This window comes from Flavobacterium sp. IMCC34852, from assembly GCF_030643905.1.
GTDB lineage: Bacteria > Bacteroidota > Bacteroidia > Flavobacteriales > Flavobacteriaceae > Flavobacterium > Flavobacterium rivulicola.
Genome location: NZ_CP121446.1, coordinates 1614798 through 1672468, shown reverse-complemented (window position 1 = coordinate 1672468; position 57671 = coordinate 1614798). Strand labels below are relative to the sequence as shown.

At 37.8% G+C, this 57671-nt stretch carries 61 protein-coding genes and 1 tRNA gene (2 of these 62 cut by a window edge); 40 read left to right on the top strand and 22 right to left on the bottom strand.

All coding sequences use genetic code 11. From position 1 onward, the window contains the following. The 9 genes from P7V56_RS07260 to P7V56_RS07220 form a co-directional block, all read left to right on the top strand. Nucleotides 1-154, top strand: the 3' end of a protein-coding gene (locus P7V56_RS07260; protein WP_171222480.1) for a YceI family protein. 413 nt of this gene lie to the left of the window's left edge; the window shows 154 of its 567 coding nt (coding positions 414-567); its start codon lies off the left edge, out of view; its stop codon occupies nt 152-154. A gap of 261 nt (nt 155-415) precedes the next feature. Next, nucleotides 416-1810: an anthranilate synthase component I family protein gene (locus P7V56_RS07255; RefSeq protein ID WP_171222479.1), complete on the top strand. Its 1395-nt coding sequence runs from the start codon at nt 416-418 to the stop codon at nt 1808-1810. Between the two features lie 9 nt (nt 1811-1819). Then, nucleotides 1820-2389, top strand: a complete 570-nt coding sequence (locus P7V56_RS07250; protein ID WP_370529620.1) for an anthranilate synthase component II — start codon at nt 1820-1822, stop codon at nt 2387-2389. A 73-nt stretch (nt 2390-2462) separates the two neighbouring features. Beyond that, on the top strand, nt 2463-3461 hold the full coding sequence (gene trpD, locus P7V56_RS07245) for an anthranilate phosphoribosyltransferase (protein WP_171222477.1): 999 nt from the start codon (nt 2463-2465) through the stop codon (nt 3459-3461). Continuing rightward, nucleotides 3458-4243 carry an indole-3-glycerol phosphate synthase TrpC gene (gene trpC / locus P7V56_RS07240; protein WP_171222476.1) on the top strand — a complete coding sequence of 262 codons (786 nt, stop codon included), beginning with the start codon at nt 3458-3460 and terminating at the stop codon, nt 4241-4243. Before trpD ends, trpC begins: the two co-directional genes overlap by 4 nt. After that, on the top strand, nt 4243-4869 hold the full coding sequence (locus P7V56_RS07235; RefSeq protein ID WP_240976636.1) for a phosphoribosylanthranilate isomerase: 627 nt from the start codon (nt 4243-4245) through the stop codon (nt 4867-4869). Before trpC ends, P7V56_RS07235 begins: the two co-directional genes overlap by 1 nt. A gap of 2 nt (nt 4870-4871) precedes the next feature. Then, on the top strand, nt 4872-6059 hold the full coding sequence (trpB, locus tag P7V56_RS07230; RefSeq protein WP_171222475.1) for a tryptophan synthase subunit beta: 1188 nt from the start codon (nt 4872-4874) through the stop codon (nt 6057-6059). 2 nt (nt 6060-6061) lie between these two features. Further along, nucleotides 6062-6823, top strand: a complete 762-nt coding sequence (trpA, locus tag P7V56_RS07225; protein ID WP_171222474.1) for a tryptophan synthase subunit alpha — start codon at nt 6062-6064, stop codon at nt 6821-6823. 199 nt (nt 6824-7022) lie between these two features. Further along, nucleotides 7023-7370 carry a hypothetical protein gene (locus P7V56_RS07220; RefSeq protein WP_171222473.1) on the top strand — a complete coding sequence of 116 codons (348 nt, stop codon included), beginning with the start codon at nt 7023-7025 and terminating at the stop codon, nt 7368-7370. A 1-nt stretch (nt 7371) separates the two neighbouring features. Here P7V56_RS07220 and yaaA read toward each other — a convergent pair whose 3' ends face one another. Next, nucleotides 7372-8130, bottom strand: a complete 759-nt coding sequence (gene yaaA / locus P7V56_RS07215) for a peroxide stress protein YaaA (RefSeq protein ID WP_171222472.1) — start codon at nt 8128-8130, stop codon at nt 7372-7374. A gap of 224 nt (nt 8131-8354) precedes the next feature. Here yaaA and P7V56_RS07210 point away from each other — a divergent pair, with 224 nt between their 5' ends. From P7V56_RS07210 to P7V56_RS07190, 5 genes are all read left to right on the top strand, one after another. Further along, nucleotides 8355-8810, top strand: coding sequence for a hypothetical protein (locus P7V56_RS07210; protein WP_171222471.1), 456 nt, complete (start codon nt 8355-8357; stop codon nt 8808-8810). A 90-nt stretch (nt 8811-8900) separates the two neighbouring features. Then, on the top strand, nt 8901-9878 hold the full coding sequence (locus tag P7V56_RS07205) for a YitT family protein (protein WP_171222470.1): 978 nt from the start codon (nt 8901-8903) through the stop codon (nt 9876-9878). A gap of 40 nt (nt 9879-9918) precedes the next feature. Next, a complete protein-coding gene (locus tag P7V56_RS07200; protein WP_171222469.1) occupies nt 9919-10371 on the top strand; it encodes an META domain-containing protein in 453 nt (150 codons plus the stop codon). A 9-nt stretch (nt 10372-10380) separates the two neighbouring features. Next, entirely contained in the window at nt 10381-11013 is a 633-nt protein-coding gene (locus tag P7V56_RS07195; RefSeq protein WP_171222468.1) for a Pr6Pr family membrane protein, read from the top strand. A 4-nt stretch (nt 11014-11017) separates the two neighbouring features. Further along, nucleotides 11018-12046 carry an alpha/beta hydrolase gene (locus P7V56_RS07190; protein WP_171222467.1) on the top strand — a complete coding sequence of 343 codons (1029 nt, stop codon included), beginning with the start codon at nt 11018-11020 and terminating at the stop codon, nt 12044-12046. On the opposite strand, the gene P7V56_RS07185 is transcribed toward P7V56_RS07190, so the two are convergent. Then, nucleotides 12012-13259 carry a TPR end-of-group domain-containing protein gene (locus P7V56_RS07185; RefSeq protein ID WP_171222466.1) on the bottom strand — a complete coding sequence of 416 codons (1248 nt, stop codon included), beginning with the start codon at nt 13257-13259 and terminating at the stop codon, nt 12012-12014. The genes P7V56_RS07190 and P7V56_RS07185 overlap by 35 nt on opposite strands. A 109-nt stretch (nt 13260-13368) precedes the next feature. Between P7V56_RS07185 and trhA the strand changes: the two genes are divergently transcribed. Further along, a complete protein-coding gene (gene trhA, locus P7V56_RS07180; RefSeq protein ID WP_171222465.1) occupies nt 13369-14001 on the top strand; it encodes a PAQR family membrane homeostasis protein TrhA in 633 nt (210 codons plus the stop codon). A 267-nt stretch (nt 14002-14268) separates the two neighbouring features. On the opposite strand, the gene P7V56_RS07175 is transcribed toward trhA, so the two are convergent. From P7V56_RS07175 to P7V56_RS07165, 3 genes are all read right to left on the bottom strand, one after another. Then, a complete protein-coding gene (locus P7V56_RS07175) occupies nt 14269-15726 on the bottom strand; it encodes an SLC13 family permease (RefSeq protein ID WP_171222464.1) in 1458 nt (485 codons plus the stop codon). A gap of 107 nt (nt 15727-15833) precedes the next feature. Further along, the gene (locus P7V56_RS07170; protein WP_171222463.1) at nt 15834-16892 is read right to left on the bottom strand and encodes an NAD(P)-dependent alcohol dehydrogenase; all 1059 of its coding nucleotides are present in this window, start codon (nt 16890-16892) and stop codon (nt 15834-15836) included. A 270-nt stretch (nt 16893-17162) separates the two neighbouring features. Then, entirely contained in the window at nt 17163-17933 is a 771-nt protein-coding gene (locus P7V56_RS07165; protein ID WP_171222462.1) for an oxygenase MpaB family protein, read from the bottom strand. 185 nt (nt 17934-18118) lie between these two features. On the opposite strand from P7V56_RS07165, the gene P7V56_RS07160 reads away from it, so the two are divergent. After that, nucleotides 18119-19546 carry an L-serine ammonia-lyase gene (locus P7V56_RS07160; RefSeq protein WP_171222461.1) on the top strand — a complete coding sequence of 476 codons (1428 nt, stop codon included), beginning with the start codon at nt 18119-18121 and terminating at the stop codon, nt 19544-19546. Here P7V56_RS07160 and P7V56_RS07155 read toward each other — a convergent pair. The 8 genes from P7V56_RS07155 to P7V56_RS07120 all read right to left on the bottom strand — a co-directional run bounded on the left by P7V56_RS07155 (nt 19543) and on the right by P7V56_RS07120 (nt 26924). Then, nucleotides 19543-20595 (bottom strand): outer membrane beta-barrel protein, encoded by a 1053-nt coding sequence (locus P7V56_RS07155; RefSeq protein WP_171222460.1) that lies wholly within the window; start codon nt 20593-20595, stop codon nt 19543-19545. The two genes, P7V56_RS07160 and P7V56_RS07155, sit on opposite strands and share 4 nt — an antisense overlap. After that, nucleotides 20595-21026, bottom strand: a complete 432-nt coding sequence (locus tag P7V56_RS07150) for a nuclear transport factor 2 family protein (RefSeq protein WP_171222459.1) — start codon at nt 21024-21026, stop codon at nt 20595-20597. Before P7V56_RS07150 ends, P7V56_RS07155 begins: the two co-directional genes overlap by 1 nt. 2 nt (nt 21027-21028) lie before the next feature. After that, nucleotides 21029-22333, bottom strand: a complete 1305-nt coding sequence (locus P7V56_RS07145; RefSeq protein ID WP_171222458.1) for an ABC transporter permease — start codon at nt 22331-22333, stop codon at nt 21029-21031. Beyond that, nucleotides 22333-23256, bottom strand: coding sequence for an ABC transporter ATP-binding protein (locus P7V56_RS07140; protein ID WP_171222457.1), 924 nt, complete (start codon nt 23254-23256; stop codon nt 22333-22335). The genes P7V56_RS07145 and P7V56_RS07140 overlap by 1 nt, the downstream gene beginning before the upstream one ends. 255 nt (nt 23257-23511) lie before the next feature. Next, nucleotides 23512-24636 carry a molecular chaperone DnaJ gene (gene dnaJ, locus P7V56_RS07135; protein ID WP_171222456.1) on the bottom strand — a complete coding sequence of 375 codons (1125 nt, stop codon included), beginning with the start codon at nt 24634-24636 and terminating at the stop codon, nt 23512-23514. A 9-nt stretch (nt 24637-24645) separates the two neighbouring features. Continuing rightward, complete coding sequence (locus tag P7V56_RS07130; protein WP_171222455.1) at nt 24646-25215, bottom strand: nucleotide exchange factor GrpE; 570 nt, start codon at nt 25213-25215, stop codon at nt 24646-24648. Between the two features lie 274 nt (nt 25216-25489). Further along, on the bottom strand, nt 25490-26395 hold the full coding sequence (locus tag P7V56_RS07125; RefSeq protein ID WP_171222454.1) for a TIGR01777 family oxidoreductase: 906 nt from the start codon (nt 26393-26395) through the stop codon (nt 25490-25492). A gap of 76 nt (nt 26396-26471) precedes the next feature. Beyond that, nucleotides 26472-26924 carry a DUF4442 domain-containing protein gene (locus tag P7V56_RS07120; RefSeq protein WP_171222453.1) on the bottom strand — a complete coding sequence of 151 codons (453 nt, stop codon included), beginning with the start codon at nt 26922-26924 and terminating at the stop codon, nt 26472-26474. A 198-nt stretch (nt 26925-27122) separates the two neighbouring features. On the opposite strand from P7V56_RS07120, the gene P7V56_RS07115 reads away from it, so the two are divergent. The 5 genes from P7V56_RS07115 to P7V56_RS07095 all read left to right on the top strand — a co-directional run bounded on the left by P7V56_RS07115 (nt 27123) and on the right by P7V56_RS07095 (nt 31550). Further along, nucleotides 27123-27578, top strand: a complete 456-nt coding sequence (locus P7V56_RS07115) for a DUF4870 domain-containing protein (RefSeq protein WP_171222452.1) — start codon at nt 27123-27125, stop codon at nt 27576-27578. Between the two features lie 197 nt (nt 27579-27775). Continuing rightward, complete coding sequence (locus P7V56_RS07110) at nt 27776-28105, top strand: PadR family transcriptional regulator (protein ID WP_121314380.1); 330 nt, start codon at nt 27776-27778, stop codon at nt 28103-28105. Between the two features lie 5 nt (nt 28106-28110). Next, the gene (locus P7V56_RS07105; protein ID WP_171222451.1) at nt 28111-29862 is read left to right on the top strand and encodes a PspC domain-containing protein; all 1752 of its coding nucleotides are present in this window, start codon (nt 28111-28113) and stop codon (nt 29860-29862) included. A gap of 2 nt (nt 29863-29864) precedes the next feature. Continuing rightward, on the top strand, nt 29865-30605 hold the full coding sequence (locus P7V56_RS07100) for a head GIN domain-containing protein (protein ID WP_171222450.1): 741 nt from the start codon (nt 29865-29867) through the stop codon (nt 30603-30605). Between the two features lie 105 nt (nt 30606-30710). Further along, nucleotides 30711-31550, top strand: coding sequence for a GIN domain-containing protein (locus tag P7V56_RS07095; RefSeq protein WP_171222449.1), 840 nt, complete (start codon nt 30711-30713; stop codon nt 31548-31550). A gap of 51 nt (nt 31551-31601) precedes the next feature. Here P7V56_RS07095 and trxB read toward each other — a convergent pair whose 3' ends face one another. Continuing rightward, nucleotides 31602-32549, bottom strand: a complete 948-nt coding sequence (trxB, locus tag P7V56_RS07090) for a thioredoxin-disulfide reductase (protein WP_171222448.1) — start codon at nt 32547-32549, stop codon at nt 31602-31604. 678 nt (nt 32550-33227) lie between these two features. After that, nucleotides 33228-33302: transfer RNA gene (locus P7V56_RS07085), tRNA-Pro, on the bottom strand. A gap of 141 nt (nt 33303-33443) precedes the next feature. Here P7V56_RS07085 and udk point away from each other — a divergent pair. Genes udk through scpA form a run of 4 tightly spaced genes read left to right on the top strand, consistent with a single transcriptional unit; the run spans nt 33444 to nt 37899 of the window. Further along, nucleotides 33444-34052: a uridine kinase gene (gene udk / locus P7V56_RS07080; RefSeq protein ID WP_171222447.1), complete on the top strand. Its 609-nt coding sequence runs from the start codon at nt 33444-33446 to the stop codon at nt 34050-34052. 11 nt (nt 34053-34063) lie between these two features. Then, on the top strand, nt 34064-34417 hold the full coding sequence (locus P7V56_RS07075) for an FtsB family cell division protein (protein ID WP_171222446.1): 354 nt from the start codon (nt 34064-34066) through the stop codon (nt 34415-34417). A 9-nt stretch (nt 34418-34426) separates the two neighbouring features. Next, complete coding sequence (locus tag P7V56_RS07070; protein ID WP_304986208.1) at nt 34427-35755, top strand: methylmalonyl-CoA mutase subunit beta; 1329 nt, start codon at nt 34427-34429, stop codon at nt 35753-35755. 2 nt (nt 35756-35757) lie between these two features. Continuing rightward, the gene (gene scpA / locus P7V56_RS07065; protein ID WP_171222444.1) at nt 35758-37899 is read left to right on the top strand and encodes a methylmalonyl-CoA mutase; all 2142 of its coding nucleotides are present in this window, start codon (nt 35758-35760) and stop codon (nt 37897-37899) included. 374 nt (nt 37900-38273) lie between these two features. Here the strand turns inward: scpA and P7V56_RS07060 are convergent, their stop codons facing one another. Next, entirely contained in the window at nt 38274-38591 is a 318-nt protein-coding gene (locus tag P7V56_RS07060; protein WP_171222443.1) for a hypothetical protein, read from the bottom strand. A gap of 256 nt (nt 38592-38847) precedes the next feature. Between P7V56_RS07060 and P7V56_RS07055 the strand changes: the two genes are divergently transcribed. The 11 genes from P7V56_RS07055 to P7V56_RS07005 all read left to right on the top strand — a co-directional run bounded on the left by P7V56_RS07055 (nt 38848) and on the right by P7V56_RS07005 (nt 47915). Then, nucleotides 38848-39351, top strand: coding sequence for a YybH family protein (locus tag P7V56_RS07055; RefSeq protein WP_171222442.1), 504 nt, complete (start codon nt 38848-38850; stop codon nt 39349-39351). Between the two features lie 164 nt (nt 39352-39515). After that, nucleotides 39516-40019: a YybH family protein gene (locus P7V56_RS07050; RefSeq protein ID WP_171222441.1), complete on the top strand. Its 504-nt coding sequence runs from the start codon at nt 39516-39518 to the stop codon at nt 40017-40019. A gap of 71 nt (nt 40020-40090) precedes the next feature. Next, the gene (locus tag P7V56_RS07045) at nt 40091-41218 is read left to right on the top strand and encodes a methionine aminotransferase (RefSeq protein ID WP_171222440.1); all 1128 of its coding nucleotides are present in this window, start codon (nt 40091-40093) and stop codon (nt 41216-41218) included. A 33-nt stretch (nt 41219-41251) separates the two neighbouring features. Then, a complete protein-coding gene (locus tag P7V56_RS07040) occupies nt 41252-42133 on the top strand; it encodes an SDR family oxidoreductase (RefSeq protein ID WP_171222439.1) in 882 nt (293 codons plus the stop codon). 166 nt (nt 42134-42299) lie between these two features. Beyond that, entirely contained in the window at nt 42300-43067 is a 768-nt protein-coding gene (locus P7V56_RS07035) for a ParA family protein (RefSeq protein WP_171222438.1), read from the top strand. A 3-nt stretch (nt 43068-43070) separates the two neighbouring features. Next, nucleotides 43071-43970, top strand: a complete 900-nt coding sequence (locus P7V56_RS07030; RefSeq protein ID WP_171222437.1) for a ParB/RepB/Spo0J family partition protein — start codon at nt 43071-43073, stop codon at nt 43968-43970. Next, nucleotides 43970-44527: a DUF5683 domain-containing protein gene (locus tag P7V56_RS07025; protein ID WP_171222436.1), complete on the top strand. Its 558-nt coding sequence runs from the start codon at nt 43970-43972 to the stop codon at nt 44525-44527. The genes P7V56_RS07030 and P7V56_RS07025 overlap by 1 nt, the downstream gene beginning before the upstream one ends. Next, nucleotides 44527-45231 carry a 4-hydroxy-tetrahydrodipicolinate reductase gene (dapB, locus tag P7V56_RS07020; RefSeq protein ID WP_171222435.1) on the top strand — a complete coding sequence of 235 codons (705 nt, stop codon included), beginning with the start codon at nt 44527-44529 and terminating at the stop codon, nt 45229-45231. The genes P7V56_RS07025 and dapB overlap by 1 nt, the downstream gene beginning before the upstream one ends. A gap of 71 nt (nt 45232-45302) precedes the next feature. Beyond that, complete coding sequence (gene lepB, locus P7V56_RS07015) at nt 45303-46856, top strand: signal peptidase I (RefSeq protein WP_171222434.1); 1554 nt, start codon at nt 45303-45305, stop codon at nt 46854-46856. 46 nt (nt 46857-46902) lie between these two features. Continuing rightward, a complete protein-coding gene (locus P7V56_RS07010) occupies nt 46903-47280 on the top strand; it encodes a four helix bundle protein (protein ID WP_171222433.1) in 378 nt (125 codons plus the stop codon). A gap of 20 nt (nt 47281-47300) precedes the next feature. Beyond that, nucleotides 47301-47915 carry a WbqC family protein gene (locus P7V56_RS07005; RefSeq protein ID WP_171222432.1) on the top strand — a complete coding sequence of 205 codons (615 nt, stop codon included), beginning with the start codon at nt 47301-47303 and terminating at the stop codon, nt 47913-47915. On the opposite strand, the gene P7V56_RS07000 is transcribed toward P7V56_RS07005, so the two are convergent. The 6 genes from P7V56_RS07000 to P7V56_RS06975 form a co-directional block, all read right to left on the bottom strand. Beyond that, the gene (locus P7V56_RS07000) at nt 47916-48965 is read right to left on the bottom strand and encodes an endonuclease/exonuclease/phosphatase family protein (RefSeq protein WP_171222431.1); all 1050 of its coding nucleotides are present in this window, start codon (nt 48963-48965) and stop codon (nt 47916-47918) included. Between the two features lie 68 nt (nt 48966-49033). After that, nucleotides 49034-49903 (bottom strand): rhomboid family intramembrane serine protease, encoded by an 870-nt coding sequence (locus tag P7V56_RS06995; RefSeq protein WP_171222430.1) that lies wholly within the window; start codon nt 49901-49903, stop codon nt 49034-49036. Between the two features lie 3 nt (nt 49904-49906). Further along, nucleotides 49907-50683 (bottom strand): rhomboid family intramembrane serine protease, encoded by a 777-nt coding sequence (locus tag P7V56_RS06990; protein WP_171222429.1) that lies wholly within the window; start codon nt 50681-50683, stop codon nt 49907-49909. Then, a complete protein-coding gene (gene mutL / locus P7V56_RS06985; RefSeq protein ID WP_171222428.1) occupies nt 50680-52530 on the bottom strand; it encodes a DNA mismatch repair endonuclease MutL in 1851 nt (616 codons plus the stop codon). The genes P7V56_RS06990 and mutL overlap by 4 nt, the downstream gene beginning before the upstream one ends. 148 nt (nt 52531-52678) lie before the next feature. Continuing rightward, nucleotides 52679-53170 (bottom strand): 6,7-dimethyl-8-ribityllumazine synthase, encoded by a 492-nt coding sequence (gene ribH / locus P7V56_RS06980; RefSeq protein ID WP_171222427.1) that lies wholly within the window; start codon nt 53168-53170, stop codon nt 52679-52681. A gap of 73 nt (nt 53171-53243) precedes the next feature. Then, nucleotides 53244-54029 (bottom strand): tetratricopeptide repeat protein, encoded by a 786-nt coding sequence (locus tag P7V56_RS06975; RefSeq protein WP_171222426.1) that lies wholly within the window; start codon nt 54027-54029, stop codon nt 53244-53246. A gap of 157 nt (nt 54030-54186) precedes the next feature. On the opposite strand from P7V56_RS06975, the gene recF reads away from it, so the two are divergent. The 4 genes in view from recF to P7V56_RS06955 are tightly spaced (at most 40 nt apart) and all read left to right on the top strand, a layout consistent with a single transcriptional unit that may run on beyond the window. Continuing rightward, nucleotides 54187-55266, top strand: coding sequence for a DNA replication/repair protein RecF (gene recF / locus P7V56_RS06970; protein ID WP_171222425.1), 1080 nt, complete (start codon nt 54187-54189; stop codon nt 55264-55266). Nucleotides 55267-55306: 40 nt separating this feature from the next. Continuing rightward, nucleotides 55307-56014, top strand: coding sequence for a thioredoxin domain-containing protein (locus tag P7V56_RS06965; RefSeq protein WP_171222424.1), 708 nt, complete (start codon nt 55307-55309; stop codon nt 56012-56014). 1 nt (nt 56015) lies between these two features. Next, nucleotides 56016-56690, top strand: a complete 675-nt coding sequence (locus tag P7V56_RS06960; RefSeq protein WP_171222423.1) for a DUF2461 domain-containing protein — start codon at nt 56016-56018, stop codon at nt 56688-56690. 4 nt (nt 56691-56694) lie between these two features. After that, nucleotides 56695-57671, top strand: partial view of a glycosyltransferase gene (locus P7V56_RS06955; RefSeq protein WP_171222422.1) — the 5' portion only. It continues 91 nt past the right edge of the window; only the first 977 of its 1068 coding nucleotides appear in the window; the start codon lies at nt 56695-56697; its stop codon lies beyond the right edge, outside the window.

The following is a 57671-nucleotide window of genomic DNA, read 5'->3' as shown; positions in this document are numbered from 1 at the left end:
TGACTTGACTGTAAAAGGAAACACTGCCACTACTAATTTCAAAGTAGACAGAACCAAATATGGTATCAAATACAACTCTAAAAGCTTCTTCGAAAGTATCGGAGACAAAGCCATCTATGACGATTTCGAATTGGCTGTAAAATTACAGTTCTAATCAGGGAATTATTGTTATGAAATCAAAACCTCGAAAAAAATTTCGAGGTTTTTTTATTTTTTATGTTTGAAAATTAAAAACACTTAATTACATTTGCCTTATACAGAAAGAAAATGAATAACATTTTAAACAATACTTGGTGGTGGAATAGTTTACGTCGAACGTCGTGAAATAGTCTGCTACGAGTATATTTTAAAATCTAAATATCCGAAAAGGCTTGTCATTCACGACAAGCCTTTTTTTTATGCTAAAAAATGAACTATGAAAACCTATCAACTCCATACCAACTTCAAACAAATCCTGGCCGATACCATAACGCCGGTGAGTGTTTATTTGAAAATCAGAGACAAATTCCCCAACAGCATTTTGCTCGAAAGCAGCGACTATCACACGGCTGACAACAGTTTTTCGTATATCTGCTGCAATCCTATCGCTTCCATCAAATTGGAAAACAATTGCATTGTAAAGACTTTTCCCGATGGAACTTCAGAAACAATAGTTATTTCAATTGATACGAATGTGCCCAAAGCAATCGAAACATTCGCGTCGCAATTCCAACCCGAAAAAAACCATTTCAAATTCATCAATAATGGTTTGTTTGGTTATATCAGTTACGATGCCGTACAATATTTCGAAAAAATTGAGATTGTCAAAAAAGCAAATGATTTAGCGATTCCCGAATTGTTCTATGCCGTTTACCAAAATATCATTGCCATCAATCATTTCAAAAACGAAGCCTATATTTTTTGCCACAGTATCGACAATACCAATAATATCAAGGAAATAGAGCAATTATTGCAAACCAAAACCTTCGCCAGTTATAGTTTTACCAAAGAAGGCGAAGCCATTTCCAACTTAACCGACGAAGCATTTAAAGCCAATGTGACTTTAGCCAAAAAACACTGCCACCGCGGCGATGTGTTCCAATTAGTGTTGTCCCGAAGATTTTCGCAAGCGTTTAAAGGCGATGAGTTCAATGTTTATCGTGCTTTGCGCAACATCAATCCTTCGCCCTATTTGTTCTTTTTTGACTACGGGAATTTCAAAATTTTTGGGTCTTCGCCCGAAGCGCAACTCGTTATTAATAACAACCACGCCGAAATCCATCCAATCGCCGGAACTTTTAAAAGAACCGGGAACGACGAGCAAGATGCCGATTTGGCCAAAAAACTATCCGAAGACGCCAAAGAAATAAGCGAACATGTCATGTTGGTCGATTTAGCTCGAAATGATTTAAGCCGGAATTGTACCGAAGTCAAAGTCGAGAAATACAAAGAAGTCCAGTTCTTTTCACACGTGATTCACCTCGTTTCAAAAGTAACCGGAAAGTTAAGCGGAAGTGCGATGCAGTTGGTAGCGAATACGTTTCCTGCCGGCACTTTAAGCGGTGCTCCAAAACACAAAGCGATGCAATTGATAGAAAGTATTGAGAATACGAACCGAACGTTTTACGGCGGCGCGATTGGCTTTATGGACTTTGAAGGCAACTTTAATCACGCCATTATGATTCGGACATTTTTATCCAAAAACCACCAACTGCATTACCAAGCCGGCGCCGGAATTGTAGAGAGTTCGAGCGAAGAAAACGAAATGCAGGAAGTATACAACAAACTAAGAGCATTGAATAATGCTTTGGAATTAGCAGAAACCATTTAACTTTACACCATCATGAAGATAGCCGTTATCGACAACTACGACAGTTTCACCTATAATCTCGTTCATTATCTCGAAGATTTGGACGGAAAGGTGACTGTTTTTCGCAATGACGAATTGGAATTAGAAGAACTTGAATCTTTCGACAAAATCCTTCTGTCGCCTGGTCCGGGAATTCCGGACGAAGCCGGTTTGTTGAAATTGATCATTGCCAAATATGCCGCAACCAAAAGCATTTTGGGTGTTTGTTTAGGCCAACAAGCCATCGGAGAAGTTTTTGGCGGAAGCCTGACCAATCTTGATAAAGTTTATCACGGCGTGGCTACTAAAGTAAATCAAACGGTTTCTGACGAATCTCTTTTCAATGATTTGCCTGCCGAATTTGAAGTCGGGCGCTACCATTCTTGGGTAGTCAATCCCGATGATTTCCCCGAAACTTTAGAAATCACTTCTACCGATGAAAACGGCGAAATCATGTCACTCCGACACAAAACCTTCGACGTCAAAGGCGTCCAATTCCATCCCGAAAGCGTGCTCACGCCTCACGGAAAAACCATTTTAAAAAACTGGCTTAACGCTTAGTTTGCTGTCTGCTGCACGTCGACGGTAAACTTTTACGCTGTCGATTCTCGGCAGTTCACTAAAACTAAGTATCATGAAAACTATTTTAAACCGATTAATCAATCACGAAACCCTAACCAAAGAAGAAGCCAAAACCGTTTTGGTCAACATCTCTTTAGGGCAATACAATCCGAGTCAAATTGCGTCATTCCTAACAGTTTATATGATGCGAAACATTACCATCGAAGAGCTTTCCGGCTTTCGAGAAGCGCTTTTGGAACTTTGCATACCAATAGATTTTTCTGCCTATAACACCATCGATTTATGCGGAACCGGCGGCGATGGCAAAGACACGTTCAATATTTCCACCTTAGCTTCTTTTGTCACAGCCGGTGCGGGAATTCATGTTGCCAAACACGGTAATTACGGAGTTTCGTCTATTTCGGGTTCGAGTAATGTGATGGAAACTTTAGGGGTGAAATTCAGCAACGACAAAGATTTTTTAACCAAATGCCTTGAAGAAGCTAACATTGCCATCCTTCACGCACCGTTATTCCATCCTGCCATGAAAAATGTTGGACCGATTCGAAAAGAATTGGGCGTAAAAACCTTCTTCAACATGCTCGGACCCATGGTAAATCCATCGTTTCCCAAGAACCAATTGGTAGGTGTTTTTAGTTTAGAATTGGCGCGTATGTATGCGTATTTGTACCAAAACACCACGGTTAACTATTCGATTCTTCATGCTTTAGACGGTTATGATGAAATTTCGCTAACCGCTGAGGCAAAAATCATTACCAAATCTTCGGAAAGTATGGTGAATGCCAATGATTTCAACTTATCCAAATTAGCTTTTGAAGACATCAAAGGCGGAACAACTATCGAAGAATCAGCGAATATTTTTATGAAAATCATTTCCGGAAACGGTACTGAAGCGCAGCAAAATGTGGTTTGTGCCAATGCCGCGATGGCGATAGCAACCGTTGAAAACAGTAGCGTTTTAGTTGCTTTTGCGAAAGCCAAAGAAAGTTTACAATCGGGAAAAGCCTTAAAGAAATTGCAAAAACTCCAACAAATCAGTCAAGCGTCATGAATATATTAAATCAAATCATTGCTAGTAAAAAACAAGAAGTGGCTTTGAAAAAAAGCATCATTACTATAAACCAATTGGAAAACAGCGATTTATTTAACACCAAAACCCATTCGTTAAGTAAATCTATCATCAACTCACCTTTCGGAATTATTGCCGAACACAAACGCCGTTCGCCTTCAAAAGCGACCATAAATCACAGTTTAGCTGTAGAAGAAGTCGTAAAAGGTTATGAAAATGCAGGTGCGAGCGGGATTTCGGTTTTGACGGACAGTCAGTATTTTGGCGGTTCCTTAGACGATTTACTTTTGGCGAAAGCTTCCCTAAACACGCCATTATTGCGCAAAGAATTCATCATTGATGAGTATCAAATTTTGGAAGCCAAAGCCAACGGTGCCGATGCTATCTTGCTGATTGCCGCGGTTTTGACAAGAGCCGAAATCAAAACCCTTTCAGAATTCGCCCATTCGATTGCTTTGGAAGTGTTATTGGAAGTTCACAATCTCGAAGAATTAGAAAAAAGCATCATGCCAAGCCTTGATATCATTGGCATGAACAATAGAAATCTCAAGACCTTTGAAGTGAGTTTGCAGAATAGTATTGATTTGGTGACCCAAATCCCGAATGACTTTGTCAAGATATCCGAAAGTGGCTTAAGTAAACCCGAAGATGTCAAATTGCTAAAAAGTCAAGGATTTCAAGGGTTTCTAATCGGAGAAAACTTTATGAAAACGGATAATCCCGGAGCAGCATTGGAACAATTCATCAATCAACTGAAAGTATAATGGAAACCAAAATCAAAATATGCGGTATGAAGTTTCCTGAAAACATTGTCGAAATAGCGGCTTTTCAACCTGATTATTTGGGTTTCATTTTCTATGAAAAATCGCCTAGAAACTTTGACAATAAGATTCCCGAGTTGGATAAATCGATTCAGAAAGTTGGTGTGTTTGTCGATGCTTCATTTGAAGAGATTGAAAAAAAAGTAAATCAATATAAGCTGGATTTGGTGCAATTGCACGGTGATGAAAGTCCGGGATTCTGTTCAAAAATCGAAACTAATTTAGTTAAAGTAATCAAATCGTTTTCAATTGATAACCAATTTAATTTTAAAGATTTAGAAAAATACAAAAGTAATTGCTCCTATTACTTATTCGACACCAAAGGAGCAAATTATGGCGGCAACGGCACCTCTTTCGATTGGCAACTTTTAGCACAATACAATTTAGACAAACCCTACTTTCTAAGCGGAGGAATCGGAACTGAAAGCATTACAGAATTAAAAGAGTTTCTCAAAAAAGATTATGCCAAAAATTGCACAGCCATTGACCTCAACAGCCAATTCGAAACTGAACCCGGATTAAAAAAACCTGGAACCCTAAAATTATTTCTCCAAAACTTAAAAGAATAACCATGAACTCAAAATACAATGTCAACGAAAAAGGCTTCTATGGCGACTTTGGTGGTGCTTTCATCCCTGAAATGCTTTATCCAAACGTAGAGAAATTGCGCCAACAGTATTTATCCATCACAGCGGAACAAAGTTTTCAAGACGAATTTAAAGCGCTTTTAAAGGATTATGTCGGGCGACCGACGCCGTTGTACTATGCAAAACGACTTTCGGAGCAATTCAATGCTAAAATCTATCTTAAACGCGAAGACTTGTGTCATACAGGCGCGCACAAAATCAACAACACCATTGGGCAAATCCTTTTAGCCAAGCGATTGGGCAAAACCAGAATCATCGCCGAAACCGGTGCAGGTCAGCATGGCGTAGCGACCGCAACCGTTTGTGCCTTAATGGGTTTGCAGTGTATCGTGTATATGGGTGAAGTGGATATCGAACGCCAAGCGCCCAATGTCGCGCGTATGAAAATGCTCGGTGCCGAAGTTCGTCCGGCAACTTCAGGCTCAAAAACCTTGAAAGACGCTACCAATGAAGCCATTCGCGACTGGATCAGTAATCCAGAAGATACGTTTTACATCATCGGCTCTGTGGTTGGGCCGCATCCTTATCCCGATATGGTGGCGCGGTTTCAAAGTGTGATTTCGGAAGAGATTAAAAGTCAGTTACTCGAAAAAGAAAACCGTGAAAATCCCGACTACGTGATTGCTTGTGTTGGCGGCGGAAGCAATGCTGCCGGTGCTTTCTATCATTTTTTGGACGAAGAAAATGTAAAACTAATTGCAGTTGAAGCCGCCGGAAAAGGAATCGATTCGGGCGAAAGCGCAGCGACTTCTGTTTTGGGAAAAATTGGTATTATCCACGGAAGCAAGACACTTTTGATGCAAACGAATGACGGGCAAATCACCGAACCTTATTCAATATCAGCAGGATTGGATTATCCCGGTGTTGGTCCGATGCACGCCAATTTGTACCAAACCCAACGAGCCGAGTTTATCGCCATCACTGATGATGATGCCATGCAATCCGGCATCGAATTGGCGCAAACCGAAGGCATCATTCCGGCCATAGAAACTGCTCATGCTTTTGCGGTTTTGAAGCACAAAAAGTTCGAGCCAAACGACATTGTTATCATCAATTTATCCGGTCGAGGCGACAAAGATTTGAATACATATATTAACTATTTTAAGCTGTAATCATGAATCGAATCCAACATAAATTATCTGACAATAAAAAAATACTATCTATTTATTTTACAGCTGGTTTTCCTATGTTAAATGACACTAAAAGTTTAATAGAAAATTTGGCTCAAAATAAGGTTGATATGATAGAAATCGGATTGCCGTTTAGCGATCCTTTAGCTGATGGACCGACCATTCAAGAGAGTTCAACCCAAGCACTAAAAAACGGCATGACCTCTGCAATTCTTTTTGACCAATTAAAAGGCATTCGAAACACGGTTGATATTCCGTTAATCATCATGGGCTATTTTAATCCGATGCTGCAATTTGGAATCGAAAACTTTTTGCAGAAATGCCAAGAAACCGGCATTGACGGCTTGATTATCCCTGATTTACCGCTTGAAATCTACCTTTCCGAATACAAAGAACGCTTTGAAAACTATGGTATTGCAATGATTTTCTTAATTACACCACAAACCTCAGAAGAAAGAATCCGATTGATTGACGCTAATTCGAATGCTTTTATCTACATGGTCAGTAGCACCAGCGTAACCGGAAGCCGAGATAGTTTTGACGAAAATCAGCTAACGTATTTTGAAAGAATTGCGGCTATGAATTTGAAAAATCCACAAATAATCGGGTTCGGAATTAGCAATAAAACCACTTTTGAGCAAGCCGTGAAACACCAAAAAGGCGCCATTATTGGCAGTAGTTTTATCCAATTTATTTCGAAAAACGGATCAGACAATGTCCAAAGTTTTATCCAAAGTATACTTTAAATAAATAAACATATACATCTGAAAAACAATTTTTTAAATATTCAATATAGATTTTACCTATAGTGGCTTATTTGAGGCTGTTTTTGAGATGTTTTTCAAGCTAATCACTTAGTTATTAACAATTTGCATTATTTCTAAAAACAATTTCCTAAATTTGGTTTAACACTGTCGAAAACAACTAACTAAAAATCAAACTATCATGGGACTTTTTAACAATCACGAGAAAAAGGTAATTGCAGAACTTTGTAAAAAGAGTGAAGACATCAGCAATGACATCAGCAAAGAGATTAATGAGCTTCTTGATGATTTAAAAACGGATTATGAAGAAAACAAAGTAGTCCTAAAAGAGTTTAATGATTTTGTCAGCGAACTCGAGGCCAAACTTTCTCCTCAAGACTTAGAGAAACTTCACTCCTTCTCTTCCCGTTTATACAAAGTAAAGCGTTGTGCTAAAAAAGGCGTGGAAGCCATGCGCGAATTGGCTCGCGACCAAAAGAAAGCCACCAGCGAAACTATACGAGAATACCAGGAATATCTTTACGCTTAAACTATCTGGTAAAAACCAATGTACTTCCTTTGCTCAGATTAGAGTCAAAGGCGTAACCTTCATAGTTGAATCCTTTTAAATCGTCAATGGTTTCGGCGTTGGTATCTAAGATGTAGCGCACCATCATACCTCTCGCCTTTTTGGCAAAGAAACTAATCATCTTGAGTTTGCCATCTTTGTAATCTTTGAATTCAGGCGTGATGACCGGTACTTTTAAAGTCTTGGCATCTACGGCGCTGAAATATTCATTACTGGCCAAGTTGACAAACAGTTCTCCTTTTTGCAATTCGCTGTTCAATCCTTTAGTAATAGTCTTTTTCCAGAACTCATAAAGGTTTTTGTTTTTACCAATAGGCATTGCAGTTCCCATTTCTAATCGATACGCCTGCATTAAATCCAACGGTTTGAGCAAGCCGTACAATCCTGATAAAATTCGGACTTTGTCCTGCAAAACGGCTAATTTGTCTTCGGGCAAACTATAAACATCCAAACCGGTATAAACATCGCCATCAAAAGCATAAACCGCTTGTCTGGCATTTTCAGGGGTAAACGGCGTATGCCATTCTTGATTGCGTTGCCAATTGAGTTCCGCCAATTTCTCCGAAATATCCATTAGAGCCGAAAGTTGTTTGGGCTTTTTCTTTTTTAATGTTTTTTGAATGGTTTCGGCTTGTTTTAAAAACTGAGGTTCGGTGCAAATAAGGGTTGGTACCTCTTTTTCAAAATTCAGTGATTTGGCGGGTGATATAACGATTTTCATGCTTTAGATTTTATAGTGGTTCAAAAATACAAATTCAGTGACGAATTTTATCTACGAGAAAATGATTTGTTTCGATACATCGATTGGTAAAATCGATGTATCAAATTTCAAAATATCATACACCTATTGCCAAATCTTATAACTATTCGGCAAAATTTTATAACACCTCAACCTGCTCATCATCATACTTTTGCAACTATAAATAACCTTTAAATCCTGTTTCTATGAGACTCTTTATTTTGTTTTGCAGTGCGTTGTTGATTGTTTCCTGTAAAAGTAAAAACCCGGCCGTTGACAACACCATTTCGGTGGTAAAACCTGAAGAAGTAGCCATGGTCAAAAAAAACAGAGCGGACGATTTAGGCAAAAGACTCTTGGAAACCTGCAATACTTCCCGATTCAGAGCATTCAGTAGTGTCGAAGCCACCGATAAAGTACGTCAAAATGCCACCAAAGAAAAAATCTCTATGGTTTGTAAAAAAATCAACCAGAGAAACGGCAGGTTTTTGGGACTGAATCTGATTGATATTACTTATAACAAAAGCACCGACGAATATATTTTTCATTACGATATCAAATACGAAAAGAAATATTTTAAGCGAGAATTGTTTGTAACGGTAAATGCTGAGAATAAAGTTTCTGCCCTATCTACTAAAGAAATTGAGCCAAAGCCGATGTGAAAACCAAGTTAAAAACATTGGAGTTCCGGCAAATTGTTGTATATTGACCAATCGATAAAATTAAATTACAAGCCCTTAAACAACAACCGTATGAATTCATTTTGGCAAAAAATCATCATCAATACTATTCTCAAAAAACCAAGAAAAAAATCCGGGAAAGAAAGAACATATACCAAATACGAACTCGCCAAAGGCTATCGAGAATTTATCATTTTGGCCAAGCGCAACAGTAAAGATTTCGTTTTAATCACACTTGGTATTTTTTCTGCTTCTTTTGGTTTTAAAGGATTTCTTTTGACGAATCACTTTATTGACGGCGGTGCAACAGGCATTTCGTTGTTAATTTCTATTTTGACTAAAATTCCGCTTTCCATTTTGATTATCGGGGTTAATATTCCTTTTATCATTTTGGGTTACAGGGTTATGGGTAAAGCCTTTGCTGTTAAAACGGCATTAGCCATCACCGGACTTTCCATTTGCTTGGCAACAGTCACTTTTCCGAATGTGACCAATGACAATTTGCTGGTGGCTGTTTTTGGTGGATTTTTTCTCGGCGCCGGTATAGGACTATCCGTTCGCGGCGGTGCTGTGATTGACGGAACCGAAGTTTTAGCCATTTTCCTCAGCAGAAAATTTGGCACCACCATTGGAGACATCATCGTAATTATTAATATTATCATTTTCTCTGCAGCTGCCTATTTCCTCGGAATTGAAGTAGCACTTTACTCTATGATAACCTATTTGGCCGCTTCTAAAACGCTCGATTTTATCATTGAAGGTATCGACGAATACATTGGCGTTACCATAATTTCTTCTAAAAACAATGAAATCAGACAAATGATTATTGAGGTCATGGGCCGAGGAGTAACCGTTTACAGCGGAAAACGTGGCTATGGCAAACGTGGCGAAACCAAAGAAATTGATATTATTTATACCGTGATCACCCGTTTAGAGCTCAACAAACTCAATACTGAAATAGAGAAAATAGAACCAGACGCTTTTGTGGTTATGAACAGCGTAAAAGACACCAAAGGCGGCATGATTAAAAAAAGACCTTTAAAACATTGATTCTTTTTCACTAAATTTGAGTGTTTTAACAATGTTTACCATGAAAAAGAACGCTCTTTTATTGCTCTCGCTATTTTCAATTTTAGTCTCGGCTTGTTGTAGCACAAAAACTAATATAGTCAAGCAAACTGACAGCAAAACTGCTTTTTATGATTATGCTTGGGAACTCGAATACATATCGGGAACTCGAATTGCTTTTGACGGATTGTATCCGGATAGGAAACCAAATATCATGTTCAAAGAAGCCGAGAGCCAATTCAGCGGCAACACGAGTTGCAATAGCTACAGTGGAAAATATACCAAAAAGGAAAACAGCATTCAATTTGGTGATGCCATGAAAACCATGGCGTTTTGTGAAGGCGGTGGTGAAGAAGCTTTTCTGAGAATGCTGGGTAAAGTCAACCGATTTGCCTTTGACAGCGAGGGAAAATTGCTACTGCTTGCAGATGATATTCCTATGATGCGTTTCAAGAAAATTGCAAAGCCAAACTAATCGATGATCATGTCAGACACTTTAAAAGACAAACTCATCTTCTTTGGTGCCACTTTGGGTTGGTTTGCGGTGGTTGTTCAATTTGTATTGATGATGCAAAACCGAGTAGAATCGCTAACCGAAACGACCATCCGCTTTTTTAGTTATTTTACCATATTAACCAATTGTTTGGTGGCTTTGTATTTTTCGATATTATGGTACAAAAAACCCCTTTTACTTTTCACCCGATTTAAAAAACCGGGTTTCTTAACCGCTACAACACTTTATATTGCTACTGTTGGTATTGTCTATCAATTTTTGTTGCGCGACATTTGGGAACCAACCGGTATGCAAAGAATCGTAGACGAATTGCTACACTCCATCATTCCAACTTATGTACTGGTATTTTGGATTATCTATGAAAACAAAAAAGACGTTTCTTGGCGCGCTATTCCAAATTGGTTGCTTTATCCATTGCTCTATTTGATTTTCATTCTTTTTAGAGGCAATCTGTCGGGATTTTATCCTTATCCGTTTGTAGATGTAACCGAATTGGGTTTAGAAAAAGTGCTGACCTTCAGCGGTTTTTTATTCTTGGCTTTTGCCATAGGCGCCATTGTTTTTGTCGGGTTCGGAAAATCAATTAAAACCGATAAACTGTAATGTTATGTTAAGAAAAATTCTCCTCAGAACTATTATCGTGCTTTTGGGTTTAACCCTAATTGGCTATATCGCCTTTAAAGTTTCCCCATATCCTTCTGCTCTATTGATTCGCTCAGCTTTTAACAAAGGTGGAATTGAGTCCAATAAAGCTTTAGAAAGATATGTTCCTAAAGGAATCGTTTCAAAATTGAACATCACTTACGATGCGTCGGATAAAGATGCAAAACTCGATTTGTATTATCCCGATTCTATTAATTCAGCCACCACCAAATTACCTGTAATTGTCTGGACACATGGCGGCGGTTTGATTTCAGGCAGTAAAGAGCATGTGGCCAATTATTGCAAAATCTTAGCTTCATATGGCTATATGGTAGTAGCCATTGATTATTCAGTAGCACCTGAAGCGGTTTATCCAACTCCTGTGCGCCAACTCAATACAGCCTTACAGTTTTTAACTAAAAACGCTAATTTATTTCCTATGGATGCGAATCAACTCTTTTTGGCCGGAGATTCCGGTGGTTCGCATATCTCGGCTCAATTGGCCACTATAGTAACTTCTCCGGATTATGCCAAAGCCACTAAAGTAAATCCTAAAATTTTACCCCATCAAATCAAAGGCATGATTTTGTACTGCGGACCATATGAAACTGATAAAATCAATACCGAAGGGGATTTTGGCGCTTTTATGCGAACCGTTTTATGGTCGTATAGCGGTGATCGGAATTTTGTAAACAATGAGTATTTTAAAACTGCTTCTGTTTTAAATTTTGTGACCAAAGATTTTCCGGCTACTTTCATTTCTGTCGGCAATGATGATCCGTTGGGATACCATTCTTTGGCTTTAGCCGATAAATTGGACAGTCTTGGCGTTGAAGTCGACCGTTTGTTTTATCCTAAAGGTTTTGCGCCGAAGTTACCTCATGAATATCAATTCAACTTTGAAACCGATGCCGCCAAGTTAGCGCTGGGTAAGTCAATGATTTTTGTCCAATCAAAAGTTAAAACTCCAAAGAATACAACTCCGGATTTTTAACTTTATTCAAATCCAACACTCCATTTTTGTCATAAGCCTTCCATGGGGAATTGGCAAAGAAATACAATTTGTTTCCAACCACAGTAGCCAAAGCCGGCTCGTCAAATTCGGGTCGGTTTTGATCAATAATACGAAAGCTTTCGATACCGTTTTGGGTTTTATTTAAATCGAATTGGGTCAGTCTTATGGGTGTAACACCATTTTGTACTGCTACTAATTTATCTTTATAAAACAGCAAACCATCAATACCTTTGCCAATGGTTCCTTCGGGAAATGTTAACCACGATTTGGAAAGCGTTTTTATGTCGACAACCGCAATTCCTTTTAAATAATCGGCTAAGAAAAGTTTGTTCTCTTCGTTATTCATTGTTATGCCTTGCAAATTAAAACCTTCGTTTTCAAATGACACAAAAGGCTTCATTTCGTCGTTTTCAATTTTGTAAAGTATTGGCTTAGCACTGTCTGAAACATAAACCGTATTTTTCTTGGTCACATAAATATCCCCGAAAACATGTTGTCCTTCAATAGTGTATCGTTTTACAATTTGCTTGTTTTTAATATTTACTTTCAGAATTTCAGCTTTGCCATCCATAGCTGCAGAAAAGTTTTCCATTTCAGGCATAGCCGAAGTCGCTACCCATAAATATTCCTCTTTCGCATCGGCTTTCATGGCGAAAACGGAGAGCAAATCAACATTGGTTAACCAATCAGTACAAACACCAGTTTTACTGTCAAAAGTGACAATTTTTCTTTGGTGAATACTTGAGGCCAACCAAATTTTGGCTTTCGCCAAATAAGTCAAACCTTCCGGATGCAAGGCTTTTTCGGATAGCGTCACGACTTTCTCAGAATTAGCTACCACAGTTTTTTGAGTGGCCTTTAAGGCTAAAATAGCTTTGAAACCTTCGGTGCTTTGGAGCGAATTGAAGTCGGTGTCTTTTTCAAATTCGGCAGTATTATCCATCAAAACCAATTTCTTCAACACGGCCAAAGATTCTTCGGTTTTATTATTTAAAGCATAAGCCGAAGCCAAATTATAGGTAAACGTTGGATGAAAAGGCCGAATGCTGTCGAGTTTTTTGGTCAACTTAAGAAAAGTTCGATAGTCTTTCGCTTCATAAGCTTTGATGCTGTTGTTGTATATTTCTCTTTGGGTTTGAGCCGAAACCATGGCACCCGATAATATTAAAAGACAAAAGAAGTAGTTTTTCATAGCGACCTATTTAAATCGGAAATTGATTTGACGTTCAAAACCGGAATTTATTACACTTTCACAAAGAGACAAGCATTTTAACTAATTTTACCAAACCATTTCAATACTTATGAAACATCGAGAGCAAACCCGTAACGAAGAATTGGCCAACGCCGTTTCACACGGTTTGGGTGTATTGTTTTGTTTGATTGCAATGCCGATTGTCTTAACTATAACTTATAACAACAAAGACTTAACTAGTTTTTATTCGGTGGCAGCCTTTGCGGTTGGGATGTTTTTAGTTTACAGCTGTTCTGCTCTTTATCATTTTGTTCAAAAAGAAAAGACAAAAAACCTGCTCCAAATAGCCGATCACATCAGTATATATTTCCTGATTGCCGGAACTTATACTCCATTGATGATAAAATACCTACCGTCGGAAACTGCTTTTATTTTTCTCACCACGATGTGGACAGTGGTCTTCTTGGGTATGTTTTTTAAAGTATTCTTCATCAAAAAATTCGAATGGTTATCGGTTGTACTTTATTTGGTAATGGGCTGGATGATTATTTTTGTAATTAAACCGTTGATTGATACAGTTCCATTAGAAATATTTTGGTGGATTTTGGGCGGTGGTTTGAGTTATACTATCGGAGTTTATTTTTATGTTAAAAGTTATAAATATTATTATCATACGGTTTGGCATATTTTTGTCTTATTAGGCACAATACTTCATTTTATGGCCATTTATAAAAGTCTGTAGCTGCTTAAATGCAATATTAACAATTTGATAATCAAGATAATCTTTAAAAAAATCTCCTTTTTTTTAACTTTATACTGTTATAAAGACATAAATCATAGAAACCAATTGGATTATCATCGCAATCGTAGCATTGGTCGCTGTAGTTTTGATTGTCTATTTGATTAATCAAAATCAAAAAGACCAAAATGAGGTTACTAAATATTTCAATGCCGACTCTTCAAAACTGAATGAAGAAGAAGACGAACTAAACAATGAAAGATAAATAACCTACAAAGGCAGCATCGGCATAAAAAGCCAACAGAACAAACTAATAATAAGAATGCAGATCAGATTCAAAACCAGTCCGGTTCGCATCATGTGTTCTATTTTGATATGTCCTTTAGCAAAAATGATGGCGTTTGGCGGTGTTCCCATTGGGAGCATACAAGCACAGCTAGCACCAAGTGTCATTGGGACACCCAATAATAATGGATTAATATCCAACGACAAGGCCAAAGAACTAAGCACCGGAGCAAGAATAATCACCAAAGCTAAATTACTGATTACTTCACTCAAAAACACTGATATGGTTGTTACTATCAGTATAATCAAAAACAAATTGTCTGTGGCAATAGTGGCCAAACCGGTACCAAATTCGTGTACCAGTTGAGAATCCTCTAATGCATTGGCTAAGGCAATACCACCACCAAATAAAAGCAATACATCCCAAGCCATTTTTTCGGTATCTGTCCATGACAGCAATCGTTCCAGTTTTCCTTCATGGGTTTGCGTTTTTGATGGAACTAAGAACAACAATACGGCAGCCATTAAAGCAATGATGGTATCATCAAGCACCACAAAATTTTGGTATTCATTGAGTAAATCTTTTATAATCCACAATAAAACCGTCAAACCAAAAATCAAAAATACCCGCCATTCTGCTGCGCTCATGATGCCTAATTGTCGTTGGGCTTTCTTTATAGCAGCAGACACTTCTTCACTGTGTTTTATTCTGTTAGGATACAACCATTTCACCAAAATAAAATACAATAAAAACATTAAGATAAGTGTCAAAGGCATGAACAATACCAACCAATTAACAAAGGTAATGGTATGGTTAAAACGTTCCTCTATATAACCTACATAAGCTACATTAGGCGGTGTTGCAATAATAGTTCCCAAAGCAAAATTAGAAGCATAAGCAATGGAAAGCATTAATACCAATGAAAAATTGTGTACGTTCTTTTCATTCTTATTGTGGGTTTTAATTACATGAATCACTGACAGCGCAATAGGAAACATCATCATGGTCGTAGCAGTATTGCTTAGCCACAAGCTCAGAAAACCCGTTGCCATAATAAATCCAAGAATAATCCGATTGCCATTGGTTCCGGTGATTGTAATAATACCGAGTGCCATTCGCTTGTGCAAGCTCCATTTTTCAATGGCCAGAGCCAGAAAAAAACCACCCATAAAAAGAAATACTATAGGATCTCCGTAAGCCATGGAGACTTCTTTAAGTGGCGCAATTCCAAAAGAGGGGAACAAAACTATGGGTAACAATGCCACTACCGGCATAGGTAAAGCCTCAGTAATCCACCAAACAATCATTAGAACTGTAATGGCTAAAACCAAATTAGCCTGAAATGGCAACGAAAACGGATTAAAAACAAAACACAAAATACTAAGCAAAGCACCTATGACTAAACCAATTTCTTTTTTATGAACTGTAAAATTATGCTGCATTATGTTTTTGGTTTGCTTTGGAATAAATATAATAAAAAAATCAAGAAGGGCTTACGCCAAAAAAACAAAAGCAGCTATCGCTGCTTTTGTTTATCTTTTTTTTTCAATTAGTCTTTTAAAGAAGCCATGTCGATTACAAAACGGTAACGCACATCGCTTTTCAGCATTCGTTCATAAGCGGCATTGATGTCTTGCATTTTAATGAGCTCTATTTCCGAAACAATATTGTGCTTACCGCAAAAATCTAACATTTCCTGAGTTTCAGCGATGCCGCCAATCAAAGAAGCTGCCACCGATTTTCTTCCCATAATTAATGGAACTGTATTGAGTATCGGTTCTAATCCGCCTAAGTAACCAACGATTACCAAAGTACCGCTTATGGCTAAAGTGCCTATATACGGATTGACATCGTGTACATAAGGAACAGTATCAATAATCACATCAAACTTACCGGTGACCGAAGCCATTTGGGCTTCATCTGTAGAAATAATCACCGCATCGGCGCCTAAGTCTAAAGCGTCTTTTTCTTTGCCTGGAGTTCTGGAGAAAAGGGTAACTTCAGCGCCAAGACCTTTGGCCAATTTAATAGCCATATGACCCAATCCACCTAGCCCAACAACAGCGACTTTAGTTCCTTTACCAACATTCCAATGACGTAACGGGGACCAAGTGGTTATACCCGCACAAAGCAATGGGGCAACTGCAGCTAAATCTAAATTAGCGGGAACGCTTAATACAAAGTTTTCATCGACTACTATTTTTTGAGAATAACCACCATGTGTTGGTTGGTTCAAATGCTTGTCAAAACCACCATAAGTACCAACCCATCCATTCAAACAATATTGTTCTAAATCTTTTTCGCAGCTACTACAAGTGCGGCACGAATCGACTAAGCAACCTACAGCGGCAAAATCACCTACTTTTAATTTGCTTACTCCGCTACCTACTCTGGTTACTTTACCAACAATTTCATGCCCCGGAACAACCGGATAAGTGGTCATGCCCCAGTCGTTTTTGGCAAAGTGTAAGTCTGAATGGCAAACACCACAATACATGATATCAATCTCAATATCATTTTCCAAAATATCTCTGCGCTCGATAGTCATTTCGGCTAAAGGTGCATCAGGTGCGCCGGTTCCGTATGCTTTTACATTTGTTGTTGCCATATTTATATAGTAGTTTTAGATTTTAATTTATCCCTTAAAGGTACTAATATTTAGTAATTTAGCCGTCAACAAATGCAACATTAATATTTAAGTTGTATTTAATCTTTTTTACATTGGCTAAAAAGTAAAACAATATGAAAAGATTATACACCTCTTTAATCATTATTCTACTAATAAGTTGCTCCACCTAATTTACTGAGACCACATCAGGTCTAAAATATAGAATTCTAGAAATTGGATAAAATCCTTTCTAAATAAAATCTCTCAAGTTTAGTTTTTTTCGCGATAAACATTCAGCTCATCTATTTGAGCTTTGTAAGCTTTTGGCAGCAATAGGGTTTTAATCCATTGATCCATGTTGAACTTTTGGCTCAATTTATAAATAGGTACCACTGGTGTGAGCAAAGAAAAGTTACTAAACTGCAACAAGGTCTTTACCCTGTTAGGACAAACTAACTTTTGTCCTTCCAATAACACCTTAAAACGGAAAGCGCCAAGATGCTTTTTGTATTGTTGAAAAAGGTCTTTGGTGTAATGACTTTCTTGTAAATCGGCCATCAAATGATCTTGTCTCACGGGTAACCAATCTAAATAAGTTATTGGCAACTTTTTCAATCCCATTCTCACTCCTACCCGATAAAAAACATTATAGACTTCTTCTTTTTCAGCCTCGGTCAATTTTTCTTCTAACAATTCATAGGCAGCAATCGAATAGTGAATCAACATAAACAACACATCGCGATAAGCCCAATCCGGAATTACTGCCCCTCGATTTTCTTCCACAGCACCATGTATTTTTCGCATCATATCTATTGCCTTGTTAGCCTCTTCTTTTGGATCGAAAACTATCATTCGGGCATACCTAACTGTAGCAAATAATCTACCCAAAGGATCAGAAGGCAACTTACCCGTAAAGTAAAGCCAGTCAACAGCTTTGTTCAAAGCAAATTCAGCCGCAGCACCGGCAAAAATAAATAAAACAGTATCACTCTTGCCCCATATTTTTCTAACTATCGATTGTTCTTCTACAAAATATTCCATACCCTAAAATTGATTCTGCTAAAGTACAAAACATTTATAAAATACAAAGTACTTTGTTATTCAAAGTTTATTTAAAACAAATCTTGTCTGTCAAAATTCGGAAATTAGGAATAAATTCCGCCAACCGAACCCTGCCAACTGAACGCTAAATTCAATATATTTGCCCTAACTAAATCGATATAGTAATGGAAGAATGCATTTCGGTATTTGATATGCTCAAAATAGGTGTCGGACCATCAAGTTCACACACACTCGGTCCTTGGCGTGCTGCGGAACGTTTTTTAAACGAATTAAAGGAAGACAACCAGTTGATCAAAGTCACTCATGTGAAAGTGGATTTATACGGTTCGTTATCGCTCACCGGTAAAGGTCATGCTACTGATTACGCGGTAATGTTGGGCTTAAGCGGTCAAGATCCGGAGTATATTCCGGTACAAAATATCGATAGTATCATTCAATCGATTGGTCAAACGCACCAAATTAACTTGGCCAACGAAATTTTAATGACCTTCAATCCCGAAACCGATATTGTTTTCAACAAGAACTTTTTACCGTTTCATGCTAATGGGATGACTTTTACCGCTACAACCAATGACGGACAAACAATCCTGTCTACCTTCTACTCTATCGGTGGAGGATTTGTAGTGAAAGAAGAGCGCGTAAATGCTAAAAAGAAGCACCAAATCAAATGTGCCTTTCCGTTTCCGATTCAAAATGCAGCCGAATTATTGGAATATACCATCAAAGAAAACAAATCTATCTCTGAAATTGTGTATGCCAATGAAATCTCGATGCGTCCCGAAGCTGAAGTTCACAGCGAACTCATGCGTGTTTGGAACACAATGTTAGAATGTATGTACATTGGTTGTCATTCCGAAGGAATTCTGCCGGGTGGCTTGAACGTACGCCGACGCGCCTTTGATATGCACCAAAATTTGATTGGTTTGGCCAATTACAATTCGCCTCAAGAATGGCTGGAAACCATCCGTAAAACGGAAGTGAAATTTCGCCAAATCTTAAAGTGGGTTTCTTGTTTTGCTTTGGCCGTAAACGAAGTCAATGCGGCTTTAGGTCGCGTAGTAACTGCACCAACCAACGGTAGTGCAGGGGTTATTCCGGCTGTATTGATGTATTATATGGTTATAGAAAACCACCAAGCCGACGAAAAACAAATCAAACAATTCCTGATGGTGGCCGGAGAAATTGGTAGTATATTCAAAAAAGGTTCTACTATTTCAGCCGCTATGGGCGGATGTCAAGCCGAAATTGGGGTTTCCTCAGCCATGGCGGCCGGCGCTTTGTGCGAAGTCATGGGCGGAACACCAGATCAAGTTTTAATGGCTGCAGAAATTGCGATGGAACATCACTTAGGATTGACTTGTGATCCTATTGGCGGATTGGTTCAAATTCCGTGTATAGAAAGAAATACGATGGGTGCTATCAAAGCCATTAACGCTGCAGAATTAGCGATGGAAACCGATGCTAAAAATGCCAAAGTGCCTTTGGATAAAGTCATCGATACCATGTGGCAAACAGCCAAAGACATGAATTCTAAATACAAAGAAACCTCCGAAGGTGGCCTCGCTGTAGCCGTAAATATGGCGGATTGTTAGAATTCAAAGGTCAAACTTGAGGTAATATAAAAATTGTTATTTGTTAAGGAAGTAGCTTTGACAAATACCTTTTCCTGACTGTTTAAATACCTGGCTTCGGTTCTTAATTTGACTTTGTCGCTGATTAGATAATCTATATTCAATGACGTTCCAATGGTTTTAAACTCATCATCTGCAGCAATTATCACTTGGTCTTTATCTTGATAATATTCGGCTCTGAAAGCGGTTTGCCATTTAGATGCCAAAGTATATTGGAAAATAAAAATCGGACTCATCCAAAACAACTTACGGTCATTATCCGAAACATCCGTCTGCATTCCGGCATCAAAACCTAGAATGGTGCGCCATTTGGAATTCCATTGTTGGTCCCAATACAAATTACTGAAATATCGCATACCCCATTCATCGTTGTACAATTCTTTACCCGAAAAAGTACTCCAGTTAAAAGTTGATTTATCCGAGGGTTTGTAAACTATTTGTGAACCCAAAGCCGGTGAAACATTTTTTTCAGGCTTGTTAATGCGTTGCCAACCATTGGTTACCAATGCTGAAAATTGCCATTTGTCATTGGGCTTATAAGTATATTTTGCTCCGGTCATAAAATAAGGTGAATTCTCGGCTAGCAAAGAACGTGTTAAGGTTAGATTAGTAGCAGAGGTAGCGGTTTCAAATCCGATATAGCTTGGTAAAATACCAACCTCAAACGATGATTTTCTTTCTTTATCAAGATACAATCCTATAAAAGCTTCGCTTAAAATTTTAGTATTTTCATTGGCATAATTATCGTCAACATAAGTTCCGGCGTGTATTGCCAATGAAGCATAAGCATTGTCATATTCAACTTTAGTCCTTAACAAACCAATATTAATATTGAACTCGTTGTGCCGATTGTAATTATACATAAAAGGAAGTTTTGTTTGTGCTTCCGGCCGATTGAAATCATAGGCATAATAAGTTTCTAAATAACCCGAAAAGGATAATTTTAAGGCTTTGTTTTCTTGGGCAAAAGTCGAAACCCCAATAAATAATATTAGTATAAACTTCTTCATTACTTTCTACGGGTATCTATTAGGTGAACAATCTTCCAACCATTGGCTTCTTTAAACAAAGTAAACGCATTCACGCCTTTATGACTCAACTTGCCGTTGATGTAGAATTCATAAGGCGTCCACGCGTGAGCCATAGTACCATCGACTTGAATATTGTAACTTAAAATTTTTTCTTCAAACTTTACTTCTGCAGGTATAGTGGCCATTGAAACATAAAACTCTTTGGGCGATTCTTCAGAAAACTTATTGCCTTTCGGACTTTCCGATATAGATTGCAGTATTAATTTCTCGCTGCAAATCGATTTGATTTTTACTGTGTCTTTGGCGTGAAAACCCTCGAAGAACGTTTCGATCGTTTTTTGAACTTCGATATTTTGGGCTTGACCCGAAAAACCAAAAAGCATTAGCAGTGAAAAAAGTGTATTTCTCATCTTTAGTATTTTGACCATTTATAAAGTTCTTTCCAGGTTGGCTTTTTGCCATACATCAAAATACCTACACGATAAATTTTGGCCGCAAACCAAACCACCAATAAGAATGTTGCAAACAATAATACCAATGAAACTCCTATTTGCCAAAGCGGTACTCCAAACGGAATACGCATCATCATAACAATAGGTGAAGTTAGCGGAATCATGGAAAATACTGTGGCAACCGTTCCGTGCGGATCATTGATAACGGTAAAGAAACCTATGTAAACGCCTAAAATAAGAGGCATGATAATCGGTAGTAAAAATTGTTGAGAATCGGTTTCATTGTCTACAGCCGCTCCAATCGAAGCATAGAACGAGCTGTATAAAAAGTAACCGCCAATAAAATAAAAGATAAAGGAGATTAAAATAGTAGCGATTGGTAAGTTCCAAAGTTCTTTCATGTACAGGGCAACGGAACTTCCCATTTCTTGTTGGGCTGTTTGCATGGCTTGCGCATTAACTCCGGAAGTCGCTCCCATTTGGATTCCGAAAATAGAAGACAAAACAAACATGGCGGTCAATCCAAGGATGGCCCAAATCATGAATTGTAAAATCCCGGCTAACGACGTTCCTATGATTTTACCCATCATTAACTGAAAAGGTTTCACCGAAGAAATGATAACTTCGATGATGCGCGATACTTTTTCTTCGATTACGCTTCGCATGACCATGTTGCCGTAGATTACAATAAACATCATAATCAGATACCCAAAGGCACCTCCTATTCCTATTTTAATTTCGTTTAACCCTTTTAAAGCGGTTTCTCCGGAAGCCTTAGACAAATTGATACTGACTTTAGATTCCGCTTTTTCTATAGCTTTGACATCTAAACCGGCTTTGTTGTAGTTTTCCGTGGTGAGTTTGGTATTGATAACCGATTCTAAATCCTCTATAAACGTGACACTCGGGCTGTCGTTAGAGATGTATTCAATTTTCTTTTGGAGTGAATCGTTTGCAGTAACCTTCGGTATAAAGAGCAAGCCCTCGTAGCTTTCGCTGATGATACTATCTTTTAGGATTTTGGTATCAACTAAAGACAAATCAATATATTTATATTCGTCATCGCTTTTGAATTCTTTGACAAACAAACCGCTTTCATCGTGAATAGCGATGGTTTTTTGGTCAGCTTTCATGGTGCTCAAATAGCCTACAAAAACACCGATTGCGACAAACAATAACGGACTTAAAAAAGTCATGACAATGAATGATTTGTTGCGCACTTTGGCGACAAATTCTCTTTTGATGATTAGACTCAGTTTGCTCATTATTTATCGCTTACAGTTTGTATAAAAATATCATTCACACTAGGGATTTTTTCCACGAAATGGGTTACTTGTCCGCGTTGCACTAAAGTATTCAGTAGTTCATTTGGCGTTGCATTTCCTAAGTTGATTTCCAACTTCAATTCGTCGTTTAGTGATTTAAAATCGGTTTGGGCCAAAGTGAATTTTTGTGACAAATCGTACATCAAACCCTCAATGTTATTCGATAGAATTCCTACCTCGTAATTATTAGTTCTGAATTGTTTCTTCACATCCGATAATTTACCTTCAATCAATTTATTGGATTTGTGAATTAAAGCAATGTAATCACACATTTCTTCCACACTTTCCATACGATGCGTAGAAAAAATAATGGAAGTACCTTTTTTATTAAGCTCGATGATTTCATCTTTAATCAAATTGGCATTCACCGGATCAAAACCTGAAAACGGTTCATCGAGAATCAGCAACTTGGGTTTGTGCAAAACCGTCACGACAAACTGTACTTTTTGAGCCATTCCTTTGGACAATTCTTGAACTTTCTTGTTCCACCAACCTTGAATTTCCAAGCGGTCAAACCAATAGTCTAATTCTCGTTTGGCTTCTGCTTTGGACAAACCTTTTAATTGGGCCAAATACAAACATTGCTCACCAACTTTCATGGTTTTATACAAACCGCGTTCTTCGGGCATATAACCAATAGTGTGCACGTGTGACGGATTTAGTTTTTCACCATCGAGGATGATTTCACCGCTATCGGGCATGGTGATTTGATTGATGATGCGGATTAGGGAAGTTTTTCCGGCACCATTTGGACCTAGAAGTCCGTAAATGCTGCCTTTGGGAACGGTTAAAGAAACTTCATTGAGCGCGGTGTAATCACCATATTGCTTAACGACTTTGTTTACTTCAAGTATATTGCTCATAGTTTAAAATTTCAATTCAAACTTCAATAACAATTTCAAGCTTCAATGACAATCTCAATAGCAATTTGTATGCTTATTGATTTATGCCATTGCTATTGCAATTGAATTTCTGTAAAAGTAACCAATAAGTAGCACTTCTTCATTTTTGTTACAAAAAAAACCCACCCTAATTTTTACAAAAGGATGGGAAAAATTGCTATGAAAAAGAAATTACTTGTTTCCAAGTAATAACCAAATGTAAAACTAATTTTTTAATTATGAAAACATATCTTTTACTTTTTCAAAAAAAGATTTGTCGCTCTTTTCAGGTTTCGGAATAAAGTTGTCATCGGTTAGTGATTTTTCAAAAAACTGACGCTGTTCTTTGGTTAAACTCTTTGGCGTCCAAACGTTTACATGGACTAATAAATCACCGTTACCATAGCTGTTCAGGCTAGGAATTCCTTTGCCTTTCAAGCGTAATATCTTCCCTGATTGGATACCTTCTTCTAATTTGATTCTAACCTTTCCGTTCACCGCTTCAATTTCTTTAGAGACTCCTAAAGCCGCTTCTGCAAAACTGATGTATAAATCATAATGCAAGTTTTCGCCTTCACGCTTTAAAAATTCGTGTTCCAATTCTTCAATGGCAACGATTAAATCGCCCGGAATTCCGTTCCCCGGAGCGTCGTTCCCTTTACCGGAAACTTTTAATTGCATGCCATCTACCACGCCGGCCGGGATTTTGATGGAAACGGTTTCGTCCTCCATAATCATTCCGTGGGCATCGGCATTGTTGGGCTTACTTTCTATGGTTTGTCCTGCACCACCGCAAACATGACAAGTAGTCGCTGATTGCATTCTGCCCAAAATAGTATTGGTCACACGCAATACTTGCCCTTGACCGTTACAAGTAGAACAGGTTTTATATTTTACGCCCGGTGCTTGTACCTTACGCTTAACTTTGACTTTCTTTTCTACTCCGTTGGCGATTTCTTCCAAAGTCAGTTTGACTTTTATTCGAAGGTTACTTCCTTTGACACGACGTTGTCCGCCGCCATTACCGCCAAAGCCTCCAAAACCGCCGCCTCCAAAAGCACCCCCAAAAATATCTCCAAATTGGCTAAAGATGTCATCCATATTCATGTGATGACCGCCGCCAAAACCGCCTGCACCATCAAAAGCTGCGTGACCGTATTGATCGTACTTGGCTTTCTTATCAGGATCACTTAGTACTTCATAAGCTTCGGCTGCCGTTTTAAAGTTTTCTTCCGCTTCTTTGTTTCCCGGATTTTTATCGGGGTGAAACTCGATGGCTTTTTTGCGGTAAGCTTTTTTTATTTCTTCAGCAGTAGCGTTTTTGGAAACGCCCAGTATTTCGTAAAAATCTTTTTTGCTCATAATATCTTGTTATTGACCAATCACAACCTTTGGAAAACGTATAATTTTGTCGCCCAATTTATACCCTTTTTCTACAACATCCACAATTTTACCTTTCAAATCGTTGCTGGGTGCCGGGATTTGGGTAATTGCCTCGGCAAAATCGGCGTTGAAACTGTCACCTACTTTGATATCAACTTGTTCCAACCCTTTGGATACTAGAGTACTTTTTAGCTTTTCGTGTATTAATTCGACTCCTTTTAAAAGTAGTTCGTCTTCACTTTTGGCAATCTGTACCATAGCTCGGTCAAAATCGTCTAGAACCGGCAGCATGGCTTGCAACACTTCTTGATTGGCAGTTTTGAATAAATCGATACGTTCTTTAGTCGTTCTTTTTTTGAAATTTTCAAATTCGGCAAAAAGACGCAAAAACTTATCTTTTTCTTTGGCTAATTCTTCTTGTAATTGGGCTTCAACACTCAGTTCTTCAGCGGTTTCAATTTCATTGGCAGCATTCTCAGCGGCACTCTCAATAGGCTCTTTATCCGTGTTATCCGTATTCATCTGTGGTTTATTTTTAAAAATATTCTTGATTTTCATTTTTGGAATTTCATCCGAACTCTCGGAATGCAAAAGTACTGCCATTTCTTTGAAAATGTCAAATTGTCACTATTTTTATTGGGAAAATCAATTCTTAAGAAATTATATTAACCAAAATTTAATATAATTTTAAGACTATTACGTTTTCGTTTGGCTAAATTTGTTTAACAACAATGAATATGTATTCTACATCAGGTTAGCTTAAAGCTGTAATAATTATTAATTCAACAATCTTTATAGTAAAAAAAAGTGCTGTTTATCAACAGCACTTTTTTTATGGATATAAATCGAGCATGGCTTGCTTTATGTTGGGAAATTGAAACTGAAACCCTAGATCTAAAACTTTGGTGGCGCTGAGATTTTTACTTGAAAACAACAGGTATGACATTTCACCCAGAATCATTTTCATCGCCAATACGGGGATATTAGGTAACCAAATTGATTTGTTCAACCTTTCTGCTATAGTTTTGGTCAACACTTCATTGCTGATAGGATTGGGCGTAACCGCATTATAAACGCCTTCTAATTGTTTTTCTAAGGCAAACACATAAAGTGCAACCAAATCATTAATATGTATCCAAGATTGGATTTGTTTTCCGGAACCCATTGATGCACCAAATCCTAGTTTAATAGGTTTCACCATTTCGGGTAAAGCACCACCTTGATTAGACAAAACAATACCGGTTCTGAGTTTACAGACTTTGATACCAAGCACTTGAAAAACATTTACACTTGCCTCCCATTTTTTTACGACATTGGAAAGAAAACTGTCTTCGGATTCTTTGGTTGCTTCATTATAAACCTTATTCAAGCTGTCAGGATAAATGGCTGTTCCCGAAGCGGAGATAATTTGTTTGACTTGATTAGGCGTTTTTTTGACCAAATTAAACAACAACTCGGCTGATAGTGTTCGGCTTTCGATAATTTCTTGTTTATAAGCGTTGGTCCAGCGTTTGGCAATATTGGCTCCGGCCAGATGAATGATGGTATCTACACCATAAATACAGCTTTCATCAATTTTTCCTTGTTGCGGATTCCAATAAAAACCCATACAATTGGGTTTATCGTCAATTTTCGCCTTTGAAGTGGTAAGGTAATGAACAGTATAATTTTTAGCCAATAACTGTTTGACCAATTCCTTCCCGATTAAACCTGTCGCGCCCGTAATCAGTATTTTCATTTTGGTGATTTTTGTCAAAGTTACAGCCAAACCATCATAAAAAAAACCTAATTAAAAAGGGTTTAACTTTTGTTGATTACTTCAATTTGATACTCCATTCAAAGTTCAACTCGGAAACTTGCTCTCCTTTTTGATTAACTCCGACTGATTTCATCCAAAAGGTTTGTCCTTCACCAGTAGCGATAGTACGCTGAATGGCTTCTTCTATGAGTTGTCCGTCATTACAAGTAAAAGTAATTCTTCCGGTAGCCTTTTTAGTAAAATTGCCGTTATTATTGGCTACCAACATAGAGATTCTCTTTCCCGATTTCTTGATTTGCATCATTACCAAAGCGCCTGTTGTTAGTTCGGCAGCCATGGCTTGCACGGCAAAATACATTGAATTAAATGGATTTTGATTAAACCAACGATGCTTAACTGTTACTACACATTGTGTGTTGGAAATGGATTTTACCCTAACACCACACCAAAAAGCGGAAGGTAATTTGAAAAATAAAAAGGTGTTCAATTTTGAGGGTGAAAATTCCATAAGTACTTGATTTTGCTATAAAAGTACAAAAAATGTTGGTGGTTTTACTTAAAATAAAAATGTTAATATTTTGTTAAATTTAAGTACTTTGTATTGCATAATACCTTTTTTTAGACTTATCTTTGTATAAGAAATTAATAGTCTATCTATAGTATTATTAAAATCGATTACTAATCATCAACTTAAAATCAAAAAAAAATGACTACTACTAACGAAAAAAATATTGCTACCTTCTTGCACTTGAGTGCTTTGACACAATATATTATTCCCTTTGGGAATTACATCTTTCCTATAGTTATTTGGAGTTCAAAGAAAAACGAATCAGAATTTGTAGATCAAAACGGTAAACAAGTATTGAATTTTCAATTGAGTATCTTCTTGTACATGGTTGTTTTATGTCTAATTGCCATTCCGATTTTTATTTATTCGATTTTTAAAAATGTCCCTATGAATGATATCGACTTCGACAGACATTATGTAATTGAAAATCTAAGCGCAGGCAATATTACCGGAATTACCATATTAGGGATTATTGCCGTACTTCTATTCTTTTTCTTAAAAGTAATCGAATTCATTCTAATCATCTACGCCGCAGTCAAAGCTTCAAATGGTGAAGCTTATAAATATCCTTTAAGCATACCGTTCTTTAAATAATCAATAAAGAATAATCATCAATCAATCAATCAATCAATCAAATCATCAATCAAATCAATCAAATCATCAATCAAATCATCAATCAAATCATCAATCAAATCATCAATCAAAGAGTTTCAATCATCAACCAATGTCTTAATCAAACAACGGAAAAATCAAAAAACGAATGTTAATCACAAAAAATTAAATCATGTATTATGAATATTGAAAACACAAAAGCCCAGATGCGTAAAGGTGTTTTAGAATTTTGTATCTTGTCTGTCTTAAAAGAAAAAGACGCGTATACCTCTGAAATATTAGACACTTTAAAAAACGCCAAATTGCTTGTAGTAGAGGGAACAGTATATCCACTATTGACAAGGCTCAAAAACGACGGACTGCTCAACTACCGTTGGGAAGAATCAACATCGGGACCACCAAGAAAATATTATGGTTTGACCGAATTAGGAAAAACATTTTTAACTGAATTGAACGGCACTTGGACCGAATTGTCAGACGCCGTGAACATCATAACCAATCAAAAATAACAATCATGAACAAAACAGTAAATATTAATATAGGCGGTTTATTCTTCCATATCGATGAAGATGCATACCAAAAATTATCAAGATATTTTGATGCTATAAAACGTTCCCTTTCTAATTCTTCCGGTAAGGACGAAATCATGAAAGACATTGAAATGCGTGTGGCGGAGCTTTTAACCGAAAAACAAAAAAGCGACAAACATGTAATCAATAATAAAGATGTTGACGAAGTGATTGTAGTAATGGGCCAACCGGAAGACTACCGAATTGACGACGATGCTACAGAACCTAAAGCGGAACCTTTCTATAATATTCCGAACAGAAAAAAATTATACCGCGACAAAGACAGAGGTTTAATTGGTGGTGTTTGTACCGGTTTGGGGCACTATTTTGGAGTAGAAGCTGTTTGGATTAAAATCATTTTCTTATTGTTGGCTTTCACCAGCTTTGGTATTATCGCTTACATCATTCTATGGATTGCAACACCGAAAGCAATCACTACTTCCGAAAAATTAGAAATGACCGGCGAACCGGTTACCATTTCCAATATCGAAAAAAAAGTGAGAGAAGAATTTGAAAGTGTTTCCAACAAATTCAAAAATGCAGACTATGATGAGATGGGAAACCAAGTAAAATCGGGCGCCGAAAGAGTGGCCAGCGGACTGGGTGACGTTATCATGAAAGTATTTGGTGCTTTTGCCAAAGTCTTAGGCGCATTTATCTTAGTATTCTCTGCCTTGTCTTTAGCAGGATTGTTTATCGGCCTTTTTACTTTCGGAACCACTTCTTTTATCGATGCTCCTTGGCAACGGTATGTTGAAGCAGTAAACTACACCGATATTCCGTTATGGATTTTTGGATTGTTAGCCTTCTTAGCCATCGGTATTCCATTGTTCTTCTTCTTATTGTTGGGATTAAAATTATTGGTAACCAATATGAGATCGTTGAGTACAGCCGCTAAATACAGCTTATTGGCCATTTGGATTTTTGCTGTTGGTGCTTTGGTAGTTATCGGTATCAAACAATCTACAGAATCTGCTTTCGAAGGTAAAACTGTTCAAAAAGAGATGTTAAATATCCAACCTACCGATACGTTGCAAATCAAATTTGTAAGCAATGATTTCTTCTCCAAAAATGTATACGAACATGAAGAGTTCATTTTTACCCAAGATTCAGCCAAAAACGAAGTGATTTATTCGAATCAAATCAGCTTCGAAATCAAAAGTACAGACAAAGCGCAAGCCTATCTTCAAATTGAAAAGTTAGCTGACGGAAAATCATTCAAAGAAGCCAACGAAAGAGCTGAAAAAATCAAATATGGTTTCAAATTAGTGGGTAACCAATTGTTGTTAGACAATTATTTGCTAACCGAAATGGCCAGCAAATACAGAGACCAACGTGTAGAATTGTACTTATACCTTCCAAAAGGAACCGTGTTTGTAGCCGAAGAATCTGTTCAACATTTTGACGAATCCGATAACGATTTTTTCAACCTTCACCATAGCTCTGATAAATACACTTACAAAGTTGAAGAAACCCAAGTAAAATGTTTGGATTGTCCTGCCGATGAAAACGAATACAACGATGTGGAAGGCGGCGTTCAAACCGAAGAAATCAACATCATTGACGAAAGTGATTCTTCAGAAACCGTTACCGTTAAAATCAATGGGAAAGTAGTCACCGAAACCAAATCAGGCAAATCGGGTAAAAAAAGTAAATTAACCGTAGGAAGCGACGGCGTAATCATTAAATCAGAGTAATCATGACAAAGTTTGTAGTTTTATTTTCAAAAATAATAGCGGCCACTTTAGTAGCATTATCGCTCAGCTCTTGTAATCACAATATCAATTTTGGCAACAGCGTTACCGGAAGCGGCAAAGTAATTACCGAAAAACGCAACACCGGAAACTTTGATAAAGTGAGTGTAGCCAACGGCTTAGATTGTGAAGTCATTCTTTCAGACCAATTAGAAGTGGCTGTAGAAGCCGATGACAATGTTATCAAAGGCATCAAAACAGAAGTCAAAAACGGCACCCTGTTTATTAGTTCGGAATACAGCAACTACATTAATGTTGCTTCTAAAAAAATTACGGTTCGTTTGCCCAAAGTAGTCAGCTTGGAAAGCACCAGCGGCTCGTCTTTAATATCAGGAAATACGCTTATCAGTGATGACTTAACCCTAAAATCAAGTAGCGGAAGCTCAATAGAAGCTAAAGTCGAAGCCGATAAAGTAACGCTTGAAACCTCCAGTGGCAGCGAACAAACGATAACCGGAATAGCATTAAAAGTAAACACCGCTTCCTCAAGCGGAAGTCATATAGATGCCGATGAATTATTGGCCAATGAAGTGTTTGCCCAATCTTCAAGCGGAAGTTCTACCAATGTGAGTGCGAGCGTATTATTAGATGCCAAAGCCTCAAGCGGAAGTTCCATAACCTACCGCAACAGTCCAAAAGAAATCCGAAAAGAAGAAAGTTCCGGCGGAAGTGTCTCCAAAGATTAAGTTAATAAAACATCCCAATGAACATTGGGATGTTTTTTTTTCTATTTTTGACATTCAAGTCTGTTAGACCGAATTGTTGACCATAAAAAACCAAATTGCCGCCTCATGAAAAAAATGATACTTATTAGTTTTCTTATTCTTTCTACCGTTTCTTTAGCCCAAAAGAAAGAAAAAGTAAAAGGTTCCAAGATTGTCAGATCGGAACAAAAACAAATTGGCAATTTTGAAAGTCTTGAAGTAGAAGACAATCTCGAAGTCTTTTTAGTAAAAGGAAACGAATGCGGTCTCGAAATTGAAGCCGATGACAACTTGATTGAATTTGTAGAATATAAATTGGCCGGCAGTAATCTCAGAATATCAACTACCAGAGACATTTCGAGCTATAAAAAATTGAGTGTTCGCGTAACCTATACTGACAAGTTCAATATGGTAATCGCTAAAGATGAAACCAATGTCACCGCCTTGTCCGATGTAGTGTTAGACAACGTAACATTTAAAACTTTTGATTATTCCAAACTCTTTCTGAACGCCAACACCAAAAATTTTACTTTAATGGCCAACGATAAATCAAAAGTGGAACTAAACCTGAAATCAACTAAAACCGCCATAGATTTAAGCAAAAGCGCTTATGTAAAAGCCTTAATTTCTTCAAGTGAAATGAGATTCGATTTGTACCAAAAATCATCCGCTGAAATTGAAGGCGATGTTATCGAACTTAAATTGCGCTTAGAGAACAACACCGATTTTATCGGCAGTAAATTAACCGCTAAAAATGCGTTGATAGAAACCAACGGTTATTCCAAAAGCAGTATCAATATCAGTAATATTGCAACAATCGATGCTTCTGGCAACAGCGAAATTCAATTGTATGGCGAACCTCTAAAAATAGAGATGAAACGCTTCGCAGACAGTGCAGAACTCAGAAAAAAGCCCACTAAAAAATAACAAAAAATCCCATCTTTTCAGATGGGATTTTTTTATATAGCCTTTTTAAATTTAATCTAAAGCTGCCAAATACCTTTCGGCATCCAAAGCCGCCATACAACCGGTTCCCGCAGCGGTAATCGCTTGACGATAAACATGATCGGCAGCATCTCCGGCTACAAAAACTCCGGGTACATTGGTTTTAGAACTTCCGGGAACATTAACAATATAACCGGTTTCGTCTAAAGTAATATAGTCGGCAAAGATATCGGTATTCGGTTTGTGCCCAATAGCCACAAAGAAACCGGTCGCCGGAATGGTAATCTCTGTTCCGGTAGTTTTGTTCAAAGCCTTAACTTCATTCACTACTTGTCCGTCACCAATAACCTCAACCGTATCGTGATTCATTAAAATCTCAATGTTTTCCGTTTTGCGTACTCTTTCTTCCATGATTTTAGAAGCTCTGAATTTCTCACTTCTCACCAACATCGTTACTTTTTTACAAAGTTTAGAAAGGTAATGTGCTTCTTCACAAGCCGAATCTCCGGCACCTACAATCACAACTTCCTGATTGCGGTAAAAGAATCCGTCACAAACGGCACAAGCGGAAACACCACCACCGGTTTGTAAATAATGTTGCTCAGAAGGCAATCCTAAATATTTAGCCGAAGCACCGGTAGAAATAATTACCGTTTGAGCATGAATTTCTTTAGTATCGTTAATCCAAACTTTATGAATTGGACCCGAAAAATCAACTTTAGTCGCCCAACCGTCACGAACATCCGTTCCAAAACGTTGCGCTTGTGCTTGCAATTGCACCATCATTTCCGGACCGGTAACCCCATCAGGATAACCCGGAAAATTTTCTACTTCATTAGTGGTGGTCAATTGTCCACCCGGTTGTGTTCCTTGGTATAAAACCGGATTCATATTGGCTCTGGCCGCATATATCGCAGCGGTATAACCCGCCGGACCGGAACCTATAATAAGGCATTTAATTTTTTCTATTGTATCAGACATGATTTGAAGTTTATTTTAGGGTGCAAATGTATAGGTTTTAAGTAGAAAATAATAGTACCGTGTCATCGCTTTACACAATTTGTGAATAAGATGTGGTTATTGTTAAAAACAAAAGGAGAAGCACACTTTTAATAATAAGGAGCACAACGATTGTCTTGCTTAGAACCATAGTCCCGCTGTCCGCACTACACGGTAGTTTGCTCCCATCGGGGCTATCGAGGACGTTTTATTTATTTGTAAAACCGTCACTTCGAGTGATTCCGATTTTCAATCGGAATTGTATCGAGAAGATTTTCAGGATTACTCCGTGATCCTCTAGTGGGCTCTATCACCAGTAAATCCTTTCGGATGTTCCATCCAACTATTTTTTATTTACAGAATAAAAGCCGCAACGAGTTGCGCTCAACAGGATTACTCCGTGATCCTGTTGTGGGCTCTATCACCAGTAAATCCTTTCGGATGTTCCATCCAACTATTTTTTATTTACAGAATAAAAAGCCGCAACGAGTTGCGCTCAACAGGATTACTCCGTGATCCTGTTGTGGGCTCTATCACCAGTAAATCCTTTCGGATGTTCCATCCAACTATTTTTTATTTACAGAAAAAAAGCCGCAACGAGTTGCGCTTTTTTTCTGTAAATAAAAAATCCTTTCTGCAATTGCAGAAAGGATTTACTAGTCGGGGTGGCAGGATTCGAACCTGCGACCTCCTGGTCCCAAACCAGGCGCGATAACCGGGCTACGCTACACCCCGAATTCCCTCAAATGGGAGTGCAAATATAAAACTATAAATCAGTTTACAAAAAGATTTTTAGTTTTTTTAATTTGAAAAAAAACAAATGTGCTTCCGATATAATTTCTATTTTTGTTCTCAGTATAAATAACACAACTCTATATGCTGATTATCGGAATTGCCGGTGGAACAGGAAGCGGAAAAACAACTGTCGTTCACCAAATCATGAATGAATTGCCCGAGACGGAAGTGGGTGTCATTTCTCAAGACTCTTATTATAAAGAAAATCACAATTTAAGCTTTGAAGAAAGAGCCTTAATCAATTTTGATCATCCTCGTGCTATCGATTTTGAACTTTTAGTCCAACAATTAAAGGACTTAAAAGCAGGCAAAACCATCGAACAGCCGGTTTACTCTTTCATCACACACAACAGAACCGATGACACTATAATCACACATCCGCGAAAAGTAATGATTGTGGAAGGTATTTTAATCTTAACCAATCCTGAACTACGCGATTTATTTGATGTAAAAGTATTCGTTCACGCCGATTCTGATGAACGCTTAATTCGAAGATTAAAAAGAGATATCGCCGAAAGAGGACGTGACATGGAAGAAGTTTTAAATCGCTACCAAACTACGCTAAAACCCATGCACCAACAGTTTATTGAGCCCACCAAAGCCTTTGCCGATATCATTATTCCAAACGACAAATACAATACAGTAGCCATAGATGTGGTTAGAGCGGTAATCAACCAAAGAATAACCTAATTTTATCTTTCATGAGCTTTTTTAAAAACCTAACCGATACCTATCCTATTCTGAAACTTCTCGGAAACCGATATGTTATTGTTTTGGTTTTTTTTATGGTTTGGATGCTTTTTTTAGACAACACTTCTTATATGGAGCAAAGGGTTTTAAACAAGCAACTCGACGAACTCGAAGACAACAAAAAATACTATCAGGACGAAATCAGAAAAGATGAAGAAAACATTAAACTCCTCAAGAACCCTGACCAAATAGAAAAATACGCCCGCGAGAAATACTATATGAAACGCGACAGCGAAGACGTTTACATCATCGAATTTGAAGAGGATTCGCTAAAAGAAGAACAGTCAAAATCAAAATCTTTATAACATCTAATCATGGCTGACAATTTATTTAATGAGTTCGAACCGGTGTCTTCCAAACAATGGAAACAACAAATTCAGTACGAACTCAAAGGCGCCGATTATAACGAAACTTTAGTTTGGGAAAGCCCCGAAGGTATTAAAGTAAAACCTTTCTATCATGGTGACGAAGACATCCCAAAAACGGAAAACGTTCGAACGACCAATGGCTTTTCCATTCTTCAAAATATATTCGTTCACGATGTTAAAAAATCAAACGAACGCGCTTTAGATACTTTGAATCGCGGTGCCGAAAGCATCCGTTTTACCATAGAGAACGAATCGGTTTCTATTGAAGAACTCATGCGAAATCTGCCTTTAGGCGACACCCAATATTTTTTTTATTTGCCTTTCCTTTCAATCGATTTCGTAAATAGAATCAATGATTTTGCTTCAAAAAACAACGCCAACATTTCCCTCCAAATCGACCCAATCGGACAATTGGTTAGAGACGGAAACTGGTTCGAAAACTTAGACAAAGATTTTGACAAGCTCAATACTATTGCGTCAAAAACAACTATTCCGTTCTTAAATATCAGCAGCGGAATTTACCAAAACGCCGGAGCCAATATGGTTCAGCAATTGGCCTATACTTTGGCACACGTTAATGAATATTTCAATCGTATATCAAACCTCAACCAACCTATTACTATTGAAATAGCTGTTGGCACCAATTACTTTTTTGAAATCGCCAAATTGCGTGCCCTGAGACTGTTATTCAATACTTTGGCAAAAGAATACAACCACGATTTAAATTGTCACATCATCGCCACACCAACCAAACGCAACAAAACTTTATACGATTACAATGTCAACATGCTCCGCACGACAACCGAATGCATGTCGGCGATTTTAGGCGGTGCCGATGCCATTGCGAATTTGCCTTACGATGCGTTGTACCACAAAGACAATGAATTTGGCGATAGAATTGCGCGCAACCAATTGTTAGTGTTAAAACACGAAAGTTATTTTGACAAAGTCAACAACGCTGCCGATGGCGCTTATTATATCGAATCTTTGACCGAACAGTTAGCTGAAAAAGCCTTGTTGTTGTTCAAAGACATCGAAGGCAATATCCAAAAGAAAATCAGCGAAAGCGCAACCAAAGAGCAGGAATTGTTTGACAGCGGCAAAGAAGTTTTATTGGGCACCAACAAATACCTCAACAAAAACGACAAAATGAAACACGACTTGGAATTGTACCCATTCGTAAAACAAAACCCGCGCAAAACTTTAATCACCCCAATTATTGAAAAGCGTTTAGCAGAAAAATTAGAACAGGAACGTTTATCCCAAGAAGCATAGTTATGAGAAAGGATATTCAACATATAAAATTAAAGCAGTCAGCCGTTAGCAATCAGCAATTAGCTAAAAGCCAACAGCTAAAAGCTGACAGCTTTACAACTGCAGAAAACATCGAGGTAAAACCAACCTATTCTAAAGAAGACATCGCCGATTTAGAACATCTTGGTTTTGGAGCCGGCTTTGCGCCTAACCTCCGCGGACCTTATGCGACCATGTATGTGCGTCGCCCGTGGACGATTCGACAATATGCGGGGTTTTCTACCGCCGAAGAAAGTAATGCTTTTTACCGCAGAAACTTAGCCGCCGGGCAAAAAGGTTTGTCGGTTGCTTTCGATTTAGCCACACACCGAGGTTATGATTCCGACCACGAACGCGTAGTTGGTGATGTAGGTAAAGCCGGTGTAGCCATCGATTCTGTGGAAGATATGAAGGTTTTGTTCGACCAAATTCCATTAAACGAAATGTCAGTTTCCATGACCATGAACGGAGCGGTTTTACCTATTATGGCTTTCTATATTGTCGCTGCCGAAGAACAAGGTGTTTCGCCGGAGCAACTATCGGGAACGATACAAAACGATATTTTGAAGGAGTTTATGGTGCGCAATACTTATATCTATCCGCCAACGCCTTCGATGAAAATCATAGCCGATATTTTTGAATACACCAGCAAAAAAATGCCGAAATTCAACTCGATATCCATTTCGGGTTACCACATGCAGGAAGCCGGAGCTACCGCCGATATTGAGTTGGCATACACTCTAGCCGACGGATTAGAATACATCCGAACTGGTTTGGCAACGGGAATGAAAATCGATGAGTTCGCTCCTCGCCTTTCGTTCTTTTGGGCGATTGGTATGAATCATTTTATGGAAATTGCCAAAATGCGCGCCGGAAGAATGTTGTGGGCAAAACTCTTAAAACAATTCAGTCCGAAGGACGAAAAATCATTGGCACTAAGAACACATTGCCAAACCTCGGGTTGGAGTTTAACCGAACAAGACCCGTTTAACAATGTGGCACGAACGGCTGTTGAAGCCGCTGCCGCAGCTTTTGGCGGAACCCAATCGTTACACACCAATGCGTTGGATGAAGCCATTGCGTTACCCACCGATTTCTCGGCCAGAATTGCCAGAAACACCCAGATATTTTTACAGGAAGAAACTAAGATTTGCAAAACCGTTGACCCTTGGGCCGGCAGTTATTATGTGGAAAGTTTAACCGCAGAAATCGCAGAAAAGGCTTGGGCATTAATCGAAGAAGTAGAATCCTTAGGCGGTATGACCAAAGCCATCGAAGCCGGAATTCCAAAACTTAGAATTGAAGAAGCTGCGGCGCGCAAACAAGCGCGTATCGACAGTTCGCAAGATATCATTGTGGGGGTCAACAAATACCGTTTGGACAAAGAAGATCCTTTGCACATCTTGGATGTGGATAACCAAATGGTGCGCAAACAACAAATAGAGCAATTACAACAAATAAAAGCCACGCGCGACAGCGATAAAGTAAAAGCGTGTTTGGCCCAATTAACCGACTGTGCGAAAAACGGAAACGATAATTTATTATCTTTAGCCGTAGAAGCAGCCCGAAACCGAGCGACCTTAGGAGAAATCAGTGATGCCTTAGAGGAAGTTTTCGGACGCTATAAAGCACAAATCAGAAGTTTTAGCGGCGTGTACAGCAAAGAAATTAAAAACGACGAGAGCTTTGAAAAAGCCAAACAATTAGCCGACGCTTTCGCCAAGAAAGAAGGTCGCCGACCGCGTATTATGATTGCCAAAATGGGACAAGACGGTCACGACCGCGGTGCCAAAGTGGTAGCCACCGGTTATGCCGACGTAGGTTTTGACGTCGACATCGGACCGTTATTCCAAACTCCGGAAGAAGCGGCCAAACAAGCCGTGGAAAACGACGTGCACATCCTAGGTGTTTCCTCCTTAGCGGCCGGACATAAAACCCTTGTTCCCCAAGTAATCGAAGAACTCAAAAAATACGGTCGCGAAGACATTATGGTCATTGTAGGCGGAGTGATTCCCGCACAAGATTACCAATTCCTTTTTGACTCAGGAGCCGTAGCGGTTTTTGGTCCGGGAACGAAAATTAGTGAGGCAGCGATTCAGATTTTGGAGGTTTTGTTGGAGGAGTAAACCTGTCAGGTCTAGTATCAAAATCAATTCATTTAAAAAAATGAAACTATTCCAAGGATTTATTGTAACTTGGTAAGGCTAAAAATATATCACTGATACACCATGATGATTACCGGAAAAAATAACGAACCTATTGTACTCATTATTGTGACGAGTATTGTCGTGTATTCTATTATTCGCGGTAAGAAGCTAAGTTATTTGGGACATCGCTGGAGACACCACATCATTAAACCTTCTATGAAGACCCTTCGGATGAAATCAATTATGCATCGCGAATTAAAAAAAACTATTTTATAGGTTTGAATCACCCCTACCGGTATATCCTTTTAAAAAAAAGCGAAAAGTCAATAACTTTCCCCCTTTTAAACAAACACTTAATCCTTCTTTTTCTTATCCCAGCCTTTGTGCTTACCCGGGTTTTTTCGATTTTTCCCTTTTGCTGAGCGTTCTCTTCCTCTTTCTGAGGCGTTGTTCACCTTAACTTTGCGTTTTACAACTACAGTTTTAGGTTTTTCTGTCACAACCACGGGTTTTACGACAGGAGTTGTTGGTTTAACTAATTCTACCTTAGGCTTTGCAACCTCTACCCTTGGTTTACTTACTTCTACTTTTGGCGCTGTAACCGTAACCGATTGAGCATTCATCATTAAGGTAGCCACCAAAGCGGCCATTGTAAAAAAATACTTTTTCATAATTGCTGTCATTAATACATTTCTTTATTTAAAATAATTGAAACATTCTATTTAATGGCAAACCTAAAAGATTTTCACAAAGCATTTTGTAGAACTAATAGTGCTTAACTGTAGAATCTTTATCCAACATATTTCATATCTAAAAAAACATGTTTTAAATAAAAACACTGAAAGTCAATAATTTATACCTACATTTATATTACCCTTAATCTTGTGGAGTAACCTAAAATTACTAATCATTAAAACCAATAATTTTATGAAAAACAAGATTTTAAAAGGGATTGCATTAGGAATCGTGGTAGCACTTGCCATTGCCTGTAATCCCAAAAAAGAAGAAGCAGCTGCAGAACCGGTTGCGGTTGACACCGAAAAAATCAAAGCAGAACTTCAAACCATGGAAAATGCCTTTGCCGATGCAGTCAATTCCGGAAAGCCTGAAAACATTGTTTATTATGCCGAGGATGCCACGAGTTACGCCCAAAACAAATCTCCTTTAGTAGGCAAAACCGCCATCGACAAATCCATCAAGGAGGAGAATGAGAGTATGCCTAAAGGCAGTAAAGTGACCTACACCGTTAATGAAGTTCACCCTTCAAGCGATGGCAATATGGTAGTAGAATTTGGCAGCTACAAGGTAGTAGATTCTACTAATGCTGTTAAAGCCGACGGAAACTACATGAGTTTATTCCATAAAAAAGACGGAAAATATGTTTGTGTTCGCGACATGAGCGCATCCGTTTTACCTTTGGAAAAAAAATAAGACCATTTTGAGTCAAGTAAAGCACTTCTGAAAAGAAGTGCTTTTTTTTTTTACGGGAAAAATAAATATTGGTCGAATTATTCCGAATTATATAAAATATCATTACTTTTATAATTCCCCAGTCTTGTTGCAGAACCTAATTAAGTAACCAAAACCACAACTTTATGAAAAACAAGATTTTAAAAGGTACTATTTTAGGGATGATATCCATCCTATTTTTTGCTTGCCAACCCAAAAAAGAAGAAGCTGTAGCTATAGACAAGGAACAAATAAAAAACGAAATTCAGGCACTTGAAAACAAAATGGCTGAAATGTTTAATGATCGAAATGTAAATGCCGGTGAATATTATGCCGATGATGCAGTTACCTTTTCACAAAACAAACCACCTATAGTGGGCAAAATGGAAATAGAAAAATCAATCAAAGCCGATTTGAACAATTTCCCTAAAGGATATCAAATTGCTTTCGTAGTTAATGAAATATTACCTTCTACTGACGGTAATCAGGTTGTGGAGATAGGAAATTACAGAGTATCAGATTCAACAAGCGCTCCGCTTTACACCGGAAATTATATCGCCGTATTTGAAAAAAGAGACGGTAAATACCTTTGTGTAAGAGATATGTCTGCTTCTGATAAAAACAAAAATGAAGAAGCCGAAAAAGAATAACAAATCCATCACTACAAAGAAAAAGCACTTCAATCGGAGTGCTTTTTTTTATCTTTACCAAAAACAAATTCATGTCTAAACTTCCTCATATCGGCACTAGTATTTTTACCGTAATGTCGCAAATGGCAACAGAACACCAAGCGATTAATTTGTCTCAAGGTTTTCCGAATTTTCCCATTGACGACAGATTGACCTCGATTCTTGCCAAACTTGCCAGAGAAAACATTCACCAATATACGCCTATGAGCGGTTTGCCTTCACTATTGGATAAAATTGCCGTTCTGACTCAAAAATCTTATGGTAGAAACGTTTCCGCCAAAGAAGAAATTTTAATCACCGCCGGTGCTACTGAAGGCATTTTTGCTACCATTCAAGCTTTGGTCAAAGTCAATGAAGAAGTGATTATTCTTGACCCCAGTTATGATTGCTATGAAGCGCCTATTTTATTAAGCAATGCCAAACCAATAAGGGTTTCACTTAATAATGATTTCACACCCAATTGGGAAGTGATTTTTGCCGCTGCCAATGAGAAAACCAAACTCATCATCATCAATAATCCACACAATCCGACCGGAAAAATGTGGACGGAAAATGATTTTATTCAATTAGAAAAATTGGTTGACGCTTATCCAAATCTTTTGGTGTTATCAGATGAAGTATATGAATACATCTCTTTTGAGCAAACGCACATCTCGGTTCATCATCGACCCAAATTGTGGCAACGCAGTATTTCCGTTTCTTCATTCGGGAAGTCATTTCACATTACCGGTTGGAAAATAGGCTATGTTATTGCACCGGAAAACATCATGAGAGAAATCAAAAAAGTACATCAGTTCTTAGTCTTTAGCGTCAGTAGTATTGCCCAACATGCGTTAAATGAATATATCGATTTGGTAGAGGTAAAAGCCTTGGGACAATTCTACCAACAAAAAAGAGACTTTTTCAGCCGCTTGATGAAAGACACTAAACTTGAACTCTTACCTTGTGAAGGCACATATTTTCAAGTGGCTTCCTATGCCAACATTTCAGCCGAAAATGATTTGGATTTTACCAAACGATTGGTAACCGAATATGGTGTTGCTACTATTCCGATTTCGATTTTTTATGCCAATGGCAATGATAATAAATGCATTCGTTTTTGCTTTGCCAAAGATGACGAAACTTTGACAAGAGCAGCAGAAAGACTTCGCCGATTGTAATTAAAATAATATATTTACTAAAAAATAAAACTTATGAATTTTTCAGCAAAAATGCTTCGCGATAATGCCTTGGCCGACAAAGTAATTGTAGTAACCGGTGGCGGAAGTGGCTTAGGTAAAGCCATGACCAAATACTTTTTGGAACTGGGTGCCAAAGTCGCCATCACTTCCAGAGATTTAGAAAAATTAAAAACCACGGCAACCGAATTAGAAACCCAAACCGGAGGCCAATGCTTACCGTTACAATGTGACGTTCGCCATTATGACCAAGTCGAAGCGATGCTGGCTGAAGTATTGAAAACCTTTGGCAAAGTCGATGTTTTATTAAATAATGCCGCCGGAAACTTCATCTCTCCTACCGAAAGATTATCAGCCAATGCTTTTGATACGATTATTGATATTGTTTTAAAAGGTTCTAAAAATTGTACTCTAGCCTTTGGGAAACATTGGATCAATGCCAAACAAACCAACTGTAATGTCTTGAATATTGTGACTACTTATGCTTGGACAGGTTCCGGTTACGTGGTACCAAGTGCTACTGCCAAAGCCGGTGTTTTAGCCATGACTCGTAGTTTAGCGGTTGAGTGGGCCAAATACGGCATTCGCATGAACGCTATTGCTCCCGGACCATTTCCAACCAAAGGCGCTTGGGACCGATTATTACCGGGCGATTTGGCTGAAAAATTTGATATGGCTAAAAAAGTGCCGTTGCGAAGAGTGGGTGATCATCAAGAATTAGCGAATCTCGCCGCTTATATGGTTTCCGATTTTTCGGCCTATGTTAACGGAGAAGTCATCACCATTGATGGTGGTGAATGGCTACAAGGCGCAGGACAATTCAACATCTTGGAAAAAATTCCGCAAGAAATGTGGGACATGCTGGAAATGATGATTAAGAATAAAGGAAATAAGTAGATTTTATAAGATTAAAAAGGGCGATATTTATGTCTCAAAAAGCTTATTTCTAATCCCTTTTCTCTTATCCCTCTATTCTTCAAAACTTTACCTAAATGTTAACAAATAAGCCTTGACAAACCCATAATTAATCGTATTTTTACGGCTCAAAATCTATCATATATAAATGGGTAAAATCATTGCAATTGCCAACCAAAAAGGTGGTGTCGGGAAAACAACAACTTCTGTGAATCTTGCCGCATCGCTGGGTGTTTTAGAAAAAAAAGTATTACTGATTGATGCCGATCCGCAAGCCAATGCCAGTTCTGGTTTGGGTATCGATGTGGAAAGTGTTGAAATTGGGACTTACCAAATTTTAGAACACAGCAATACTCCGGAAGAAGCTACAATTGCTTGTTCAGCACCTAATGTTTGGGTCGTTCCTGCACATATTGACTTGGTAGCTATCGAAATCGAATTGGTTGACAAAGAAAACCGCGAATACATGCTCAAACAAGCTTTGGAAAGCGTAAGAGATGACTATGATTACATACTTATTGATTGTGCACCATCATTAGGTTTATTGACTTTAAATGCCTTAACCGCTGCCGATAGTGTAGTAATTCCGATTCAATGTGAATACTTCGCTTTGGAAGGTTTAGGAAAATTGCTAAACACCATCAAAAGCGTACAAAAAATACACAATCCCAACTTAGATATCGAAGGTCTTTTACTCACCATGTATGACTCGCGTTTGCGTTTGTCGAACCAAGTGGTAGAAGAAGTTCAAAAGCATTTTAACGATATGGTTTTCAAAACCATCATTCAGCGCAATGTGAAATTGAGTGAAGCGCCAAGTTTCGGAGAAAGCATCATCAACTTTGATGCTACCAGCAGAGGTGCCACAAATTACTTAAGTTTGGCACAAGAAATTATCAAGAAAAACAGCAAATAAGCCATGGCAAAAGCGGTTAAAAAACAAGCCTTGGGAAGAGGATTATCTGCCCTATTGAAAGATCCTGAAAATGATATCAAATCGGTAAACGATAAAAACGCCGATAAAGTCGTTGGCAATATCATCGAGTTGGATATTGAATCGATTGAAATCAATCCGTTTCAGCCCAGAACTAATTTCAACGAAGAATCTTTACAAGAATTAGCGTCTTCCATCAAGGAATTAGGGCTTATCCAACCGATTACCGTTCGCAAATTAGACTTCAATAAATACCAATTGATTTCGGGAGAACGCCGTTTGCGCGCTTCCAAATTGGTCGGATTAACCACAGTTCCTGCATATATCCGAATTGCTAATGACAACGAGTCATTGATTATGGCTTTGGTGGAAAACATCCAACGTCATGATTTAGACCCGATTGAGATTGCCTTGTCTTACCAAAGATTAATTGACGAAATCCAATTGACCCAAGAGCAGATGAGCGAGCGTGTAGGAAAAAAACGTTCGACTATTGCTAACTACTTGCGATTGTTAAAGTTAGATCCGATTATCCAAACCGGAATTCGCGATGGATTTATCAGTATGGGACATGGTCGTGCGATTATCAATATCGAAAATCAAGACGTTCAAACCGATATTTATCAAAAAATTGTCAGTCAAAATCTCTCTGTTCGCGAAACCGAAGCTTTGGTTAAAAACTACCAAGACAGCTTAAAACCTGCTCCTGCAAAATCCAAAAAAGGCGAAACTTTTACTATTGCGGAAGACCAGAAAAAAGCTTTCACCAATTTCTTCGGCACCAAAATCGACGTAAAAGTAGCCGGAAACGGCAAAGGTAAAATCACCATTCCTTTTCACTCTGAGGAAGATTTTAACCGTATTATCAAATTAATCAAAGGTTAGTGAATAAGCTGTTTTACATAGTTGCACTTTGCTTTCTGTTAGGAAACCAAAACCTATATTCCCAACAAATCGTGGAAGGTTTGGCAATCAAAGACAGCACTAAACTGAAAGAAATTGATCCGTTAACACCCACAAAAGCGGCTTTCTATTCGGCCATTTTACCGGGTCTAGGACAGGCTTATAATAAAAGATACTGGAAAATTCCCATCGTTTACGGCGCCTTAGGAACCAGCATGTATTTTTACTTGGACAACAACAAAAAGTACCACAGTTATCGCGATGCTTACAAAAGAAGGTTGGCCGGATTTACCGGTGACCAATATTCTTATTTAGATGACTCCCGATTGGTACAAGCCCAACGCTTTTACCAGAGAAACAGAGATTTATCGCTATTGGTTACTTTAGGTTTTTATATTTTAAACATTGTAGATGCCAATGTAGATGCGCATTTGATTCAATTCAATGTAAACGATAAACTATCTTTGGCGCCGGATATCTACCAAAATGATTTTACAGCCAGACCCAATCTGGGCTTAACATTAAATTTCAAGTTCTGATGAAAATTGCACTTCTGGGATACGGAAAAATGGGAAAAGTGATTGAGAGAATCGCTTTAGAAAGAGGACACGAAATTGTACTCAAAAAAGATGAAACCAATACTTACGACGGGTTAGAAACTGCCGATGTGGCGATAGATTTCAGCGTGCCAATGGTAGCGGTTGACAATATCACAGCTGCCTTCAATCAAAATGTTCCCGTGGTTTGCGGTACAACCGGTTGGTTAGAACGTTACGATGAAGTGGTAAACTTGTGCCAAGAAAAAAACGGCGCTTTTTTGTATGGTTCTAATTTTAGTTTGGGTGTGAATTTATTTTTTGAGCTAAATGCTTATTTGGCCAAAATGATGGCGAAATTTTCATCGGTTTACAAGGTTTCGATGGAAGAAATACACCATACTCAAAAACTCGATTCTCCGAGTGGAACGGCTATTTCTTTGGCCAAAGGCGTTATCGAAAATTCAGCTTACACTTCTTGGACAGAAGAAACAGCTAGTGAAAACCAAATTCACATTGACGCCAAACGCATTGAAAATGTGCCGGGTACACACAGTGTTTACTACAGTTCAGAGGTAGATTTTATCGAAATCAAACACGTGGCACATAACCGTGAAGGTTTTGCTTTAGGCGCTGTTTTAGCCGCCGAATGGATTCAAGGCAAAAAAGGGGTTTTCTCTATGAAAGATGTTCTCGATTTAAAATAACGAAACTTAAAATTGTAACAAAAGCAAAGTCTGATAAACTTATAGCCAAATAAACTTCTAAAACCAACATTATGTCAACATCTCAATGGTTTATATTCTTCCTGATTGTTCAGGTAATCCACGGATTAGGAACTTGGAAATTATACGAAAAAGCAGGAAGAAAAAGATGGGAAGCCTTTGTGCCGGTTTATAACGCCATTGTTTTAATGCGAATCATCGGCAGACCAACGTTGTGGACTTTACTCCTATTCGTTCCCATTATCAACCTGATTATGTTCCCGGTGATTTGGGTAGAAACCTTGAGAAGCTTTGGCCGAAAATCTACTACCGACACTTGGTTAGGAATTTTTACTTTCGGTTTTTATATTTATTACATCAATTACACTCAAGACGTTAATTATATTTCCGACAGAAGTTTGGTATCAACCACCAAAACCGGTGACACCATAAGCTCTATTCTTTTTGCAGTGGTTGTGGCTACTTTGGTGCATACTTATGTGATGCAACCTTTCCAAATTCCGACTTCATCACTTGAAAAATCATTACTTATTGGAGACTTTTTGTTTGTTAGTAAATTCCATTATGGAGCAAGAACACCCATGACTACAGTTGCCGCGCCAATGGTACACGATACTTTACCTATCGTGAGAACAAAATCCTATTTGAGTTTCCCTCAATTGCCGTACTTTAGATTTCCGGGCTTTGAAAAAATAGAAAAAAATGATATTGTAGTGTTCAATTGGCCGGCTGATACGGTTTACAAATTCTTTGACACCTCAGGCAGAAGCATTGTAAAGCCAATTGATAAAAGATCAAACTATGTAAAACGTTGCCAAGGAACTCCGGGTGATAATTTGCAAATCAAAAATGGTGTGGTTCATATTAACGGAAAAGAATTGGTTTTACCGGAAAGAGCCAAACCTCAGCATGCTTATTACATGACTTATGATATGAACACTCCTATCGAGTTTGATTATGTCTTGAAAGAAGTTGGTTCAACAGATGGCGCGGGTTATAAAAATGAAGCCAGAGACACTATTTTCATCAAAGCTTTGTCTGATGAAGCAGCTGCTACTTTGAGAAAAATTCCGGGTATTAAATCGGTTACCAAAATTGTTAATCCATTCCCAGAAGGTAATATTTTCAGTCATAATCCAACATGGAATTCCGATAATATGGGACCAATTTATATCCCTGAGGCCGGAAAAACAGTTCCTTTAAACAAAGAAAATCTTGCCTTATACAAAAGATTAATCACAGTTTATGAAAATCACAATCTAAAAACGGTTGGTGATGATATTTACATCGATGACAAAAAAGTAACTTCTTACACTTTCCAACAAAATTACTACTGGATGATGGGTGACAACCGCAATAACTCGGAAGACAGCCGTTACTGGGGATTTGTGCCCGAAGATCATATCGTGGGAAAACCGGTATTTATTTGGATGAGTATTGACGGAATGAATCAAGGTATTGCCAATTGGCGTATTCGTTGGGACAGACTTTTCACCACTGTTAACGGAGAAGGACAACCTCAATCTTATTTCAAGTATTTCCTGGGCTTAGTTGCTTTGTATGTGGTAGGTGATTATTTTATGAGAAAAAGAAAAGCGAAGGCTTAGATAATTTGGTTATTTGTGGATTTGGTTATTTGTAAAATTCAATGATATGTACATATTTTCTTTTGAAAAATTAGAAGTCTGGATTGAATCTAAAGAATTTTCTAAATATATCTATGAGGTTACATCAAAATTCCCAGAAACAGAAAAATTTGGACTAATCTCTCAACTCAGAAGAGCATCAATTTCAGTAAGTTCGAATATTGCAGAAGGTTCAGCAAGGAGAAGCTACAAAGATAAAGCTCATTTTACTTCTATAGCATTCAGTTCCGCTGTTGAAGTATTAAATCAATTAATAATTTCATTTGAGTTAAATTTTATTTCGGAAACAGATTATATAACTTTAAGAGAAAAATTAGAAAGTATCACTAATAAATTAAACTCTCTTAGAAACTATCAAATCGACAAATCAAACGAAATCAAATAACCGAATTACCGAATAACCAAATGAACAACATCCTCATTCACCCAAGCTATTTCCCTTCCATCAGTCATTTCGTGGCTATCGCCCAAAGTGATTTGGTGACTTTTGAAATGGATGATAATTTCCAAAAACAAACCAACCGTAACCGAATGTACATTTACAGTCCCAATGGCATTCAGTTACTCAATATTCCTATCAAACATTCCAAAACCGCGCATCAAAAAACCAAAGATGTTCGTTTAGAAACGGCTTTTGATTGGCAAAAACAACATTTTAAATCACTGGATGCTGCCTATAGAAGCTCTCCATTTTTTGAGTATTTTGAAGATGACATTCGTCCGATATTCGAAAAAAAACACGAATTCTTAATGGATTTGAATTTGGAAAGTATGTCGGTTGTATCCAAATGTCTCGGACTGGAATTTGATTACAACGAAACTGAGGAATATTTTCACGACGTTACCGATAAAATAGATTTCAGACATTTGGTCAACGGGAAAAAAGACCAGGCTGTTTTTGAACCTTATACTCAGGTTTTTGGGGAGAAGCACGGTTATTTAAACAACTTAAGCATCTTGGATTTATTGTTCAATGAAGGAAGGCATGCTTTAGAGTATTTGAGGCAGCAAAAGCTATAACTACTCCGCGAAAGACAATCGGGTCATGATGGGAAAATGATCGGAATTTTCAAACTTGGAGAAACTCTTAAAACTCTTAACTTTCATTTTTTTATTAGCAAAAATATAATCAATCCGCGCCGGATAATACTTGAATTTATAGGTTTGTCCAAACCCATTTCCGGCTTCTTCAAAACAATCGTTTAAATCGCCTTTGATGTTTCGGTAGATATAAGAAAACGCACTATTATTCATATCTCCACAAATAATCACCGGATAATTGCATTCTTTTTTGTGATTGACCAATACAGCGGTTTGTTGTTCTTGTTTCTTAAAAGCTTCTCTGATTCGGCCAAAAACTTGTTGGGATTTGTTTTGATCAATGGCCTCTACATGCTCTTCAATCTCATTGACATCAGGTGATATTTTTATTGATTGCAAATGAATATTGTACACGCGAATAGTGTCTTTCCCCTTTTTGATATCGGCATAAATAATATTGTTTCCGGCCTCGGGAATTTTGAAATCACCCTGGTTAAATATAGGAAATTTTGAAAAAATGGCCTGTCCGGTTTTGATTTGCTTGCCTTCCATAAAGACTGCTTTATATTTGTAAATCCTTAGATCTACCTTAGCATTTTCAGAATATTCCTGAATGCACAATATATCAGGGTTTTGGTCATTGATAAATGATAAGATAGTATCGCCAACATGCTCATTCGGAAGCCAATCAAATAAGTTAAACAAGCGAACATTGTAGCTCATTACCGTAAAATCTTTTTCTTCTTCGGGCAAATCATTAGAAGAAAATTTATAAAACTTATTGATAAAGGTAATCCCGAGTAACAGTACCAAACCCGAGAGCATTACTTGTCGCTTAAGCTGAACCAACCAATAAATAAAAAACAAGGCATTTAGAATCAAAAACAGCGGCAAAATTAAAGTCAGAACCGAAAGCAGCGGAAATAACTTTGGTGCCAAAAAAGGCAACACATAGGCCACAAAGGTCAATACAGTTATTACTATATTAAACCCAAAAACCACTTTGTTGAACCACGATAGCTTTTTCAAAAAAATCTAATTTAAAATTTCCAAATCCCTGATGGGAAAAACGTAAAACAAATATGCAAAGAATAAAACTATTTACCGGCTTTGAACAAAAATTCTTTCTCTTCGGCCGTTAAACTGTCGTATCCTGATTGACTGATTTTGTCTAAAATCTCATCTATTTGTTGTTGGGTTTTGTCTTTGATTACAATTTTACTTTCTGTTTTTTTATCGGTAGGTTTTTTTGGGGTAACATGAACTTTCTTGAAAGGCGTTTTTTTCTTGGGACTGAATAAATGGGTAAAAAAGTCTATCACCGAATTGACCGGTTTGCTCAAATCGGTTCCGCTTTGCAATAGCCTGATATAAAAGTAACCAAAAAAAGCTCCGCTAAAATGTGCGATATGTCCGCCGGTATTAACCAAACCTATCTGCAATAAAAAAAGCAATAAGGTAACCCCCGTGATATGCCAAAGCTTGACATTACCAATTAACAACATTCTAATTTCCATTAAAGGCTGATAAGTTGTGGTTGCAACTAATATTGCTATAATAGATGCCGAAGCGCCAACCAACGCACCATTTTCTCCTAAGAAATAAAAAGCCGTTATAAAAATTATTGCCGAAAAAATCGCACTCAAAAAATACAACCCCAGATATTGCTTTTGGGTAAAAAAAGTAAGAAACAAACGGCTGGCAAAATGCAACACCATCATGTTAAAAAACAAATGCCAAAATCCAAAGTGAAAAAAAGCATACGTGAGTAATGTCCAAGGCCGGGTTAAAACCACAGTCGGTTCAGAAGCAACCGCCAGCCAACTCGGATAATCAAAAATTCCGCTTCTGAATTGGTAAAACAACGGTATGGACAACAGAAAAATGCCCACATTCCAATAAATCATTTTATTGGCAATGCCGCCAATACGGTATTGAAACTTTATGTCGTCAATAATACTGCTCATAATTTAATTCCAACGATTTTTATTAAACTGATTTCGCTTCCAATACCACATCATAATGAATCCGGCTATAGCTCCTCCAATATGGGCAAAATGTCCTACACCAGTTTCCACACCAAAAATAGATGAGCCATAAAAACCCAAAATAACATCCAAAGTTATCAAACCGGTAACAAAATATTTGGCTTTAATCTCAATCGGTATAAAAAGTAACCCCATTGGAGCACTGGGAAAACTATAGGCAAATCCAACCATAAGACCATACAATGCGCCTGATGCACCCATACTTGCGCCTAAATAACTTCTCATAAAAGAATCATAATCACTGAGTGGAATCATGTTCTGCCAGTTACGATTGTACTTGCCTTCGTGCAACAGTCGTAAAATTTCTGCTTCATTTTCTCCGCTTTGTACCAACAAATCAATTCCGTGATGAAAATAATAATAACTGATTAAGTTGCTGAACAATCCAGCCAATATACCACTGGAGATATAGAAGAAAAGAAATTTTTTACTCCCTAAAAATTGCTCCAATACCGAACCAAACATAACCAACCCAAACATATTCATAACCAAATGCATGATGTTTCCGGAATTTGAACCGTCATATATCGGCAGGTGCATAAATATTCTGGTTACCGGTTGCCAAAACCTAAAATTTGGATTTTCGGGATAAAAACCTGAAAACAATTGGTAAGCAACATCACCAACAAAATTAGAGCCGATGTAAAATATTATGGTAACAATCAACAACTGTTTAACAGTCTCAGTCATTCGCATCATACGTTGAATTTTTTATCTAAATCTTCCACACTCATAGTGATGAAGGTTGGTTTTTGAAAAGGCGACACATTCGGTTCTTTGCAGGCAAAAAGATTGTGCACCAAATTTTCTTGTTCTTTTTCGGTTAAATACGTTCCAGTTTTGATGGCCAAACTTCGAGCCATTGATTTCGCAATGGTGTCATTTTGGGAAAAACTATTGTCCGGAATCCCGTCTTGCAAGTCACTCAATAACTCTTCCAAAACAATTGAAATCTCGCTTTCGGTCACATTGACAGGTAAACCTGAAATTAGTACATTATCTTCTTCTATGGCTTCAAAAACAAAACCGGTGTTTTCTAAGGAAGTTTTTAATTCGGCTAACAATTCTACTTCACCAGGAGAATAATATAACTGTAACGGAAACAACAACTGCTGACTTGAAGCTTGATGCACCGTCATACTCGTTAAAAACTCTTCGTATAAAACACGCTCGTGTGCTCGTTTTTGGTTGATAATCACCATCCCTGATTTGATTGGGCTGACGATGTATTTTTTATGGATTTGATAAGTGCGCTTGACTTCCTGCTCAATTTCATTTTCTTCGAATAAAGACGAAGTCACAGCTTCGTTTTCAAAAGTCATTTCGGCTATTTCTTGTCCGGCTTGCTTTAAGCCAACGTACAAGCTTTCCCAACTTGGTTGTGCTTCGGGTTTTTTATAACTAAAATTAGTGGCTGTTGACTTACTCGGCTTGTCTTCCGAAAACGGATTATAACTTCTATCGACTTGTATCGTTGGATATTCGGCTTCTTTGTTTTGGTATTGATAAGGCGTATCTAGATTCGGGTCGCGGTCGAAATCCAATACCGGCGCGACGTTAAATTGCCCTAAACTGTGTTTGATAGCCGAACGTAAAATGGCATACAGCGCATGTTCATCGTCAAACTTAATTTCCGTTTTAGTAGGATGAATATTGATATCAATAGTATGTGGCGGAACATCTAAATAGAGAAAATAACTCGGTTGCGCTCCGTCTTTGAGCAAACCTTCATAAGCAGCCATAACAGCATGGTGCAAATAACCGCTTTTGATAAAACGATTGTTGACAAAAAAGAATTGCTCTCCTCTATTCTTCTTTGAAAACTCGGGTTTTCCGACAAATCCCTGTAGGTTGACAATTTCTGTTTCTTCTTTTACCGGGACCAATTTCTCATTGGTTTTCCCCGAAAATATATTGACAATGCGTTGTCTGAAATTGGATATCGGTAAGTTGAACATTTCACTACCGTTGTGATACATGGTAAAATGAATATTAGGATGCGCCATCGCTACCCGTTGAAATTCATCCACTATATGGCGTTGCTCTACCGTTTCCGACTTTAGAAAGTTTCTTCTGGCCGGAATATTAAAAAACAAATTCTTAACCGCAAAAGAAGTTCCTTTGGGCAAAACGGCCGGTTCTTGAGAGACAAATTTGCTGCCTTCAATGATGATATGCGTTCCCAACTCTTCTTGGTCTTGTTTGGTTTTCATTTCCACATGCGCAATCGCTGCTATGGAGGCCAAAGCTTCGCCTCGAAATCCTTTGGTGTGCAAAGAGAACAAATCTTCCGCCTGACGGATTTTAGAAGTGGCATGACGTTCAAAACACAAACGCGAATCGGTGATACTCATCCCTACTCCGTTATCAATGACTTGTACCAATGATTTTCCGGCATCTTTAATGATGAGTTTGATGTCGGTGGCTTTGGCATCGACTGCATTTTCCAAGAGTTCTTTAACCACCGAAGCCGGTCTTTGGACCACTTCACCCGCGGCTATTTGATTGGCAACATGATCAGGAAGTAATTGAATTATGCTCGACATTCGTTATCAGTAATTAGTATTCAGTAGGGAAACCGAAGTTAGCAAATTTAAGGAAAAAGTACGGGGATTTTTAGTTAATAATTGGCTAAAAATAAAAAACCTATTCACAACGGAATAGGCTTCTATTATATATTGACAATGAAATATATTACATTGTTTTTCTTCTCAAGTCAGCCATTTTTATCGCTGCAATTGCCGCTTCGGTTCCTTTGTTACCGTGAATGCCACCACTACGGTCAATTGACTGTTGTTCGTTGTTATCAGTCAATAAACAAAAAATAACCGGTACATCGGTTTGTACATTCAAATCTTTGATGCCTTGGGTTACGCCTTCGCAGACAAATTCGAAATGCATGGTTTCCCCTTTAATTACACACCCGATGGCAATCACAACATCGACCTCTTGGGTAACAATCATTCTCTGTGCGCCGTAAACCAATTCAAAACTTCCGGGTACATTCCAACTGATAATATTTTCGGGTAAAGCGCCACAATCTAATAATGCCGCTTCAGCCCCGTTATACAAACCATTTGTAATGTGATCATTCCATTCTGAAACCACAATCCCAAACCGAAAGTCCTTGGCATTGGGAAGTGTACTTTTATCATAATTGGACAAATTCTTATTCGCTGTTGCCATATTTTTATGGATTAAAATAAAAAAGGATTAAAGATAGCATCCTTAATCCTTTTATAAAATATTATTTTTTGATTTATTGTGCTAAACCTATCAAACCATCAATTTGTTGTCCTTCCGGAGTTGCATCAAAATTTTCTTTGATTTCGTTGAAATATTTTAAAGCGTCTGCTTTGTTCCCTAAAGCCAAAGCTGTTTTTCCTGCTTTCAATAAATATCTTGGTCTTGTGAAATCATTTTGATTGGCATCAGCCGCTTTCAAATAGAATTCCAAAGCTTCTTTTTGTTTGTTTTGTTGTGCATAAGCATCACCGATGGCTCCTTTTGCCAAAGTGCTTAACATGATATCATCTGAAGAGAATTTCTCTAAACTGCTAATAGCTTCAGCATATTTACCGGTGTTTAAGTAGGCGATTCCTGCGTAATAGTTAGCTAAATTTCCGGCAGCTGTTCCTGAATATTCTTCCGCAATTCTGATCACACCAAATTTACCTTCGGAACCGTTTAAGACTAAATTGAATAACGAATCCGCTTTAACATCACCGTCAACGGCTTTTTGGAAGTTTTGTTGGGCTACGAATAATTCATCCGCTGCTGTTTGTTGGTTAGGTTCCGCAATGAACTTCTCATAAGCAAAATAACCTACAACCGCTACAACTACTGCTCCAAGGAAACCCAAAATAAACTTCTGGTTTTTGGCGATAAAATCTTCCGCTCTGGAAGCTGATTGATCTAAAGTATCAAATGCCTTTGCAGTGGCACTGTCTTTCTCATCAACATTTACGTCTTCGATAAAATTGTTGTCTAATTTTTCCGCTTTTTCTTTTGGTGCTTTATATCCTCTTTTGTTAAAAGTTGCCATCTATTTTTAATTTAGTGTGCGCAAAAATAAAATTTTTATTCAAACCGACACAAAAAAAATTGATTTAATATTTAATCCGACTGAAATTATTTTTCTCGATAATTTTGAATAATTTGCACCTCTTTAGCTTAGGCCTTAATTTTAAACAAAAACCAAATTGTTTTTAAAGCGAATTTCAGTACTTAATTACAAGAATTTTTCAGACGCTACCTTCGAATTTGATGCCAAAATCAATTGTTTCGTGGGTAAAAACGGCATTGGAAAAACCAACATCCTGGATGCCATTTATCATTTGGCCAATGGCAAAAGCTATTTCAATCCGTTAGCGGTACAAAACATCAAACACGGGGAAGAGTTTTTTGTTGTAGATGGCGAATTTGATAAAAATGACCGCTCTGAACAAATTCTCTGCAGCCTCAAAAAAGGCCAAAAGAAAATCCTGAAACGCAACAGCAAACTCTACGAAAAATTCTCTGACCATATAGGTTTTATTCCTTTGGTCATCATTTCTCCGGCCGACAGAGATTTAATCATCGAAGGCAGTGAAACACGCAGAAAGTTTATGGACAGTGTGATTTCTCAACTGGACAATGCTTATTTACAACAACTCATCCAATACCAAAAAATCATCAGCCAGCGCAATGCTTTGTTGAAATACTTCGCTTTAAATCACGTTTTTGAAAAAGATACCTTAAGCATATATAATGAGCAGTTGGACAATTTAGGCAAGGCCATTTTCGAAAAAAGACAAAATTTCTTAACCGAGTTTATTCCGATTTTCAATCAATACCATCAGGAAATTACAAATTCTGCCGAAACCGTACAATTGGTTTACCAAAGTGATTTATTTGAAAAAGACACCTTGACTTTACTGGAAGAAAACCTCAGCAAAGACAGGGCTTTACAATACACATCGGTTGGAGTACACAAAGACGATTTGTCTTTTGAAATAGATCATTATCCTATTAAAAAGTTCGGTTCTCAAGGCCAACAAAAATCATTTCTAATCTCTTTGAAATTGGCCCAATTTGATTTTGTCAAAAAACAAAGCGGTGAAAAACCCATTTTGCTCTTTGATGACATCTTTGACAAACTGGATGAATTTCGCGTGAGCAAGATTATCGCAATGGTCAACAACGAAGAATTCGGACAATTATTCATTTCTGATACCCATCCGGAACGGACAGAAAACATTGTAAAAACGACCCATCAGAGTTATAAAATATTTAATTTGTAGTGTTGTTCTATTTTGTAATTTAGCTGAAAAATTGCAGAATATGAAATCCAAATTATTTTTGTTGCTATTGTTGAGTTGCCTCTTCTTAAGTTGTCAAGGGCAAACTGCAAAAAACATTCAAACATTAGATCCGAAAACTTACGCTGAAAAGCTTAAAACAACCGAGAAACCTCAGTTATTGGATGTAAGAACACCTCAAGAGTATGAAGTTGAACACCTTGAAAACGCCGATAATGTCAATATAAACAGTGCTGATTTTGCTACAAAAGCTGCGCAATACGATAAAACCAAACCTGTTTTTGTGTATTGTAAAGTAGGCGGAAGAAGTGCGCAAGCGGCTGATAAATTAGCGGAAATGGGTTTCAAAGAAATCTATAATTTAGATGGCGGCATCATGAAATGGTCGGCCAACAACCTCCCTAAAACTTCACAAAACACTCAGAATGTGAAAACCGGAATGACTTCCGATGACTTTCAAAAACTAATTACTTCCGACAAAAAAGTACTGATTAATTTCACAGCGGTTTGGTGTGGTCCGTGCCAAAAAATGAAACCTTACGTGTTGAAATTACAAGAAGAACTCAAAGACCAAATAAAAATTGTCAGATTAGATGCTGATGAAAACAAAGCTTTGGTAGAAGGAATGAAAATTGACGGCTTGCCAACCATAATTGTATATGAAAACGGAAAAGAAGTTTGGCGTAATTTAGGTTATATCACCGAAGAAGAACTCAGAAAACACTTGTAGTATGATAACCAAAGAAGCCTTAGTTTTCCTGGAGGATTTAATCGCCAATAACAATACCGATTGGATGCATGCCAATAAAAAAAGGTATGAAAACTACAAGAAAGACTACCACAATTTTATTGCCTCGCTTTTGGCAGAAATGAAACCATTGGACAAAACCTTGGAACCATTGGAAGTTAAAAACTGTACTTTTCGCATCAATCGCGATATTCGTTTTTCCAAAGACAAATCGCCTTATAAAACCAATATGGGCGTTTGGTTTACCCAAAATAAATTCCGAAAAAACAGTCCGGGTTATTATGTCCATTTTGAAAAAGGAAATTCCTTTATCGCCGGCGGTGTATGGTGTCCGGAACCGGATGAGTTAAAACGAATTCGCAAAGAAATCGCCTTTTTTCATGAGGATTTAGACAAAATTGTCAATGATAAAAACTTCAAGAAAGAGTTCAAAGAAATGACCCGTGACGAAAGCAATACTTTAAAAAAAGCGCCCAAAGATTTCGACCCGAATCATCCGGCTATTGAATTTCTGAAACTGAAAAGTTTTACGGCTTCGACCAAAATTGACGATGCCCTTTTTACCGACAAAAATTTCAGTAAAATTGTGGCTCAAAAACTCATAGCATTAAAACCTTTAAATGACTTTTTAAACAGAGCTTTGGAAACCGAAGACTAAATCAATGGCAAAAAAAAGAATACTTTTTTTGGGAGAAACTTACCGCGCTGATGCGATAACTTGGATGAATGGTCTCAAGGATTTTGGCGACTTCGAAATTGTAACCTGGGAACTGCAAACCAAAAATCACGGATTTTACAGGTTTATAAGAATACTGGAATTGACCAAAGCGTTTTTAACTATTAAAAGTATCGTCAAAAAATTCAATGCTGATATGGTTATTGCCGAACGAACCACCAGTTATGGTTATTTAGCAGCATTATCAGGCATTAGACCGATAGCTATTGCCCAACAAGGCCTTACCGATTTGTGGCCCATAAATTCGCCTTCTTATCCGTTTAAAAAAATCATTCAAAAATATGCTTACAAAAAAGCCGATTTGATTCACGCTTGGGGAAATGTTATGGCCAATCACATGCAGGAAAGTGGTGTCGACATGAAAAAGGTGATGATTTTACCCAAAGGAATTAACCTGGAATTTTTTAAATTCAACAATACCGAAAACCGTGAAATAATCAATGCCATAGTGACGCGTTCGTTGCATCCCGAGTACCAACACGATTTGATTTTAAAATCATTTGCCATCCTCAAACAAAAAAACATCCCTTTTAATCTCACTATCATTGGTGACGGAATTGAATTGAAAAAATTAAAGGTTCTGGCCAAAGAATTCAATATCGAAAAAGAAGTTTTTTTTACTGGAAGAATTGAAAATCAAGAGATTCCGGCTTACTTGCAAAAATCCAATTTCTACATAAGCATGCCTACGACTGAAGGTGTTTCCGCTTCCCTTTTTGAAGCTATGGCTTGTGGTTGTTTTCCAATTGTAAGTGATTTACCCGGCAATCGTCATTGGATACAACAAAAAGTGAACGGAATACTTGTAGCTACCGAAAATGCAACTAAATTAGCCGAAGAATTACAGTGGGCATTTGCAAATAATGAACTTACCCAAAAGGCAGTCTTAGCCAATAGAAAGTT

What these genes read in the sequence shown, in the direction of transcription:
- P7V56_RS07255 (WP_171222479.1), top strand. Translation starts at nt 416, where the DNA reads ATGAAAACCTATCAACTCCATACCAACTTCAAACAAATCCTGGCCGAT.
- trpD (WP_171222477.1), top strand. Translation starts at nt 2,463, where the DNA reads ATGAAAACTATTTTAAACCGATTAATCAATCACGAAACCCTAACCAAA.
- trpC (WP_171222476.1), top strand. Translation starts at nt 3,458, where the DNA reads ATGAATATATTAAATCAAATCATTGCTAGTAAAAAACAAGAAGTGGCT.
- P7V56_RS07235 (WP_240976636.1), top strand. Translation starts at nt 4,243, where the DNA reads ATGGAAACCAAAATCAAAATATGCGGTATGAAGTTTCCTGAAAACATT.
- trpB (WP_171222475.1), top strand. Translation starts at nt 4,872, where the DNA reads ATGAACTCAAAATACAATGTCAACGAAAAAGGCTTCTATGGCGACTTT.
- trpA (WP_171222474.1), top strand. Translation starts at nt 6,062, where the DNA reads ATGAATCGAATCCAACATAAATTATCTGACAATAAAAAAATACTATCT.
- P7V56_RS07220 (WP_171222473.1), top strand. Translation starts at nt 7,023, where the DNA reads ATGGGACTTTTTAACAATCACGAGAAAAAGGTAATTGCAGAACTTTGT.
- yaaA (WP_171222472.1), bottom strand. Translation starts at nt 8,130, where the DNA reads ATGAAAATCGTTATATCACCCGCCAAATCACTGAATTTTGAAAAAGAG.
- P7V56_RS07210 (WP_171222471.1), top strand. Translation starts at nt 8,355, where the DNA reads ATGAGACTCTTTATTTTGTTTTGCAGTGCGTTGTTGATTGTTTCCTGT.
- P7V56_RS07205 (WP_171222470.1), top strand. Translation starts at nt 8,901, where the DNA reads ATGAATTCATTTTGGCAAAAAATCATCATCAATACTATTCTCAAAAAA.
- P7V56_RS07200 (WP_171222469.1), top strand. Translation starts at nt 9,919, where the DNA reads ATGAAAAAGAACGCTCTTTTATTGCTCTCGCTATTTTCAATTTTAGTC.
- P7V56_RS07195 (WP_171222468.1), top strand. Translation starts at nt 10,381, where the DNA reads ATGTCAGACACTTTAAAAGACAAACTCATCTTCTTTGGTGCCACTTTG.
- P7V56_RS07190 (WP_171222467.1), top strand. Translation starts at nt 11,018, where the DNA reads ATGTTAAGAAAAATTCTCCTCAGAACTATTATCGTGCTTTTGGGTTTA.
- P7V56_RS07185 (WP_171222466.1), bottom strand. Translation starts at nt 13,259, where the DNA reads ATGAAAAACTACTTCTTTTGTCTTTTAATATTATCGGGTGCCATGGTT.
- trhA (WP_171222465.1), top strand. Translation starts at nt 13,369, where the DNA reads ATGAAACATCGAGAGCAAACCCGTAACGAAGAATTGGCCAACGCCGTT.
- P7V56_RS07175 (WP_171222464.1), bottom strand. Translation starts at nt 15,726, where the DNA reads ATGCAGCATAATTTTACAGTTCATAAAAAAGAAATTGGTTTAGTCATA.
- P7V56_RS07170 (WP_171222463.1), bottom strand. Translation starts at nt 16,892, where the DNA reads ATGGCAACAACAAATGTAAAAGCATACGGAACCGGCGCACCTGATGCA.
- P7V56_RS07165 (WP_171222462.1), bottom strand. Translation starts at nt 17,933, where the DNA reads ATGGAATATTTTGTAGAAGAACAATCGATAGTTAGAAAAATATGGGGC.
- P7V56_RS07160 (WP_171222461.1), top strand. Translation starts at nt 18,119, where the DNA reads ATGGAAGAATGCATTTCGGTATTTGATATGCTCAAAATAGGTGTCGGA.
- P7V56_RS07155 (WP_171222460.1), bottom strand. Translation starts at nt 20,595, where the DNA reads ATGAAGAAGTTTATACTAATATTATTTATTGGGGTTTCGACTTTTGCC.
- P7V56_RS07150 (WP_171222459.1), bottom strand. Translation starts at nt 21,026, where the DNA reads ATGAGAAATACACTTTTTTCACTGCTAATGCTTTTTGGTTTTTCGGGT.
- P7V56_RS07145 (WP_171222458.1), bottom strand. Translation starts at nt 22,333, where the DNA reads ATGAGCAAACTGAGTCTAATCATCAAAAGAGAATTTGTCGCCAAAGTG.
- P7V56_RS07140 (WP_171222457.1), bottom strand. Translation starts at nt 23,256, where the DNA reads ATGAGCAATATACTTGAAGTAAACAAAGTCGTTAAGCAATATGGTGAT.
- dnaJ (WP_171222456.1), bottom strand. Translation starts at nt 24,636, where the DNA reads ATGAGCAAAAAAGATTTTTACGAAATACTGGGCGTTTCCAAAAACGCT.
- P7V56_RS07130 (WP_171222455.1), bottom strand. Translation starts at nt 25,215, where the DNA reads ATGAAAATCAAGAATATTTTTAAAAATAAACCACAGATGAATACGGAT.
- P7V56_RS07125 (WP_171222454.1), bottom strand. Translation starts at nt 26,395, where the DNA reads ATGAAAATACTGATTACGGGCGCGACAGGTTTAATCGGGAAGGAATTG.
- P7V56_RS07120 (WP_171222453.1), bottom strand. Translation starts at nt 26,924, where the DNA reads ATGGAATTTTCACCCTCAAAATTGAACACCTTTTTATTTTTCAAATTA.
- P7V56_RS07115 (WP_171222452.1), top strand. Translation starts at nt 27,123, where the DNA reads ATGACTACTACTAACGAAAAAAATATTGCTACCTTCTTGCACTTGAGT.
- P7V56_RS07110 (WP_121314380.1), top strand. Translation starts at nt 27,776, where the DNA reads ATGAATATTGAAAACACAAAAGCCCAGATGCGTAAAGGTGTTTTAGAA.
- P7V56_RS07105 (WP_171222451.1), top strand. Translation starts at nt 28,111, where the DNA reads ATGAACAAAACAGTAAATATTAATATAGGCGGTTTATTCTTCCATATC.
- P7V56_RS07100 (WP_171222450.1), top strand. Translation starts at nt 29,865, where the DNA reads ATGACAAAGTTTGTAGTTTTATTTTCAAAAATAATAGCGGCCACTTTA.
- P7V56_RS07095 (WP_171222449.1), top strand. Translation starts at nt 30,711, where the DNA reads ATGAAAAAAATGATACTTATTAGTTTTCTTATTCTTTCTACCGTTTCT.
- trxB (WP_171222448.1), bottom strand. Translation starts at nt 32,549, where the DNA reads ATGTCTGATACAATAGAAAAAATTAAATGCCTTATTATAGGTTCCGGT.
- udk (WP_171222447.1), top strand. Translation starts at nt 33,444, where the DNA reads ATGCTGATTATCGGAATTGCCGGTGGAACAGGAAGCGGAAAAACAACT.
- P7V56_RS07075 (WP_171222446.1), top strand. Translation starts at nt 34,064, where the DNA reads ATGAGCTTTTTTAAAAACCTAACCGATACCTATCCTATTCTGAAACTT.
- P7V56_RS07070 (WP_304986208.1), top strand. Translation starts at nt 34,427, where the DNA reads ATGGCTGACAATTTATTTAATGAGTTCGAACCGGTGTCTTCCAAACAA.
- scpA (WP_171222444.1), top strand. Translation starts at nt 35,758, where the DNA reads ATGAGAAAGGATATTCAACATATAAAATTAAAGCAGTCAGCCGTTAGC.
- P7V56_RS07060 (WP_171222443.1), bottom strand. Translation starts at nt 38,591, where the DNA reads ATGAAAAAGTATTTTTTTACAATGGCCGCTTTGGTGGCTACCTTAATG.
- P7V56_RS07055 (WP_171222442.1), top strand. Translation starts at nt 38,848, where the DNA reads ATGAAAAACAAGATTTTAAAAGGGATTGCATTAGGAATCGTGGTAGCA.
- P7V56_RS07050 (WP_171222441.1), top strand. Translation starts at nt 39,516, where the DNA reads ATGAAAAACAAGATTTTAAAAGGTACTATTTTAGGGATGATATCCATC.
- P7V56_RS07045 (WP_171222440.1), top strand. Translation starts at nt 40,091, where the DNA reads ATGTCTAAACTTCCTCATATCGGCACTAGTATTTTTACCGTAATGTCG.
- P7V56_RS07040 (WP_171222439.1), top strand. Translation starts at nt 41,252, where the DNA reads ATGAATTTTTCAGCAAAAATGCTTCGCGATAATGCCTTGGCCGACAAA.
- P7V56_RS07035 (WP_171222438.1), top strand. Translation starts at nt 42,300, where the DNA reads ATGGGTAAAATCATTGCAATTGCCAACCAAAAAGGTGGTGTCGGGAAA.
- P7V56_RS07030 (WP_171222437.1), top strand. Translation starts at nt 43,071, where the DNA reads ATGGCAAAAGCGGTTAAAAAACAAGCCTTGGGAAGAGGATTATCTGCC.
- dapB (WP_171222435.1), top strand. Translation starts at nt 44,527, where the DNA reads ATGAAAATTGCACTTCTGGGATACGGAAAAATGGGAAAAGTGATTGAG.
- lepB (WP_171222434.1), top strand. Translation starts at nt 45,303, where the DNA reads ATGTCAACATCTCAATGGTTTATATTCTTCCTGATTGTTCAGGTAATC.
- P7V56_RS07010 (WP_171222433.1), top strand. Translation starts at nt 46,903, where the DNA reads ATGTACATATTTTCTTTTGAAAAATTAGAAGTCTGGATTGAATCTAAA.
- P7V56_RS07005 (WP_171222432.1), top strand. Translation starts at nt 47,301, where the DNA reads ATGAACAACATCCTCATTCACCCAAGCTATTTCCCTTCCATCAGTCAT.
- P7V56_RS06995 (WP_171222430.1), bottom strand. Translation starts at nt 49,903, where the DNA reads ATGAGCAGTATTATTGACGACATAAAGTTTCAATACCGTATTGGCGGC.
- P7V56_RS06990 (WP_171222429.1), bottom strand. Translation starts at nt 50,683, where the DNA reads ATGATGCGAATGACTGAGACTGTTAAACAGTTGTTGATTGTTACCATA.
- mutL (WP_171222428.1), bottom strand. Translation starts at nt 52,530, where the DNA reads ATGTCGAGCATAATTCAATTACTTCCTGATCATGTTGCCAATCAAATA.
- ribH (WP_171222427.1), bottom strand. Translation starts at nt 53,170, where the DNA reads ATGGCAACAGCGAATAAGAATTTGTCCAATTATGATAAAAGTACACTT.
- P7V56_RS06975 (WP_171222426.1), bottom strand. Translation starts at nt 54,029, where the DNA reads ATGGCAACTTTTAACAAAAGAGGATATAAAGCACCAAAAGAAAAAGCG.
- P7V56_RS06965 (WP_171222424.1), top strand. Translation starts at nt 55,307, where the DNA reads ATGAAATCCAAATTATTTTTGTTGCTATTGTTGAGTTGCCTCTTCTTA.
- P7V56_RS06960 (WP_171222423.1), top strand. Translation starts at nt 56,016, where the DNA reads ATGATAACCAAAGAAGCCTTAGTTTTCCTGGAGGATTTAATCGCCAAT.